Raw genomic sequence first — 57,162 nt, 5'->3', positions numbered from 1 at the left:
TATGCTTCGGTGCGGCGATCCCGGAACCTCATCATTGCTGTGGCGGCAGCCGTGATCCTCGGCGGCGGAGGCCTCATCGCGCTCGGTATGGGCGGCGACGGCGAGAGCGGTGGCGTGACCTCCGCGCTCACGGGCGGCAAGGGCAACAAGCCGGCCGGTCCGAGCCCCGAGGAGCTGGCCCGGATCGAGCGGGCGAAACGGGCCAAACAGCTCGACGCGGCCCTCAAGGCGGTCGCGGCCGAGACCCCCGACTTCGCGGTCGCCGTGATCGACAGGAAGACCGGCCAGGCGTACCAGTATCAGGGCACGACGAAGTTCGACACCGCGAGCATCGTCAAGGCCCAGATCCTCGCCTGCGAGCTGCTGCAGGCGCAGGACAAGGACCGTGAGCCCACCGACGGCGAGATGGCCCTGGCCACCCCGATGATCCAGCTCAGCGACAACAACGCGACGACCGAGCTGTTCGAGCATCTGGGCGGCAAGGCCGCGATCACGAAGTGCAACAAGCGCCTGGGCCTGACCCAGACGACGGTCAACCGGGCCTGGGGCCTGACCAAGACCACCGCCACCGATCAGGTCAAGCTGCTCTCGCGCCTGGTCGACCCGCGCGGCCCGCTCGACGCGGACTCCCGCCAGACGGCGTTCTCGCTGATGAACACGGTCGCCGACGACCAGGACTGGGGTGTGCCCTCGGTGGCCAAGCCGGGCGAGACGACCACGGTCAAGAACGGCTGGGACACCCGCTCGGCCGACGGCGGTCTGTGGGCGGTCAACACGATCGGCCGGGTCACCGCGCCCGACGGCAAGGTCGACGTCTCGGTGGCGGTGCTGTCGCACAACAACCAGTCGATGGACAGCGGCATCGCGCTCGTCGAGAAGGTCGCACAGCTGACGCGGCAACACTTGAAGTACTGAAGACGGCACACCGAGTTTGATAGATAGGGGTGGATAGGTTTACCCCTAGGGCCGGAGTCTGGGTGCAACCACCTAGGAGGCTCCGATGACCCGTCGCATCCTCGTCGTCCTGCTGTTCGCCGTCGCCGCCCTGTTCCCGGCCGGCGCCGCCTACGCGGCCGACTCCAAGGAAACCGTCCTCTCACGCTGGACCCAGCCGACCGCGGCCAGCACCGCCGCCTGGAACGACGCCCGGGCCAACCGGGCGCCGTGGGCCTCGTACGGCTTCGACTGGTCGACCGACTACTGCTCGTCGAGCCCCGACAACCCGCTGGGCTTCAATTTCGACACGTCGTGCTGGCACCACGACTTCGGGTACCGCAACTACAAGGCGATCGGTCAGTTCCCGGCGAACAAGGCCCGGATCGACGACACCTTCTACGCCGACCTCAAGCGCGTCTGCGCCACCTACAGCACCGTCGTGCGCCCGGCCTGCAACAGCCTCGCCTGGACGTACTACCAGGCCGTGAAGCTGTTCGGCTCGCTGGCCGCGGTCAAGCAGTCGGACATCGACCGGGCGGCCACGCTCATCGAGAAGTAGCGCGCAATTCAGCGTGATGTCACCGGCCGTTGGCGGCGCGCCGACGGCCGGAACGGCATCCTGCAACGATGTTCGGATTCCTGGTGGGCGGGCTCGCGGCCACCCTCGCCGCCGCATGGGGCGTCCTGGTCGCCGTCCTCGACCAGCAGCCCGTGCCGAGCCGGCGCATGCAGCACATGTGCACGGGCCTGCTCGTCGCGCTGGGCGCCGTCGTGGCCGTGGGGGGCGTCACCGCCGCGGCCACCTGACCGCGGGGCGCCACCATCATGATCACGATTCCGATCTGAGCTGGCGCCGGTTGCACGTGGCAGGCAGCATGGCGGGGTGCCTCTCGCCTTCGACCACCTGCGTCAGCAAGCCCGAGCCCTCGTCGAGGCGGGCAACCCTTCCGCGGCGCGGGCGTTGCTCGAAGACGCGGTGGGCCAGGGCCGGGCCGGGCTGGCCGAAGGCGACCCGGAACTGCTGGAGACGATGCGGCAGCTGGCCGGCCTGCACAGCGCGGCCGGCGACCCGGCCGGGGCGCGCCGGGTGCTCGAAGAAGCGGCGGCGGCGGCCCGGGGCGGGGCCGGGGCCGATCCGCTGGTCGTGATGCTCGCCTTCGACCTGGCCGTGGTGGCCGAGGAACTGGCCAACCGGCACGTCGCCCGGCGCAACTTCGCCGAAGTGGCCGACCTCGGACCGGCGGCGCTGGGGGAGGACCACTGGGTGGTGGCCCGGGCCCGCGACTACCTCGACGCCGCGGCGCCCGCCGTTTCTGTCTCCGCGTCGCCCGCACCGGCCTCTGCCCAGCCCGCCTCCGGAGTGCCGACTTCCGGCGCACCGGGCGTTTCGCCGGCGTCCTTCTCCGCTCCCGCACCGGTGCCCCCGCTCAGCTCGGCTCCGCCGCTCGCCTCGGCTCCGCCTTCTTCCGCGCGCCGCAACTGGCTCCCCGCGGCCCTCGGCGGCGTCGCGGGCGGCATCATCGTGGCCGTCGTCGTCGCCGTGCTGCTTGTGCGCCCCGGCGACGACCAGCCGGAATCCACCGCCGCCACCCGGCCCGCGCCGTCGCAGCCGGCCGCGGCCCCCACCGCCTCGGCCGCCATCTCCGCGCTTCCGCAGGCCCCCGTGGTCCCCTCGGCCGCCGCTTCCGCCACCACGGCACCGCCGACGCCTCCTCCCAGCACCGCCACCGCACCGCCGGCGGCCACCAGGACCACCCCGCCCGCGGCCGCCGTCCGCACGAGGATCGTCGGCCCCGCCGCCAACAGCCGCGTCCCCTACCCGTTCGACGCCCGCTTCACGGTCTCCCCGGCCGACGTCAAGTCCACCAACACCGTGGTGGCTCTGCTCATCTGCGTCGCCGGCCGCTGCTACCTGGACGGCAAACTCGACATCATCGGCAACGGCGCCGCCCCGTACACGATCTATCTGGGCTCGACCCGCCCCGAGGGCGCCGGCGTCACGTGGCGGCTGCGCCTCGACCGCCTCCCGAAGGCCACCTACAACGACCTGATCGACCGACGCGACGCCGCCATCGCCGACGGCACCTGGGGCGACAAGGGCACCCCGATGAGCGCCCTGAACGCCACCCCCGTCAGCACGCTCGCCGTCGTCAAGGGATGAACGTCCACCCGTCGCGGCGCGGCAACATACGGGCGGGCGGGCTGTACGGGTGCGAGCCCAGCACCGCCGACGCCTAGCATGCGGGCAGGCACGGATTCCGTTCGGTACGTGACGTCCGGCGCGCGGAGCAGGCGGTCGAGGTCGACTTCGGCGCGGGCCCGCGGCACGTTCCGGCCCGCGTGAGTCGCTCGACCTGCGGCCATCAAGCGGCCTCGTTCCGCCGGAGGGACCGGTCGAGGTGAGCGACCTCCAACGCCTGCCTCACCTGGTGACGGTGCACTGGTCGGGCCCGGACCGTGGCCTGACCGCGGCCCTCGACGGCTGTCCCGGTGTGCCTGATCAAGCCTCGCCCGCCGGGGAACCGGGGCTGACCAGGCCGGTCTCGTAGGCGACGACTACCGCCTGCACGCGGTCGCGCAGTTGCAGCTTGCCCAGGATGCGGGCCACGTGGGTTTTCACTGTGGCCTCGGACAGGTGCAGTTCGGCCGCCAGTTCGGCGTTGCTGAGCCCGCCGGCCAGCAGCCGCAGCACCTCGGTCTCGCGGGGGGTGAGGGCGGCCAGGTCGCGGTGCATGGCGGCGGTCTGCGGGTCGCGGCGGGCGAACCGGTCGACCAGCCGCCGGGTGATCGACGGGGCCAGCAGGGCGTCGCCGTCGCGCACCATCAGCACGGCCGCCACCAGGTGCTCCGGGGTGACGTCCTTGAGCAGGAAGCCGCTCGCTCCGGCGGCCAGCGCGGCGTACACGTACTGGTCGAGGTCGAACGTGGTCAGGATGATGATGCGCGGCGCCGCGGCCGCCCCGGTGAGGATGCGGCGGGTCGCTTCCAGGCCGTCCAGTTCCGGCATCCGTACGTCCATCAGCACCACGTCGGGCCGGGTGCGCCGGACGGCGTCGACCGCTTCGGCGCCGTTGGCCGCTTCGGCGACGACGTCCACCCCGCCCGCCGTGAGGATCATGCGGAATCCCGTACGGACCAGGGCTTGATCGTCGGCGACCACCACCCGTACGGTCATGCTGTCTCCAGGGGGATCAGGGCCTCGACCAGGTAGCCCTCGCCGGGGCGGGCCTCGGCGCGCAGGCTTCCACCGTAGACGGTGAGCCGTTCCCGCAGCCCGATCAGCCCCCGCCCGCCGGTCGGCCCGCTCGCCGCGGGACCGGTGGGCTCGGTGTTCGCGACCTCGATCCGCAGGGCGTCCCCGGTGTATTCGACCAGCACCATCGCGGTGGCTCCGGGCGCGTGCCGCACCATGTTCGTCAGCGCCTCCTGCACGACCCGGTACGCGGTCAGCCCGATGCCGGGCGCGATCGGCCGTTCGTCGCCGACGACTGTCAGCAGCACCGGCACCCCGGCGTCGCGCATCCGCCCGACCAGCGCGGGCAGCCCCTCGATGCCCGGCTGCGGCGCCTCGGGTCCTCCTTCCAGCACGGGCGTGGACAGCAACCCCATGACGTTGCGCAGTTCGGTCAGCGCGGACCGCCCGGTCGCCTCGACGGCCAGCAGCGCCTCCCGGGCCTGCCCGGGTTCGGCCGCCAGCACCGCGCGGGCCGCCCCGGCCTGGATCACCATCACGCTCACGTGGTGTGTCACCACGTCGTGCAGTTCGCGCGCGATCCGGGCCCGTTCGCCGTCGACCGCGTCGCGCAACGCCTCGGCCTGGGCCCGTGTCTCGGCCGCGATCCGTTCCCGGTCCTCCCCGGCGCGCCGCTTCCACACGTAGTGCCCGCCGACCGCCGCGGTCAGCGGCGTCAGCATGAGGAACAGCAGGTAGTCCTTGGGCACTTCGACCACGACGAGGCCGAACACCGCGGCCACCGCGATGCCGGCCAGGGCGGGCCGCCGATACGGGCTGTGCGCGGCCGCGCTGTAGACGGCGATGAGCGAGGCGACCACCACGCACGGGTAGAGGTTGGGCTGCTGGTCGCCCTGGCTCGCCAGCACCAGGAACGAGGCGAGGATCGTCGCCCCGAGCACTCCGAGCGGGTAACGCCGGCGCAGCACCAGAGGCGCGCACAGAACGAACACGAGCAGCAGCGCGCCGAGGTCCGACTCGGGCGGTGGCTCTGGCCGCCAGGGGTCGGGGATCATGGGTGGGATCGGCTGGAGCCGCGCGGCGTCGTCGGTGGCGGCCTGGAAACTGGCCAGCCCCAGCACGAAGGCCAGGGCGCCGTCGAGCAGCAGCGCGCGCCAGCCCGGTCTCGGCAAGGGCCCGGTGGCCGTCATCCACGTCACCGGCTCATTCTGGCCCGCGTCCGCCCGTACGGGCATCGGCCGCGGTAGCTACATCGCAGGGATGACCCCGTACGCAAGCTTGCATCGCCGGACCGACGCGGGCCCCGGCCGTGCGCTTCTAGCGTCACAGCGACCACTGACGAAGGAGCGACGACATGAGTGATCCGGTGATCGACCTGCGCGGGGTGACCCGCCGCTACGACGAGGGCCCGCCCGCGCTGAACAACGTGTCGCTGACCGTGAAACCGGGCGAGTCCGTGGCCGTGCTGGGCCCGTCCGGCAGCGGAAAGTCCACGTTGCTCAATCTGATCGCGGGCCTGGACCGGCCGGACGAGGGCACGGTCACGGTGGCCGGCACCCGGGTCGAGACGCTCGGCGAGGCGGCGTCGGCCCGGTTCCGCCGTTCGCACATCGGGCTCGTCTTCCAGTTCTTCAACCTGCTGGACGACCTGACAGTGCTGGACAACGTGCTGCTGCCCGCACAACTGGCCGGCGGTTCGCGCCGGGCGGCCCGCGACCACGCGCTCGGGTTGCTGAAGTCGCTGGGGATCGCCGAACACGCCGACGCGTACCCGCCGCGGTTGTCCGGCGGCGAGAGGCAGCGCGTCGCCGTGGCCCGCGCGCTGGTCAACCGGCCCGCGTTGCTGCTGGCCGACGAGCCGACCGGCGCGCTCGACACCGCCTCCGGCGACGACGTCCGGCACCTGCTCAACGACCTGCGCGACAGCGGCCAGACGATCGTGCTGGTCACGCACGACCTGCGGCTGGCCGAGGCGTGCGCCACCCGTACGGTCGGCATGCGCGACGGCCACGCCGAGGAGTGCCGGTGAGCGGGCTGCGGCAGGTGATCCGGTCCGGCGTGCGGCGACGCCGGGTCCAGACGGTCGTGATCGGGCTGGTCGCCGCGGCCGCGGTGACCGCCTCCGTGCTCGGGGCCGGGCTGCTGGTGGCGTCGCGGGCGCCGTTCGACACCTCGTTCGCCGCCCAGCGCGGCGCCCACCTCACCGTCCAGCTGACCCCGGGCACCGCGCCGCCGGCGAGCGTGCCGGGGGTGATCGCGTCCGCCGGCCCGTACGGGATCCTGGACGTCGACCTGCAGGGACCGCCGCTCACCCTGGTCGTGCGGGCCGACCCGGGCGGGGACGTGGACCGCGTCGAAGTGACCGCGGGGCGGTGGGCCACGGGTCCCGGCGAGATCGTGGTCGGCGACGGCAGTTTCCGCATGCCGGTCGGCGAGCATCTGAGTACGGCGGACGGCGTGACGCTGACGGTCGTGGGCACGGCCCGGTCGGTCAGCCGGACGGCGACCGCGTGGGTGGCGCCGTCCGCAGCCGGCGAACTGGGCGGGGTCCAGGGCCGGCAGATGCTGTACCGGTTCGCCGCCGCGAGCACCGGCGCCGAAGTCGCCGCCGATCGCGCCGCGGTGGAGGCGGCCCTGCCCGCGGGTGCGGTGACCGGTGCCCGGTCCTGGCTCGACGTGCGGCGGCAGGCCGTCGAGGAGTCGGCCGTCTTCGTGCCCTTCCTCGTCGCGTTCGCGCTGCTCGGCATCGTGATGGCGGTGCTCGTGGTGGGCACGGTGATCGCCGGCACGGTCGCCGCCGCCACCCGCCGCATCGGCATCCTCAAGGCGCTCGGCTGCACCCCGGCCGGGATCGTCCGCGCGTTCGTGGCCCAGGCCCTGATCCCGGCGAGCATCGGCGGTGTCGCGGGTGCGCTGGCCGGCAACCTGATCGCGTTGCCCGTGCTGGCCGGGACCGAGCAGCTGTACGGGTCCGCCGGCGCCACGATCGCCTGGTGGGTGACGCTGGTGGCGGCGGGCGGCGTGCTCGCCGTGGTGGCTGCGACCGCGTGGGCGGCGGCGCTGCGGGCCGGGCGGCTGCGCACCGTGGACGCCATCGCGGTGGGTCGCGCGGCGGGACCCGTACGGGGCCGGCGCGCGGGACGGCTGGCCGCCCGGCTGCCCGTCCCCCGTCCGGTCGCGCTCGGTCTGGCCCGGCCGTTCACGCGCCCCGTACGCAGCATCGCGATCCTGCTGGCGGTGGCGACCGGGGCCACCGCGGTCACGTTCGCGACCGGTCTGGCGGCGTCGCTGATGCGCATCCAGGACGCGGTCGAGCAGAACAACGCCGACGTCGTCGTCATGGGCACGCGCGGCGACGCGACGGGGGCGCTCGCGCAGATCAAGGCGCAGGCCGGGACCCGGGCCGCGTACGGGACCGGTCAGGCCCCGGCAGTCGTCTCGGGGGTCAGCGACCCGTTCAGCGTCACCGCGATCACCGGCGACGCCTCGTGGGGCGGTTACCTCATGGTGTCCGGCCGCTGGTTCACCGCGACCGGGGAAGCGGTGGCCGGGGCGCCGTTCCTCGACGCGACCGGGACCGAGGTGGGTGACACCATTCAGATCGAAGTCCAGGACCAGTCCGTACGGCTGACGATCGTCGGCGAGGTCTTCGAGACCGGTGGCGGCGTGTTCACCGGCGCCGCCACGATCCCCGGCCTGCCCGTGGGGGAGTGGCACGTCGCGCTCACCGACGGCACCGACGACCAGGCGTACGCGGCCGCGCTCACCACCGGCGACCTGGTCGCCCAGCCCACCGGGCCCGAGATCGACCCTCTGCTGGCGGTCGTGCAGGGCCTGACCCTCACGCTGACCCTGCTGCTGCTGGCCGTGGCCGCCCTCGGCGTGCTCAACATGCTGGTGCTCGACCTGCGCGATCGCGTCCACGACCTCGGCGTGCACAAGGCCCTCGGCATGACCCCGCGCCAGACGATCGCCATGGTCATCGCCTCGGTGGCCGGCGTCGGCCTGCTCGGCGGCCTGCTGGGCGTCCCGGCCGGCATCGCGATGCAACGCCTGGTCGTCCCCGCGATGGCGGCGAGCGGCGGCCTGCACCTGCCGCACTCCCTGCTCGACGTCTACGGCCCCGCCCTGCTCACCGCCCTGGCCCTCGGCGGCCCACTGATCGCCCTGCTGGGCGCCCTCCTCCCCGCGAGCTGGGCGGCCCGCACCCGCACCGCCACGGCCCTCCGTACGGAATGACGCCCCTCAGTTCTGAAGCACGGGCCAGGCGGCTTCCGGGTGGCAGCGGGCCGGGCAGGCCAGGATGTAGAGCTCGTTGCCCAGGAAAAGCTGCATCTGGTCGCCCTGCTTGTCGCGCATCGGCCACATGTCGAAGCCGAAGTTCTCCGGCACCTGGCCCAGGAAGACCATGTCGGTGCCGCAGGCGCAGCGGTAATGCTCGGGGCTCTGCGCCCACGACGGGACGCCGCCCAATTTGAAACCGGGCCGGCCCCGGCCGTGCTCGTCCACCTTCTCCTTCGCGGGCTGCAGGGCGAGCCGGTGCGGTTCCACGTACGGGTCCGGGGCGCGCGCGGCCGTGCCGGAGGAGCGGAACAGCAGACGCCAGAACGGCCCCTCGTACGGGTCGACGGCCTCGTCCCAGTAGCGCGCGGGCAGCTGGGACGGGCCGAACGCCGCGTCGTCGTGCACCGGGCACTGGAAGACGAGCAGGTGGTCGCCGTCGAACTGCGGGACGTCCAGCTGGAAGAAGAACACCATGGGCTTGCCGCAGAAGCAGGCCGGCCACGGTTCGTCCGCCGCCAGCAAAGGCCAGCCGCCGATGGTGTTCCGGTCACCGGCGACCGCGGGCTCGTCCCCGGTCACGATGGTGTGGATCTCCGCCATGGTGCTCATCATGCCGGTTCCAGCCGGAAGACCCGCAGCGTACGGTCGGCGCGGGCGTCGTAGTCGCGAAAAGCCGGCCACACCCGCAGCAGCAGAGGCCACAGCCGGTCCCGCTCCGCCCCTTCCACCAGCACAGCCCGTACGGGCGTGGTCTCCCCGGCGATCGTCACCGTGGCCGCCGGGTCGGCCAGCAGGTTCACCGACCAGCTGGGGTGATGGTCCTGCCCCCAGTTCGACCCGATCACGACGAACGCGTCCCCGTCCCGGGCGTACAGCACCGGCCGCTCTCGCGGCAGCCCGCTCTTGCGCCCCGTCGTCGTCAGCAACAACGTGGGCGGCGCTGTCCCCCACCCGACCACCGAGAAACGGCCTTTGGTGAGCCGGATCAACCGCCGGTCGAGCGGCATCAACAACCGCCCACCAGCAGCGAACCACCGCCAATGACCGATCCGGACGATGAACTCGCTGAATCGCACGGCAGCATCAAAGCACAGCCGCGGTGCGGCTCCCGTGTGGGTCAGGGCAGGGTGACGACCTGAGCTGCGTAGGAGAGGCCGGCGCCGAAGCCGACGAGAAGGGCAGGCCCTGTCGTGTCGGGCAGAGCCGCCATGGCCTGGGGGATGGAGGCCGCGCCGGTGTTGCCGTTGGTGGTGATGTCGGTGGCCACCTGCACGTGCGAGCCGAGTCCCAGAGATTTGGCGGTGGCCGAGATGATGCGCAGGTTGGCCTGGTGGGGGACGAAGGCCGCAAGGTCCGCCGCGGAGATGCCCGCAGCCTGCAACGCACGGCCGGCCGCGTCCGGAACGATGGCGGTCGCCCACCGGAAGACCTCGGGGCCGGCCATGCGCAGGATGCCGGCCTCGTCGTAGCGCAGCAACTCGCTCCCGGAGCCGTCGGCGCCCCACACCACAGGTCCGATCTCGCACGTCTGCGCAGGCCCGACGACCACCGCGCCCGCGCCGTCGCCGAACAGGAACGCCGTACCGCGGTCGCGCTCGTCGATGATGTCGGTCATGCGCTCGGCGCCGACGAGGACCACGTGGCCGGCCGCGCCGCTGCGGACGAGCGCGTCGGCGGTCGCCAGGGCGTACGGGAACCCGGCGCAGGCCGCTCCCAGATCCATCGCGGCCGCCCCGGTGGCTCCCAGCGCCTCGGCCACCAGCGGGGCCGCGGTGGTCGCGCGGCCCCGGTGCGACATCGTCGCCACCAGCACGGCCGAGACGTCGGCCGGATCGACACCCGCGCCGGCCAGGGCCTTGGAGGCGGCCGCCGTGGCCATCATGACCAGGTCCTCGTCCGGTGCGGCGCGGCGGCGCGACTCGATGCCGCAGCGGCGGCGGATCCATTCGTCGCTCGAGTCGATCAGGGCGGCAACCGACTCGTTGCCCACCTCGGTCCGTGGTCGGTACGAGGCGACGCTCAGGATCCGCGATCCGGGGTGACCGGCGCGGCGTTGCAAAAGGTGGGCCATGGCCAGCAATCCAAGCATGCCCGGCTGAACGGCCCCCGGCGTTGACATTCCCCGCCGGTAACCAAGCGTCCAGAGCCCCCGCGGCGCTGCGGTTCCGGCCCGTCAGGCCACCGTTTCGGTGGCCGTCTGCACAGCCCTACTAGGTGCGTAAGCGTTCGTATACCGCTTGCAGGAAGTAGTCGGCCGGGAGTTCGGGGCGGGTTGTGGTCTGCAGCGGCTGGGGGCCGTTGCCGGAACGCAGGTCGTACAGGTGCACGGTTCGGTCGCGGCGGCCCACGGCCGCGTAAGCGCCGGAAGGGTCGAACGTGAGCCAGCACGGGGCTCGGAGGCTGTCCCGGAGGGTGCGCCGCACCCGGCCGGTTCGGAGGTCGCACAGGCGGGCCACGCCGTCGTGGGTGACGGTCGTCAGGGACTGGCCGGGGCCGTACAGGATCCGGCTCACCGCGTCGTCCTGGCGGTCCAGCAGCGTACGGCCCGTGCGGGCATCGAAGACGCGAACCCGGCCGGCTTCCGTGAGGGTGGCCAGCGTCCGGCCGTCCCGCCCGGCCAGAACCTCCGCCGCAACGGCGTCGTCGCGCAGATCGATCAGCTTGTCACCGGTTTCGAGCGTCCGCAGCCGTACGCCGCCGGAAGCCAACGTCGTCGCGACCCATCCGCCGCCCGTGTGGAAGGCGACCTGCCGGGGCGAGTGGGCCCCGGTCAGGACGGACAGTTGCCGGCCGGTCCGGACGTCCCACACGCGCAGGGTCCGGTCCTGGCCGGTCGTGAGCACCCGCCCTCCGTCCGGGCTGAACCCGCCGCGCAGGATCTCACCGTCGTGGCCACGCAGCGTACGGGTCCTTCGGGAGGCCCGGACGTCCCAGATCTCGGCGACCGGCTCCCGGCCGATGCTGAGCAGGAGCGGTTCGGACTGGTGCAGTGCCAGCCACCGCCCGATCGTGTCGAGCCGCGCGGCCGGTCGGCCGCTGTGCACGGCCCACACGCGTACGGTCCGCGATCGTTCGGTAGTGGCCAGCGTCTTACCGCCCACACCGATCACGTAGTGCCCCACGCCCTCGGAGATGGTGTGGCGCAACCGGCGTGTCGCGACGTCCCAGACCTCGATGCGGCCGTTGCGTCCGGCGACGACCAGCGTGGCGCCGTCCGGGCAGAAGATCGGCCGGGGCAGCGGCACGTACTTCGTCGCCGCTTTCGGGGTGGCGGGACCACGAGCGGGCGCAGCGGCCACGGCGGGTCTGGCATCGGCCGTTCGGGCCGCGAGCGAGGTGGTCACGCGGACCGGCTTGTTCGCGGCCGGGGTGGTCACGCGGACCGGCTTGTTCCCGGCCGGGGCGGTCACGCCGGCCGGCTTGTTCGCGGCCGGGGTGGTCACGCGGGCCGGCTTGTTCGCGGCCGGGGTGGTCACGCGGGCCGGCTTGTTCGCGGCCGGGGCGATGACGGCAGGCACGGCGGCGGGTTTCGGTGCCGTGCGGCGTGGCCCGGACGGACCCGCCTTCGGTTGCGGGCCGGGTTGCGGCTCTCGTACGACGGCAGCACCCGGCTGGCCGGTGGCTGATCCTCGCGCCGGGCCCGTCCACCGGTTGCGGGACAGCACGATGCCGACGCCCGTACCGGTGATCCGGTTGGCCGGGGCGGGGAAGCCGCCCGCCTGCATCGTCGACCGCAGGCGTTCGAAGAGGAACTGCGCCGAAAGCAGCTCCGGGCCCTGGCGAACCCCGTCGCGCAGCAGCTTGATCAGTTCACCGCTGAACGCGGTGTGCGTCCGGCCGGCCGGGGCCGCCGCCATGCGGTTCGACGGGGTGGCGGTGAGCAGGTAGCTGTCGCCGTCCACGCTGCCGTTGACCGCGAGCCCGCTGTAGCAACAGTCCAGGATGACAACCGTGTTCTGCGCGCGGTTGCGGTACACCGCCTCGTGGAACTGGTCGAAGGCGAGCCCGCTCAACAGCAGATCCGATGTCATTGTGCCGCGCATCGCCAGGTAGAGGCGGTCGTCGTCGGTGCGCAGTCCGTGCCCGGCGAAGTACACCACGAGTGTGTCGCGGGCGGCCTCGGCATGCTCGCGCAGCACCTGGAAAACGGCGCGTGGCTCGGTGGCCTCGGGAACGACCTCGTAGCGGTTGTCCGCGACGATCCCGTACGAGCGGTCGGTCAGCAGAAGGCCGAGATCCCGGACATTGTTCCGGACACCGGGGAGCTCACACAGCTCGTCGTCGTCGTAGCGGCTCGAGCCGACGATGACCAGATTGGACCGATCCCGCTGCGGGACGCGCACGTGCTCACCTTTCGTCGATAGCGATCCGGGCCAGCTTCTCGGCGAGCGCGGCCGGGTTGTCGCCGCCGGTGACGGTGATCCGGCATTCGCTGCCGACCTCGATCGTCACCTTGCTTTTGCGCTGCCTCACGAACGTGACCAGCGACTCGGCCAGCGGGGTCAGCGCGCCGGACACGACGGCGGTGGCGAGCGGCACCACGATGTCGGTCATCGTGCCCATCGCCTCCGGGTCCATCGGCCCGGGCTGCTGCCGTACGCATCCGCGCAGCTCGCGCTCGTCACGCAGCCAGCGGCTCAGCGCCATCGCGTCCCGGTCGTCGCCCTGCACCTCAAGTCTCAGATCCATGCGGGGCAGACTAGCCACGGGCGGGGCCCGGGCCCGGGTCGTTCACCCTCCCGGGTCACGTTGTCCACCGGACGCGGTCGGCGGAGGGCCGGTCTCATCCCCGCTGCTCCTTGCGCCGCCGGGTGCGTTCCATCAGCGCCGAATGCCACTTGCGGCCCGGGGTTCCGCAGTTCGCGCCGATCGCGTCCCGCAGCCGGGCGGTCTCCCTGTTCAGACGCTGTACGTCCTGTTCGTAGCGCTCGCGGTGAACCCGCAGCACGTCACGGTCGACGCGTAACGCTTCGAGCGCGTGCCGCGTCCCGGCGTTGCCACCGCCCCGGGGTGTGGCAGCCTCGATCGCGCGGATGTTCTCCCTGACCTTGTTCTCCGCGCTGCGGGCGTCGCCGAGCATGGTGTACGCCAGGTCGGCGGTCTGCCGGGATTTCTCGTGCAGTCCCCGCAGTTCGGCGAAGTCGAGTTCGCGCTGCTGCTGCCGCAGCCGCGCGGCGACCTTGCGTTCCTGGTCCTTGACCTGGGCGTGGACGCGCTTCTGCTCGGCCTCCCACACCGCGCCGAGCGCCTTCTCGAGGATCGCGCGGACCTGCGCCTCGGTGTAGAGCGTCTGGCCACCGCCGGGGGCGGGGGCGGGCTTCTTCTTCCTTCTCCGGGCCGGCCGGGCCGGCTGTGCGTAATGGACCACCTGCCGGCCGCTTCGTGGGCGCTTCGTGGTGCCGGACCGGGTGACCAGCACCACGATCACGCCGACGCAGACCACGAGCAGAAGGCAGAGGACTGTCATGCCTTTCCACCACTCGGCAAGGCCCGCAGGCTCAGCGCCTCAAGCACCGCGGCCGCGCCGTCCTGCCCGGTCGCGACCGAGGTCATCGCGCGGGACAGCACGGGTACGGTGAGCGCCGCCATCTCGGCCAGCCCCGACCGTCCGGTCATCAGCCGGGTGGCTTCGGTCATCGCGTTGCCCAGGTCGCGCCGGTCCGCCTCCCGCCGGCGCAGGTGCTCGCGGGCCGCGGCGAACGACTGCCGGTTCTGCCTCTGCTGGGCGGCCTGGCGAGCCAGCTCCGCCTGGAAGGCCCCGTCGATCCGCGCCATCTCGGCCGCGAACCGCCGATCGGCCTCGGCCCGCCGATGGGCGCCCTCCAGTTTGATCGCCCGGAGAGCGGCATCGAACCGCTGCTCGAGCCCGCCCAGGCCGGCCGCCGGGGGAGCCGGCCGGCGCCCCGGCCGTCGTCTCGCCGCGCGGACCGGATCCGCTCGGGCCCCGGCCACCTGGAGGCGCTGCACCTCGACCCGGGACGCCACCACCTTCGCCACCAGCCCCGACAGCGCGAGCAGGGGCCGGAGAGCGACGGCGAACTCGAACACCGTCCCGGTGAAGGAAAGCTCCTGGCCGTCATGACGGACGAGCTCCGCAGACATCGATCAACTCCGGACAGTACGCGGACGTTTCCCGGTCCCGATAGACCGATGTCAAGGATGTCCAGCGGGACCCGCGCACCACATACTCCGCAGCGTCAGAACAAACGGCCCGAGCGGGCTAACCCACCTGATACCGCGCACTTCCCCCTTTCGAGGCCTGGACGCGCCGGCGGCCACCGGTGCGTGTCGCACCGATGGCCGCCGGTCATGCTGGTGTTCCGTCGGGGTCAGGGATAGGCCACCACGTTGCGCGGGGTGGTGTTGCCGGCCGGGTTGGGGACTGAGCCGCCGGTGTCGTTGACGACGTTGGCGATCGTGCCGACGTCACCCAGCGAGACGGTCAGGACGCTGCGGAGCTGGACGCCGGAGCGGTTGGGCACCTCGAAGGCCCGGTCCACTCGGACGCTCGGGTTGACGTTGAAGTAGGCGTAGGAGCCGCCACCCCAGAGCTGGTGGTCGGTGACGTTGTCGGCGACCTTGTAGGCGGCGTAGCCGTTGCCCCGGGGCCCGATCCAGGCGGCCTGGTTGGGCACGTCGTACGGCTTCTCGTTCTGGAAGAAGATCGTCTTGCCGCGGTTGCCGTTCCAGATCACCTCGTACTTCTGGTAGTGCTCGACGAACAGGCCGGTGGCGAGCACGTCGTCGCCGTTCACGATGAGGCCGGTGTCGCCGGTGTTGACGGTCCAGCCGGTGGGTGCGCCGCCGTGGTCGGCCCGCCAGGCCCAGATGTGGTCGATGATCGTGTCGTCGCTGTGCACGGCCAGGGTGGTCGTGGCCTTGCCCTGGACGCTGCTGCCGATGCGGAAGAAGACGTCCTGCAGGCTGATCGGGTTGGCCGCGTGGTCGGTGTGGACACCGGCCCGGCCGACCGTCATCAGGGTCGGGCTGTTGACCGTGCCCGCGTCGAACGTGATGCCGCTGACTTTGACGCCGTCGACGTCGGCGATGTTCAGCGCCTCGTTGCCGTTGGTCGGGATCAGCGTCGGGTAGCCGATGCCGGTCACGACGGTGTTGGCCCGGGTGACCCGGATGGTGTCGTTGAGCTGGTACGTGCCCGGCGTGAAGAACAGGTTGAGGCCCTGGGCCAGTGCCTGGTTGATCCGGGCCGCGCTGTCACCGGGCTTGGCCACGTAGAACTCGCGCATCGGGATCGACGAGCCGGCCGTGTTGGGCCAGCTGGCGCCGGCCGAGTTGCGGCGCAGGGCGGGCACGAACACGCGGTAGAGGCCCGCGCTGTCCACGTATAGGTAAGGCTTCTCGCGGGTGACCGGGGTGGTCGCCAGCGTGGTGTGCGGCGGGTTCGGGAACGCGTTGCCCGGAGCGCCCTGCACGCCGGAGAAGACCATGTTCCAGACGCCGCCGTCCCAGCGCGCGATCCGGCTGTCCCGGGTGTACCACTGCTGCTGCGAGCCCGACGACACGACGCCGTCGACCACGGAGTCGGCCAGGTAGCCGCCGCTGGAGTAGCCCTGCCCGTTGTCCTGGTTGGACGGGGCCAGGGTCAGGTTGCCCTTGATGTGCACGCGGCGCATCGGGGCGGCCTGGGAGACGGCCCACCGGTTGGTGCCGCCCTCGGGCACGATCGACAGGTTCTCCATGCTGCGCCAGAAGTTCTGGGTGGCGTTGCTCTCGTCGCCGTAGTTCCAGCCGGAGTCGACGTTGACCGCACCGTTGATCGTCACGTCGTCGGGGTTGAGGCCGAGGCCGGCGACAGTGGTGTAGAAGCCGACGTTGGCCCAGACCCGCCCGTACGTGCCGGGCTTGAACAGGAACACGTGGCGCTGGGTGCCGAACTGCGCGGTCGAGCTGCGCAGCTGGGCGTTGAAGGCCTGGTCCACCGCCGACTGGATGGTCGACGCGGGCGTGGACGGGTCGAAGATCCGTACGTTCGCGCCGAGGTCAGGCGTGTCGGAGGTGGGCAGGTTGGGGCCGCTCGGGGTCGGCGTGGGTGTCGTCGGGGTGCTGCTGGTGCCGAAGACCTGGAACTCCCAGAGCGAGTAGCCGTACGGGGTGGCGCGGGTGGTGCCGTTCATCCGCACGTAGCGGCCGCTGCCGGAGACGGTCAGGGTCTGCTCGCCGGCCCGGCCGGTGGTCGTCGGGGAGACGTTCGTCCAGGTGGTGCCGTTGGCCGAGGTCTGGATGGTGAAGGCGGAGGCGTACGCCGCCTCCCAGTTCAGCACGACGCGGCTGATCGTCTGGGTGCTGCCCAGGTCGACCTGCAACCACTGCGGGTCGGCGAACGTGCTGGACCACCGGGTGCCGGCGTTGCCGTCGACCGCGGCGGAGGCGGGGAAGGCCGCGCTCTCGGTGGTCGAGGCGGTGGCCGGCTTGCCCTGCGACAGCGGAACCTCGGCGGCGTCAGCCTGCGTGGCAAAGGTGATCACGGTGGCGCCGAGAGCTCCGGCGAGGACCGCGCTCAGGGTGACCAGGCCGCGGCGTCTGCGGGCCGGTGGTGGAGATATGAGTGTCATGAGCCTGCCTTCTCGGGGGGCCGTTCGCCAGTGGGGACGGGCGTGCGGCGAAGGGGAGATGACCGTGCGGCGCCGACAGAAAGCGCTTTCTGGGATCTTTACCGTCGTGTTTCGAACCGTCAATATCCCGGCAACAAAGGGCTGTGGGGGCTGCCCTAAAGTCGGGGAAGCGCTTCCCGAAAAAATCGTTATGGGGTGATGCGGGTCGCAAGACTTGCCCCTGACGTCAACGTGAGGTTCTAGCGTGGCGGCATGCAGATCAACGGCACAAAAGCCCTCGTAACCGGCGCCAACCGCGGTCTCGGCAAGGCCTTCGCCGAGGCCCTCCTGGCCCGCGGCGCCACCACCGTCTACGCCACCGCCCGCCGCCCGGAGAGCATCGACATCCCGGGCGTCGTGCCCCTGCGGCTCGACGTCACCGACCCTGCGACCATCGCGGCCGCGGCGGCCGAGGTGGGCGAGCTCGGCATCCTGGTCAACAACGCCGGCATCTCGACCGACGCGCCCCTGCTGGGCCCGTCCACCGACAACATCCGCCGGGAGTTCGAGACCAACTTCTGGGGCACCCTCGACGTCACCCGGGCCTTCGCGCCCCAGCTGGCCGGCGGCGCCATCCTCAACGTCATCTCCGCGCTGAGCTGGTATGCCTTCGCCCCGTCGAGCAACGGCTACGCCGCCTCCAAGGCCGCGATGTGGTCGCTGACCAACGGCGTACGGCTCGAGCTGGCCGAGCAGAAGACCCAGGTCACCGCGCTCGCCCTGGCCATCGCGGACACCGACATGATGGCCGGCTACGACATTCCGAAGCTGCCGCCGCACGAGGTGGTCGCCCAGGCCCTGGACGGCCTGGAGGCGGGCGCGCTCGAAGTGATCGCCGACAAGCCCACCGCCAACGTCAAAGCGTCCCTGTCGCGCGACCCGGCCCTGTTCTACGCCGACATCCCGGCCGCCCTGTTCGGCTGACCGCGCACCAGCACGTACGCGAGAAGCAGGGTCAGCACGGCCACGCCGGCCCACATGGCCTGCTGCCAGCCGTCCACGAAGGATTCCTGTGCGGCCCGCAGCACGCCGGGGCCGGCGTTGGCGATGTTCTCGCGGACGGGTTCGGGCGCGCCGGGCAGGCGGGAGTCGATCGCGGCGCGGTAACCGGCCGACAGGATCGCGCCCAGCAGGGCCACCCCCAGCGCGGTGCCGAACTCGCGGGTCACGTCGTTGAGCGCGGACGCCACGCCCTGCCGGTCGCGCGGCAGCGAGGACGTGATGGCCTCGGTCGACGGGGTCATCGACAGACCCATGCCCAGGCCCATCGCCAGCATGCCGGGCAGCACCGACAGGTAGCCGCCGTCGACCGAGACCAGCGCCGCCATGAGGGCCAGGCCCGCCGCGGCCAGCGCGATGCCGGTGGCCGTCGTGGCGCGGCCGCCTGCCCGGGCCGCCAGGCGGGGGGCGAGACCGGAGGCGGCCATCATGAGCAGCGCCATCGGCAGCATCGCGACCGTCGAGCGCAGGCCCGACCAGCCCAGCACGGCCTGGAAGTAGGGGAACAGCACCACGAAGATGCCGGCCTGCACGCCGAAGACGGTCAGCAGGGACACCGAGCCGCTCGCGAGCCCGCGCGACCGGAACAGGCGGACGTCGAGCAGCGGGGCGGGGTGGCGCAGCTCCCACCCGATGAACCCGGCGGTGGCGGCCAGCCCGACGGCCAGCGCGGTGACGGCCGGAGCGTCGGCCCAACCCCGTACGGGGCCCTCGTGCAGGACGAAGATGAGCGCGGCCACGGCGGTCGACGACGTCAACGAGCCGACGACGTCGAAGCCCTTTCCTTCGCGCGAGTCCGGCACCGAGCGCAGGGTCAGGACGGCGGCCACCAGTACCAGGGTCACCGGCAGCACGAACAGCCAGCGCCAGGTCGCGACGTCGACCAGGATCGCCGACAGGTACATGCCGAGCAGGCCGCCACCGCCCGCGACGCCGGTCCAGACACCGATCGCGCGGGAGCGCTCCTCGTCCGGGAACGTCGAGGTGATCACGGCCAGGGTCACCGGCATGATCATCGCCGCGCCGATGCCGCTGAACAGCCGCGCGGCGATCATGATTTCGGTGCTGGGGGCGAGTCCGGCGGCCACGTTGGCCAGCCCGAACACGAGCAGACCGGCCAGCAGCACGGGCTTGCGGCCCCAGCGGTCGCCGGCCGCGCCCAGCGGCAGCAGCAGCGCGGCCAGCGTGAGCGCGTAGACGTTGATGATCCACAGGACGGTGCTCTGCGACGCGCCGAAGGCCACGGCGATCTGCTGCTGGGCCACGTTGAGGCCGGAGACCGAAGCGATGACGGCCATCAGCGCGACGCAGACGGCGATCAGGATCGCGCGGCGCCGGCGGGGGTCGTCGATCGTGAGAACAGGGACATTGAGCATGCCGGCAAAGGTAGAGCCGATTTGCCCGTACGGCATCAGGCCTTGCAGGAATGGCAAGAGTCAGGCTGACGCGTGGGCGCGCTCACCCTCCTGGTCGAAGATCGTGAGGATCTCCACCGGCCCGTCCACCGCGCCGATGAAGTGCGGGATCATCGTCGAGAACTCGGCCGCGTTCCCCGTCGCGACCGGGATCTGCCGCTCGGCGAGGTGCAGCAGCGCCGTCCCGCTGATCACCGTGAACCACTCACGGCCGGGATGGACGGCCAGCCGCTCCGGGCTGGGACGGCGCTCCGGCGTGATCCGCATCTTGGCCACGAGGCTGCCGCCGGGCCGGGCCGGCTCGCGCGACAGCACCCACGTCGTCAGGCCCGGCTCCTGATGCTGCAACGGCCGGATGATCACGTCGGCGTCGTCGACCGGCTCGACCAGGTGGTCGATCGTGGTGTCGAGCGCCCGGGCCAGGGCCACCAGCTGATCGAGGTCGATGCGCCGGTGGCCGGTCTCGATGCGGCTCAGCGTGGACGGGCTGAGGTGGCAGCGGGCGGCCAGCGCGTCGAGACTCCAGCCCCGCGCCTGCCGCAGCCCGCGGATGCGCTGCCGGACGACGTCCGAGATCTCTTGCATTCAGTGCACGCTACCGTGCCGATGGCGCAACGGCGCGCCGCGCACCTCCACCTCGGCGGGCTCGCGCAACACCTCCGGCAGCGGCACGGGTGCTCGCTCCTCACGCAGCGCGCCCACCGACCGGCGTACCTCCGGACCCGTCGTGGAAGTCGCGCGCCACCCGGTTGCGCCCCTCTGACGACATCGACGAGCAACGTCAGGAACGACGCGACGGCCGGCGCGGCCATGGCCCGTCTCACGCCACCACCGTCACGGCAATTCCGCACCGGACCGAACCCTTGCCAAGCCCGGTCCCGGCGGTACCCTGTGGCGCGAACCGCCCCGCGATCTTCTCAGCCCGCGGCGGTGCCGAGCCGATGGGATCGCTGTGGAGAGGACCAGAGCCGCCGGCGGGGTGCGGGTGCCCGCGTTCCGGATGACGCGCGCCCTGGCCCTCTCCGCGTGCACCCTCGCCCTGGCCTGCCTGTGGTTCGGTTTCGGCCTGGTGCACGAGACCCCCACGTCACTGGGCTGGTTCGCCGTGCTGATCTCGGTGCCGGTGGCCGCCGTCGTGTCGTGGCGGGCCTCGGCCGGCGGCCGCACCTACTGGCGGTACGCGTCGGTCGGCATCATCCTGATCGGCCTGGGCGCCATCTCCAACGGCTGGGACTACTTCAGCGGCGCCCAGCACGGGCAGCACATCAGCGGGCTCACCGCCGCCGTCTACGTGCTGGGCCTGGTCGCGTTCGTGGCCGGCCTGCTGCGCATCCCCGGCGCCCGGCGCAGCGGCATCGAATGGGCCCGCTTCGGTCTCGACATCGCCACGGTCATCGTCACCGTGCTCACGTTCACCTGGCACTTCGCGTACCGGCGGTGGGAGAGCTGGCTGGGCGGCACCATCGCCGACTCGTTCTCCGTGTTCATCGTGCTCGTGGCCGGCTTCATCTGCGTCTTCGCCTTCGTCAAGGTAGCCTTCACCGGCACCGGCCCCATCGACCGGCGCGCCCTGCACCTGCTCGCCCTGACCGGCGCGGTCGGCGCCGGCGGCGGTTCACTGGCCCCGCTGCTGGCCGACAAGCCGTACCTGAACACCGCGCACATCCTGCTGCCGGCCACCTCGCTGTGCCTGAGCCTGGCCGCCGACCGGCAGATCCGGGCCAGCCACCTCGGCCGTCCCCTGCCCCGCCCCGCGATGAAACGGCTCAGCCTGATGCCGTACGCGGCCGTGCTGGCCACCGCCGTGCTGCTGCTGACCAGCGCCGTCGCCCACACCCCGGACCTGCTCGCCGTCGCGATCGGCTCGGTCACCGTCACCCTGCTGGTGGCCACCCGCCAGCTGGTCGCCCTGCGCGACAACGCCCGGCTGCTCGAGGACCTCGACGCCCGCCAGCGCGAACTGGCCTACCAGGCCGGCCACGACGGGCTGACCGGCCTGGCCAACCGCACCGTGCTGGCCCGCGAGATCACCGAGGCGCTGGCCGACGACCCGTCCGACGTGAGCGTCGCCCTGATCGACCTCGACGACTTCAAAGCCATCAACGACGACCTCGGCCACGCCGTCGGCGACGCCCTGCTGGTGGCCGTGGCCGAAACCATCACCGCCCAACTGCCGCCCGGCAGCCTCGTGGCCCGCCAGGGCGGCGACGAATACGCCCTCCTGCTGCGCGGCGACGCCGCGAGGACCCTGGCCGCCATCACGTCCCAGCTCCGCCTGTCGGTCCACGCCGGCGGCCACGAACTGGTGGTGGAGAGCAGCATCGGCCTGGCCCCCGCCCGCGACGGCGACACCGCCGACGAACTGCTCCGGCGGGCCGACGTCGCCATGTACGAAGCCAAAGGGAAAGGCAAAGGCCGCCAGGTCACGTACGCCGCCGAGATGGACCAGCGCACCGCCGAACAGTCCCGCCTGGCCGCCGACCTGCGCGTGGCCTTGGACGCCGACCAGCTGACCCTGCTCTACCAGCCGATCGTCCACATGCCGGGCGGTGAGCTCTACGGGGTCGAGGCCCTGATCCGGTGGAACCACCCCGCACGCGGCCCGATCGGTCCCGACGTCTTCATTCCGGCCGCCGAACGCACCGGGCTGATCGTGCCGTTGGGCGCCTGGATCCTCGAAGAGGCGTGCCGCCAGGCCATGGCTTGGCGAACGTCACTGGGGGACGCGGCGCCGCGCACGGTCACCGTCAACGTCTCGGCACGGCAGCTCCGCGAGGCCGGCTTCGCTTCCGACGTCGCCGCCGTGCTGCAACGCACCGGACTTCCGCCGTCGACACTGACGATCGAGGTCACCGAGACGGCCGTCTTCGACGGCGGCAGCGCCCTGGCCGAGGTGCGGGCCATCTCCGCCCTGGGCGTGAAGATCGCCCTGGACGACTTCGGGACCGGCCACTCCTCGCTGGGCCTGCTCCGCACCTGCCCGGCCGACGTGCTGAAGGTCGACAAGTCCTTCGTCGACGACGTCACGTCCGGCGGGCAGCAGGCCGTGGTGGTGGCCGCGCTGATCGGCATCTGCGAGGGCATGGGCCTGCGAGCCGTGGCCGAGGGCGTCGAAACCGCCGAACAGGCCGCCGAACTGCAGCGCCTGGGCTACCGCTACGCGCAGGGCTTCCACTACGGCCACCCGATGCCCGCCTCGGCGGTCGCCACCTACCGCCCGGCCCCGGCCGGGAACCGCATCGCCGCTTAGCGAAGCACGCGCCGAGGTCATTCGGTCAGGAACGACTCGGGCGTGTTGGGGTTCTTCCAGGCGGAGACGGGGGCGAAACCCATCATCTGCTCGTTCTCGAACCAGCCGACGCCGAGGACGTGCAGCTTGGCGGGGGCAAGGCTGAAGGAGTCGTCGGCCTTCGTCGCGACCGGGGGGAACTGGTAGCCCATCGAGCCTCCCTGAACGCGTTTTGACGTGAACGTCGCGCCCGGGGCGAGTGTCTGAGCTGACCAGCTGATCTTATGATCGGTTCCGTCATAAGGGAAAGTCCAGTCGTAGGCGGAACCCAAGCCGTACAGCTCGTTGCCCTCGCTCATGCCGGGTAGCTCGTACACCGGGACGTCGCTGCCGATCGGCTTGGGCTTGGTGTCAGTGACGAGCACCAAGTTGTCGTAGGCCAGCGACAGGTCGAGCGATGCCGGCGTGTCGTTGGTTATGGACGGCCTCAGGTACACCAGGGAGAACGCGTCGGCCTTGTTCTCGTCCCAGACGTACCACGAGTAGTAGCGATTGATCTGGATCCCCACCGGGCCGGCCGCCCACTCGGTCAGCGCCTCGTCGCGGGTCAGCAGCTCCGGGGCCGGTGGCGCGGCAGGCGTGGCTGTCGTGGTGGCCACGTCCGGCTGCGGTTCCGCCCGGTGTTCAGCATGGCTGGTTCCGCGCACGATCAGTGGCACAGCCAACGCTGACGCTGCGACCACACCGATCGCGACGGCCGCGAAAGTCTTCTTCCGGCCCTCCCGGACGCGAGGTGGGGCCGTTTTGGGCGGCGGGGGCACCGGGCGATCGCTGTCCGCGTTCCGCAGCGCGCCGGCCCACTCGTCGGCGGTCGGACGTGGACGGATCAGGCCCAGCCCGGCGCCCAGCAGAGCCTCCAGCCGTGGCAGTTCCGGGGCGTCGTCGGGCAGGAGAACCTTGCCGTCCTGCTGGTCGACCGAGACGGTGACGCCGTAGAAGACGCGGTAGAAGAAGACCGCGAGCGCGAACCGGTCGCTGTCGACGTCGGGCAGGTCGTCCGGGCCGAGCAGAGGGTCACGCCATCCGTCGTTGCGGGCCATGGCCGATTGGCGGTGCGCACTGTGGACGCGGCGGGCGTTGTCACAGTCGATGAAGTACGTCCGCGGCTCGCCCCGCAGGGTCCACAGGACGTTCTTCTCGCTGATGTCGCCGTAAACCATGTCGTGCCTGTCGAACAGCGCGAGGAGCTCGGCGAGGTCTTGAGCCAGAAGCAGCCGTTGCGGCCGGTCGGGAACGGTGATCCCGAGCTGCTTGGCTCGCGCGGCGTGAATCAGGTGCTGCAGCTCCATGGTGTGCCGCTCGCCGAGCATGTCGGCCCAGAACTCGTCCGGCGCCGGCGCCATGAGGAAACCGGTGGTGAGGCCCTCGTCCGCCACCCGGCGCAGCGGCCAAGCACAGTGCGCATCGAGAAAGGCGCGGTCTTCGGGTGGCAGCGAGCGGCGCCAGCCGATCAGCTCGTCGAGATGGCCGGGGTCGTCGATCGGCTCGAGATACTCCTTGTAGTAAGTCGACTCATCAACGACGTGGACGGCGCCTTTCGCTCCCGGATGGCCGACGGACTCCCCGGTGAGCGAAAGCAGTGCACGGTCCAGAGGCTCGGCGGGCCCGGTCCAGTCAGTCATCAGGCACCTGCCTCGGGGAGGAACCAGACGCAGACCGCCGTACGGTCGTCTGATTCGCCCCGTCGTTCGAAGGAGATGTCGTCCAAAAACTCCACGATGGTCGGCACCTCGTGCCAGCGGCGGGTGAGGTGGGTCGCGACGTCAGGCGAACGCATCGGCACCGACAACCCGTCGGTCACCACCACCAAGGCGGTCCGCGGTTGCAGCCGGCCCTCGAACGTCTCGACCGTCGTCCACGAGCCGGGCAGGGCCGCGGTCTCGGTGAAGGAGCCGCCGGCGGGTGGACCTGCCGACACCAGGCCGCCCTGGCCGATCTCGAACATCTCGCCGTCGCCGACCCGGAAGCCCGCGTACTCGCCACCGGTCGAGATCCACACGACGGTCAAAGTCGTGGCGAGCGAGCGGGCGTCGTACTCGTCGGGCACGAATCGGCCGGCCTGCTGCGTCATGGACGTACTGATCACCCGGCATACCTCGTCCGCGTCGATCGTTTGGGGGCGATCGAGGCAGTTCGCTATCAACCGGCAGGCTTCGACGGCGGCCAGCTGTGCGCCGACCGCCGAGAAGCGTGCGGAAGGGTCACCCACGCCGTCGGCGACGGCCACGACCACACCATCGGTGGCCGGGCTGATGGCGTACGCATCCTCGCGGCTTCCGCCCTGCCGCGCGTGGCGACGTCCGCTCACTGAGGCGGCCCGGACGGTCAAGGTTCCGAGTGTTCCGCCGTCGGCACTCATCCTCGGCTGGGTGACCCACGACGTGACAGTCAGAGCATCGTCCTCGGGTGACTGCACGATCGGCTCGCCCACGGTCATCGGCCGGCCGACAGTCCGGGCTGTGGGCTCGCCACGGCCGCCCACCGGTGGCAGCAGATAGCCCAGAACGCGCCGGATCGCCCCAGGTCCGGAGGGCGGTGACGCCGTCATCGCTGGATCTTGATGGCTCGCCATCCCGCAGGCGCGGACGGCGGGACCACGAACACGTCGTCGCGGTCGCGGCTGCCCCCGGCCATCGAGTTGGTCAGCGAGCTGAGCAGGAAGGTCATGAAGGTGTCGAGCTTCGCCGACGGTGTGCCGTCGTCCGGCATGTAGGACGCCTTGAGGCCGACCTCCCGGATGGTTTCGGGATCCGCCTCACCGAACCCGAACGCGACGATGGCCGGTGCGCCGTAGAACTCCGAACGGTCGGTCAGCCGGCCGAGGGTCTCCCGCCAGTCGTCCGGCCGGTTGTGCTGGCCGTCGCTGAGGAAGAACACGACCGGACGGTACGGCCGGCGGCCGCTGCGGTACAACTCGTAAAGATCCCTCGCGATGGTAGACCGCAGCAACGAGAACACATGGGCGTAATTGGTGCCGGTACCGTCGGCGGTCAACCCGGGCAGCTCCATCTGGGCGACGTCGGTGAGCGGGGCGTGCACTACCGCCGTCTCCTCGAACGCGACCACGGACAGCTGACAGACCTCGGCCAGCTCCGGCTCCCGGAGCATCTTGGCGCGCAGCCGCGGCAACTCCTGATTGACCCGGATGATGGGGTCGCCCGCCATCGACGCCGAGGTGTCCACGGCCAGGTAGCAGGGCAGCACCCGGTAGGCCGAAGGGACGACAGGGGTGTCCGGTTCCTCCCCGCGCCGTCCGAATCTGCCCAGGAATCCGGATCGCGAATTGTTGCGTACCTCGATCAAAATCCGATCGTCGGAACGGACCCCCATATTCGCTAAAGGGCGACCCTGGTCGAGGGGGGAGCCATCGTCCTTTCGGATGGTCAAGTCGCGACCATCCGGCAGGTTCAATGCCCGGGCGATCGTCTCCCGTTGCGCAGAAAACGAAATATCATCGCTCAGCGCCACCGAGGCAAAGGCGCCTTCCGGGCCGAGCAGTAGAACATGAACCTGCGACATACTACCTTCTCATGTTTGTCTTCGGACTCGGAAACTATGGCGCTCGGCGTGGCAAAAAGAAAGTCTGCAGCAACCTGAATCGAAATGCTAGCGTCCGACTTCAGGGACAACCGCATACGCCACCGAAAGGCTCTTCATGTCTGACTACTCAGTTTCCCCCGAAGCGATCCGGGGCGTCGCCGCCCAGGTTTCGGCGGGCGCCTCGGAAATCGACGCGCAGCGGGCCACCCTGCTCGCGCAGATCCAGGGCCTCGGTGACAGCTGGCAGGGCTCGGCGTCCGCGGCGTTGCAGGCGCTCTACACCAAATGGGACGCCGACGTGCGGGCGCTGCACGACACGCTGACCCAGATCGGCCAGACCATGCAGACCGCCGCCACCAACTACGAGAGCACCGAGTCCGCGGTCCGCGGCAGCTTCTCGTGACCGATTTCTCCGTCGACCCGGCGGCCGTGCAAAGACTGTCCAGTGTGGTTTCCGCGGCCGGTTCCGACGTGGCCAATTTCCGGACCATGCTGTCGAACGGCGCACGGTCGCCGGAGTCGGAATACGTCAGCGGCAGTGACCAGTCCGCGGCGGACTACAGCGAGGCGCTGGACTCGGCCGTGCACGCTTTGGGGCAGCTCGGGGCCGCACTCGAAGGAATGGCGACGCGCCTGTTCATGGCGGGCCGTCTCTACGCCGACACGGAGACCGCGAACACGGTCGAGCAAGAACCGTAGGACACATGACTGACGTACCGGTCAATCCCGCCGACGCCGAGCCCCCGCAAACTTTCGATTATCCGGGATTCCCGCATTTCGACGCGGGCCAGCTGCGCGCGGCCGCGGCTGTCTGGACGAATGTCGCCAACGGACTGCGCTCCATGGTGGAAGCCACCCAGGCGCAGATCCTCGGCGTCGGCGACGCGTGGACGGGCAGCGCTCAGGCGGCGTTCGTCGCCGAGTGGACCACCATGGCCGGCGGGGTGCACGAGCTCTGCGCCGAACTGGACAGCGCCGCCGCCGACGTCCGCCAACTCGCCGACGACCTCGAGGAGCAGCGCGAGAAGGTCAAGAGCCTGCTGGAGCAAATCGGCGCGACACTGGTCATCGGCGTAGCCGTCGGATTCGTCACGGCCGGCCTCGGAACCTTCGTCACCGCGGCCCGCGCCGCCCAGGTCGTCAACTCCATCCGTCTCATCCTGATCGCAGTCCGCGCACTGGCGGTTCGGCTTGTCCTGCGCACAGTGGGCACAAGCCTCAAGGGAATCGCCGCCAGGTTCGTCGTGAACGCCGGCTTCGAGGTCGCCCCGCAGGTGGGTGGCAACCTCGTCGAGGACTGGCGCAGCAACCCGTTCCGCGACATCAGCCCCAAGGACGTCACCATCACGTCCGCGGTCAGCCTGTTGATGCCCTTCCACGGCAAGGGAAAGCTCTTCTTCCGCGGCGCCGCGAACAACGTGACGGCAGAGGCGGTGATCGAGCTCTACCGAGACCGCAAGCTGGACCCGGGGCACCTGGTCTTCGCCGGAGCCCTCGGCGGTATCAGCCCGGTCGTCGGTTCTCAGATCTCCAAAGTCTTGAAGGGCAACACCCACGCCAACATTACCGGCGCCGGTAAAACGCCGAAGAATGAGCCGGACACCCGGCTGCCCGAGGCAAAGCTGAGCGCTTCTGGGCAGGGTCGCGCGCTTTCGCCGGCGGAACGTGATGCCGTCAATAAGCGTCTCCGCGAGATCGAGCAGCGCTACCCTGACGAGTTCGACCGATTGTCTCGCGACCCGGACGGCGGCGGCCGGATTTCCTCCAGCTCGCAGGATGAGGCCCGTATCGGGCTCGACCTGCGGGAACAGAAGCGCCTACCGGAAGACTTGCAGCGGCCGACTGAGCGTGGAAAGGGAGACTTTTTCTCCCCGAGCACCGGTGAATACTATGACGTCAAGGGCCTGCATTCGGATTGGCCGCCGGGATCCACTCCGAAAGATCCTGATCAGCTGTTCCCGCAAGCAGTCGATCCGGTTCGGAACCCGCGTGTCGCGGAAGATTTCGTGAAGAACCTGGAGAGCGAGATCACCGGTAGGGGTCGAAAGGTGATCATCGACACCCGAAACGCCAACATAGAGGCGATCGACTTCATCAAAGGTGTTGCGGATCAGAAAGGTTGGGGCGGCAATGTCATCTGGTACCCATAGGCCGTGGCGTCCAGTCCGCGCGCCCCTCAGCGCGGAAGCGGCGGAATATCTTCAGGAATGGACCCGGTCCTCCGGTGACGTGTTCAATGCGGCAAGTATGGATCTGAGGGGAGCCGACCTGACCAATGCTGACTTCACTGAAGCATGGATGTCCAACGCGGTGCTGACCTCTGTCGTACTCCGTGAAGCCGAATTGCATCGGGCGCATCTGGAGTCCGCTGAGATGACGGATGCCGACCTTACCGGGGCGAACCTGACTAAGGCATCGTTGGACCGGGCGACTTTGCATCGCGCTAAGTTCGACGATGCCGACCTGACAAGTGCCTCGCTGATCGCTGTGGATGCCAGATCCGCCAGCTTCCGGCGGGCGCAACTTCTGGGCGGATCAGTGTCGGACGCCGATTTCCGCGGCGCGGATCTTTCCGATGCAGTCTTCAGTGGGACCTTCTTCGTGGCTCGCGTAGACGAATCCTCTGTGGTGCGAGGCCTGACCGGCTCGCTCTACGGTCCGGTCACGGTTGTAGAAGATGACGGGGAACGAGAGCTTGTCGGACCGGCACTAGCGGATTGGTTCGCCGCGCGTGGAGCACACGTCGAGGTGCTGATACCGGGCTCCCAGCCGTAGCTTCTTGACCCGAGCCGGCATACGGTCGCGAGATATCAATTACTCCATTGAGGGAAATGCCGTTGAGCACCAGGATTTGGGCCCCGTCATGAGTGAGTTGGAGCCGGTTCATCGGCGGGGGCGGTGGCTGGGGGCGCGGCCCGCGGTGACTGAATTCGACGTGCCGGCGGTGCCGACTGTGGAGAAGCCTCAGCCGCCGCAGGCGGCTATGGTTTTTCTGCCGGTGCTGACTACCGGCACGATTTTGATTTTCGGGATCACGTCGGGGTCCGTTCAGATGATCGTGCTGGGGGGACTGGTCACGTTTGCGGCCATGGCTACCCCTCTGATCATGTATCGGGGTAATCGGAAGGCCGCCGACAAACGGAACATCAAACGGGCCGAGCGTTACACCGTCATGGTCGACGCGGTCGAGACGGGTGTGACCGCAGCGAAGAAGCAGATCCGGGCGGCGCTCGAGCTCAGCCACCCGGCGCCCACTCAGCTCTCCGATTGGATTGCCGGTGGGCGGCTGTGGGAGCGACGGCTGACCGACGAGGACTTCCTCGATGTAGCTGTCGGGGTGGCCGATGTGCCGTCGGGACTCACGGTCGAGATCGGCAAGACGGCCGCGCTCGAAGCCGATCCGATGATCGACCTGCAGGACCGCGCCGAGGCGGTCAAAGCGGCGGCGGCGACCGTACGGGATGCACCTTTCACCGTTTCTCTCCAGGAGCACGCGGTCATCGGTGTCGAAGGGCCGCGCGCGGCCGCCGCCGGACTCGCCCGGTCGATGCTGCTTGAGGCCGTGGTCTGTTGCGGTCCGGACGAACTCTCGCTGCTCGTCGCCGCCCCGCCCGATCTCGCTCATGAGTGGGCGTGGGCCACCGGCATCCCGCACATGGCGCGCGGGGCTGAGGCTGCACCGGCCATAGCCACCGACGCCAAGGCTCTGGCGACCGCCCTCGCGAGGGTGGTCGAGCCGCGGGCGCAACTGCTCGACGAGACCGACTGGTCGACCGCGAAGGCCGGCCTGGCCCATCTGATCATTGTGCTCGACGCGTATCACCCGCTGTCCGAGCTGCAGGAAATTCCACTTCTGCAGGACGCGCTGGCCCGGGCCCGGCAGCTCGGTATCACCGTCCTCACCGTCTCGGAGACCCCGCGGGACAGCCCGGCCGAGGCGTCCACCGTGCTTGTGGTCGACGGCCGCGGTCACGGTGTTTTGCAGCCCGTACGTAGTTCCGACCTTCCGGTGCGGTTCGCCGCGATCGGGTCCGCGGTGGCCGAGGCGCAACGGGTGGCTTCCGTGATCGGGCGGCGGCAGCTGGTCAGTGACCTGTCGTTCGTCGGTGACTCGTCGGGGGATCTGCTGCTCGACCTGCTGGATCAGCGACCGCTCCGGCCGCGCTGGGACCACCGTGATCCGTCCGGTTTCCTCACCGCCACGTTCGGGGTGCAGGCCGACGGGCGGCCGTTCACGCTCGACCTCAAGGAGGGCGCGGCCAACGGGCACGGGCCGCACGGCCTGCTCGTGGGTGCGACCGGCTCCGGCAAGAGCGAACTGCTGCGCTCGATGATCACGTCGCTGGCCCTGACGCACAGCCCGGACGAACTGCAGATGTCGTTCGTCGACTTCAAAGGCGGCGCCGCGTTCGAGCTGCTGGCCGAGTTGCCCCACTGCACCGGCCTGATCACCAATATCCTCGACGACCTCACGCTCATCGATCGGATGCGCAGCTCGCTCACCGGCGAGCTGCTCGCCCGGCAACGGCTGCTGGCCGGTGCCGGTCAGGACCTGCAGGGCATCCGCGACTACTGGGCGCTGCGCGAGCAGAATCCGGACCTGCCCCGCCTGCCCTACCTGCTGCTGGTCATCGACGAGTTCGCCGAGCTGCTCGAGGCGGAGCCGAAGTTCCTCGACCTGCTGCTCTCGATCGGACGTCAGGGCCGCAGCCTGGGCGTGCACCTGTTGCTGGCCAGCCAGCGACTCGAAGCGGGCCGGATCCGCGGCCTTGAAAGCTACCTGAGCTACCGGATCGCGCTGCGCACCTTCACCGCGGAGGAGAGCAGCGCGGCGATCGGATCCAAGGCCGCGGCGGAGTTGCCGCCACTGCCCGGGCATGGTTTCTTCCGGGCCGCGGCCACTCTCCAACGTTTCAAGGGCTCGCAGATCTCGGTCACCGCGGAGGGGCCACAGACCGACCTGGCCCTGGTGGTCGAGCGGCTCCGGACCGTGCCGCAGGCGCCCCCGCTGTGGCTGGCGCCGCTGCCGAACTCGGCGCGGATGGAGTTCCTTGCGCTCGAGGATCCACGTCTGGAGCCAGGAGCAGTTCCGGTGGAGGAGGGTTTGCCGTTTCCGGTCGGACTGCTCGACGACCCGTTGCGTCGCCGGCAGAACCCGGTGCTGGTGGACGTGGCCCGGCTCGGTGGTCACCTCGCGATCGTCGGGGCGCCCCAGTCGGGTAAGAGCTCGGCCATGGCCACCGAGTTGCTGCAGGCGGCTCGGCGCTATCCGGCGTACCTGCTGCGGTTCCACGTTCTCGACTTCGGCGGCGGGCTGCTGGCCGCGACGGCGAACCTGCCCAATGTCGGAAGCTATGCCACCCCGCAGGAGCCGCATCGAGTGGCCCGCATCCTGGCCGAGATGGTCACCCTGCTCGACGAGCGGGCCGTTCAGTTCCGCCGCGACCGGGTGAGCAGCATGACGGAGCAGCGGCGGCTGGCCGAGCGGGTCGGCGACGAGGAAACCCAGGCCCACACCGTCCTCGTGATCGACAACTACGCGGCGTTCAAGGAGAGGTATGCCGAGTTCGAGCCGGTCATCGAGCGGCTGTTGATCGAGGGCGCGAACTTCGGGCTCCACCTGCATCTGAGCACGGCCCGGTGGACCGACGTCAACGCCCGCAAGCTCGAGCAGATCGCTGCCCGGTTCGAGCTGCGTCTCAACGAGGCCAGTGACTCTCAGTTCGGCCGGGCCAAGGGGGGCCTGCTCAGCGGCGCAGGGCCTGGCCGGGCGCTCGGCCCCGGCGGCATGCAGATGCAGATCGCTGCGCCTTACGCCGGTTCGACTTCGTCGGTGCCGGGCGCGCTCGGCGACGTGGTGGCCGGTGTCGCCGCCGGCTCCGGTGCTCCCAAGGCGCGGCGTCTGCTGCTCCTCGACGACCTGTCGGCGGACGAGTTCCGGCAGGCCGAGCGGGCGGTGACCGGCGACGGCGACATCCTGCTCGGGCTCAACGAGTCCGGGTTCCGGCCGGTGCCGTTCGCGCCCGGCCGCGACGGCCACCTGATGATCTTCGGCGACGTCGAGTCGGGCCGGACGTCGACCCTGTCCCGGATGATCGCTGGTGCCGCCCGGACCGGCGTCGACACGTATGTCGTCGATTTCCGGGGCGGCCTGCTCAGGAACCTGGACGTCGAGGTCCGGGGGTCGGCGACCTCCCTGGGTGAGCTCGAGGCGATGGTCGGCGAGGTCAAAGAGCTTTTCGATGGACGGATGACCGCCGGACCGGCCGCCGGTGACCGGCCTGTGCTCGTGGTCGTGGACGACTTCGAGCTCGTGCAGGCCCTGAGCCCGATGGGCCGGCCCGGCACTTTGCTCGACCTCTCGGCGTACGCCTTGGTCTCGGAACGAGTGGCAGCGAGTTTCGTGCTCAACCAGATCGCCACCAATGCCGCCATTCGAGCCGGTGATCTGCTGGTCAAACGAACGCTCGAATCGGCCCCCTGGCGAATGCACTTCTCGATCGCCGCTCGCACCGAGATGTTGCCCGGCAACCTGCGCGGGCGGCCGTTGGCGCCCGGCGTGGCGCAGTTGATCCGGTCCGGTCGGCCGGAGGCCCTGATCCGGACCTTGAGCCCCGCCGCGCCGCGGCAACCGGAGTGATGATGTCGGACGACTCTCTACGCACGTGCGCGACCGGCTGGTCGGCCGCTCAGGCCCGCCTCGCCGGCGCTCAGGCCGCGGCGGCGCTGGCGGCGGCCCACGAGGCGGGCGTGACGCACCTCGCTCTGACTCCCGACACCATCGTGGTCGTTCGCGACAGCGACCCGCCGGTGGTGCGACTGACCGGCTTCGGGACGTCGGGTGAGGAGCGCACCGCCTATTCGGCACCCGAGGTCGGAGGCGAGACGCCGGCGACCTCGGCCGCCGATGTCTACAGCCTCGGCACCGTCCTTGCTGAGCTTTTTCCGCATCTCGAAACCGAGTTGTGGGACTGCTGGGCGGTGGACCCGGCCGCGCGCCCGACGGCCACGGAGATTGCGTCCCGGCTGAGCGTGCCGCCATGGGAGAAGGCAGCCGCGGGGCCGCCGCGGGAGAAGCCGGCCGTGGGGCTGCCGCGGGAGAAGCCGGCCGTGGGGCTGCCGCGGGAGAAGCCGATTGCGGAGCAGCCGCTGGTTGTCGAGCGGGCCGCCGTGCCCTCGACTGTTGAACGTGACGCGGAACTGAGCGCACCACCGCCTTCGGAGACGCGCCGTTCTGCTGTCGTGAAGCCGGTCATCGCGATGGCGATCCTGCTGAGCGTTCTGGTCGTCGGTGGGTTGACAGCAGCCCGCGGCAAGGACCGCAGCAGAGCCGAGGCCGGGTCCGGCGCTCAACGCGCGACGTCGCTGTCATCCGCTCCGGGCCCGAGCGTCATCCCCAGCCCGGGGCCCACCGCCACCACCGCGCGTGCTCTGCGAGCCACGATGGCCGCTCACCTTCCGGGCGGCGCCGGCACGCTCTACCTGGCGATGCGCGACGGCAAGGCGATGGCGTACTTCTGCGACGGCAAGAAGGTCGAAGCCTGGTACCACGGCACCGCATCGAACGGTCGCCTGAATCTTGCCGGGCGCAACGGCAACGTGATGACCGGTGATTTCAGCGCGACCTCGGCGACCGGCAAGGTTACTTTCAAGAGCCGGTCCACCAGCTTCAAGATCCCGGTGGTGCGGAAACCTTCGGGGCTCTTCCGCGCCTCCGGCCGGGTCCGTAACGCCAAGGTTGACGGCACGTGGATCGTGCTGCCGGACGGGACCCGAACCGGGGTGCTCGTCACCGGGGGAGTTCCCGGACCGGCTCCGGACCTGGACGTAGCCGCGGCTACGGCCATGATCGGCGGCAGCCCCACGTCCGCGGTCGAGGTTGATGTCGAGACCGGTGCCGGCATGGACTGAACCGGCATCCGGAAGCCGGCCCCGGCGGAGCCCTGACCCCAGGGGCATCGACGTAATACGATGCGTCGATGTCAGGGCTACGAAAGCGATGGCTGGCCACAGCCGTGGTCGCGGGGGTCGGGGCCGGCTTGGCCGTCGCCGCGATGCCGGCCGCGGCGAGCGGGACTCCAGCGCATGTCCGGGGCGGGGAGACTGTGCCCGTCTACTCCTACGAGGATGCTGTCCGGGAGAGTGTGTGGGTGCAGACCACTCTCGACAACGATCGGGACGGTGTGCCTGACAAGGTGGCCGTCGACATCACGCGGCCGCGGGCTGCGGTCAAGGTGCCGGTCATTCTGGAGGCCTCGCCGTACTACTCGTGTTGTGGGCGCGGCAACGAGAGTGAGCTCAAGCAGTACGACGCCAACGGCGTGATCACCAAGCAGCCGCTGTTCTACGACAACTTCTTCGTGCCGCGCGGGTACGCGTTCGTGGCGGCCGACATCGCCGGCACCAACCGGTCGACCGGGTGCATGGATGTGGGTGGCCGGGAGGAAGTGCTCAGCGCCAAAGCCGTGGTGGATTGGCTCAACGGCAGGGCCAAGGCCACGTACGCCGATGGCTCGCCGGCGGTGGCGACGCGGTGGACCAACGGCAGGACGGGCATGATCGGCAAGTCGTGGGACGGCTCGGTGGCCAACGGGGTGGCCGCGACGGGCGTCGAGGGGCTGGAGACGATCGTGCCGATCTCGGCCATCTCCAGCTGGTACGACTACCAGCGCTACAACGGTGTGCTGCGGGTGGAGGACTACCCGGAGTATCTGCACCGGGTGGTGAACGGGCGGCCCGCGGGGGTCTGCGACACCGTGGTCAAGGAGCTCGACGAGGGCAGCGACGACGCGACGGGCAACTACAACGCGTACTGGGCCGAGCGGGATTTCCGGCCCGACGCCCGCAGGGTGCACGCGAGCGTGCTCATCGCGCACGGCCTCAACGACACCAACGTGACCACCACCCAGTTCGCGCGGTGGTGGGAGCGGCTGAACGGGCCCAAGAAGATGTGGCTGGCCCAGCAGGGGCACGTCGACCCGTTCGACATCCGCCGCGCGGAATGGGTGGACACGTTGCACCGGTGGTTCGACCGCTGGTTGCAGGGGCTGCGCAACGGCATCGACCGCGAGCCGGCGGTGACGATCGAGACCGCGCCGGGCACCTGGGTGAACGAGCGGAGCTGGCCCGCCCCCGCCGCCAAGCCGGCGAAGGTGGCCCTGGGCAACGGCGACGGCGTCACCGGCACGCTCGGCGGCAAGGTCAACGGCGGTTCCCGTACGTGGACCGACAACCCGGAGCTGAGCGAGGCGGCCGCCGTGGCGAGCCCGAACGCCGCCGTGCCGGGCCGGGTGGCGTTCCTCTCGGCGCCGCTGACCCAGCCCGTACGGATCTCGGGCACGCCCACGGTGACCCTCAAGGTGCAGGTGGACAAGCCGACGACCGAGCTGACGGCCCGGCTCGTCGACTACGGCACCGCGACCCGGGTCAACTACGAGGGCCGCGGTGAGGGCATCACGACGCTGGCCACGGAGTCGTGCTGGGGTGCGTCGGCGCCCTTCGACGACGCCTGTTACCGCGACACCGCCGAGGACGTGGTGACCAGCGACCACGCCGTGATCACGCGGGGCTGGCAAGACGCCGCGCACCGCGTGTCGCTGCGGTTCGTGACGCCGTTGCAGCCCGGCCGCTGGTATTCCGTGACCGTGCCGTTGCAGCCGACCGATCAGCGGATCGCCGCCGGGCACGTGCTCGGCCTGATCCTGCAGGCCGGCGACAACGAGTATTCGACCCCGCAGTCGACGGGCGCGACCGTGCGCCTCGACCTGCGCGGCAGTTCGCTGTCGTTGCCGCTGGTGGGCAAGCTGCCCGTGCCGGGTGCGACGGCGCCGGCGGTGCCCGCGGGTGATGCGAGCCCGAAGCGGGTGGCGCCGCCGCGGTTCCAGCCGCTGCTGCCGGGCGAGGTCAGGCCTGCACCGACGGCCTGATCTGGAGGTTGTTGACGACGACGTGCGGCGGCCGGCTGACGATGTGCAGCACGGCCGCCGCCACGTCGGCGGGGTCGAGGTTGCGCTGGCCGGCCAGCACGCCCTCGATGCCGGCCTGCAGACCGGCGTCGCCGATGCTGCCGAACAGCTCGGTCTCGGTGTAGCCGGGCTCGACCACGCTGACCCGCACGCCGTCGCCGGTCAGTTCCTTGCGCAGCGATTCCGAGAAGCCGTACAGGCCGAATTTGCTCGCGTGGTAGGCGGCCGCGCCCGGGTAGGTCTCGCGGCCGCCGATCGACGAGACGGTGACGATGTCGGCCGCACCCGCCTCGACCAGGTGGGGGAGGGCGGCGTGGGTCACCAGCATCATCCCCAGCAGGTTGGTGTCGAGGCACTGCCGCCAGGTGGTGACGTCGGCGCCCAGCACCGGGCCCAGCGGCATGATGCCGGCCGCGTTGACGAGCAGGTCGAGCCGGCCGAACTCGGCGACGGCGGCGGCCACGGCGGCCCGGATCGAGGACTCGTCGGTGACGTCGAGCGTCAGATTCAGGTCGCCGCCGAGCCGGTCGGTGCGGCGGGCCCCGGCCGCGACCACGGCTCCCGCTTCGTGCAGGGCCAGCACGGTGGCGGCGCCGATTCCGGAGGAGGCGCCCGTGACCAGGGCGTGTCGGTTCTTCAGTTCCATGCCCTTCAGGCTGGGCCCGCCGGGCGCCTTTCCCCAGGCCCGGGCAATCCTGGGGGTCACCGGGCCAGTTTTTCGTACGGGTTCCGGCCTACGGTGGGGGGATGGCTGGTGACCTGGGGGAGTTCCTGCGGGCGCGGCGGGCGCTGATCGGCCCGGCCGCGGCCGGGCTGGTGGCGGGCGGCCGGCGGCACGTGCGCGGGCTGCGGCGGGAGGAGCTGGCCCTGCTCGCGGGCATCAGCGTCGACTACTACGTGCGCCTCGAGCAGGGCCGCGACCGCAACCCGTCACCCGAGGTGGTGGCCGCGCTGGCGCGGGCGCTGCAGCTGGACGGTGACGCCACCGCGCATCTGCAGCGGCTGGCCGCCGTGGCCGTCCCGGCCGCCACGGGAGTGCCCGAGATCCGGCCCTCGGTGGCGCGGCTGGTCGACCGGTCGCCGTGGCCGGTCGTGCTGCTCGACCGCACGCTGACCGTGCTGCGCGCCAACGAGCTCGCGGTGCTGCTCGACCCGGATCTGCGGGCGGGGCGCAACCTCGTCCGTGACGTCTTCCGCAAACCGGCCCCGGCCGCGGTGCGGGCCGAGAGCGTCGCCGCCTTGCGCTCGGCGGCCGGGGTCTATCCCGACGACGCCGAGCTGCAACAACTGGTGGGCGAGCTGTCCGTGCACAGTCAGGAGTTCCGTGAGCTCTGGGCCCGGGCCGAGGTGTCCTACTGCCGTACGGGGAGCAAGGTCCTGCACCACCCGGACGTGGGCCGGCTGACGCTCGACTACGAGGTGCTCGAGGTGGGCGACGCGAGCGGGCAGCGGCTGCTGATCCACTCGGCCGAACCGGGCACCCCCGACGGTGACAAGCTGGCCCTGATCAGGCCAGACCTCCCATCGCCGGGTCGCTGATGCTTTCCTGGCCGTTCTCCAGGTGCCCCGCGTAGCGGCGCTCGAGGCCCGTGCAGCTGACGGTCAGGTCGTACCAGCCGTGCACCGTCGGGGTCCGGTGCTGGTGGGTCGCGCCCGGTCGCACCGACACGGTCGTCTCCTTACGCGTGTAACGGTTGGTCACCTTGACCAGCGCCCGCGCCCCGCCGTGGTTGACGATGTCGAGGCCGGTGCCCGCGCCACGCACCTCCACCGAGGGCCGCCCGGCCTTGCCCGCGAAGTGGCGGTAGAAGCCGTTGGGGCCGCGCACCTCCAGGTCGTACGAGGCCGTGGTGGGCCACATGCCGGTGAGATGCTTGCCCGGTTCGACCGTGTACGTGCGGGGTTCGTGCGCCGCGTCCGCCGAGTGCACCTGGAAGACCGCGGCGGCGCGCCCGGTGTTGCGGAAGTCGACGGTGAACCCGGTGGCTGACGCCTTGCCGTCGGCGTGCAGGTCGTACGGGAGGGCCCGGGCCGGCCGTACGCCCCGTTCCTGTTCCGGCAGCGCCGGGCCGGCCGGGGGCACCGGCACCTCGTCGGGCTGCCGGGTCAGCGCAGCCGGTTTGAAGGCGGCGGTAGTGGGCAGTCCGACGCGGCGCCGGTTCGGCGTCCTGAAATCGAACGCGCTGGTCAGGTCGCCTGCGACGGCCCGGCGCCACGGCGTGATGTTCGTTTCTTCAGGACCGAACCGGCGTTCCAGGAAGCGGATCAGTGACGTGTGGTCGAACAGTTGCGAGTTGACCCAGCCGCCCCGCGTCCACGGCGACACCACGATCATCGGCACGCGCACCCCGAAGCCGTACGGGCCGCTGGGGTGGTTGCTGCTGCCGGGGAAGATCTCGTTGGTGGTCGGCACCGTCGAACGGGCCGGGTCGGGGGTGGGCGGCACGAGGTGGTCGAAGAAGCCGCCCTCCTCGTCGTACGTGAGGAACAGCGCCATCTTGCCCCACACCCGCGGGTTGCCGGCCAGGATGTCGATGACGCGCGAGACGTACCACTCGCCGTAGTGCGGGCCCCAGTTCGGGTGCTCGGTGTAGGCCTCGGGTGCCACGATCCAGCTGACCGCGGGCAGCCGGTCGTTCTCGACGTCGGCCCGGAAGTCGGTGAGCAGCTGCTCCGGGTCGCGGCCGAGCTTGTTGATCTCGGTGCCGGTCTTGGCCCTGTCCGCGAGCGGGGTCCCGGGCTGCGCATTTTGGTACTGGTGGAAGTAGAGCAGCGAGTTGTCGCCGTAGTTGCCGATGAACGGGTCGTTGGTCCAGCCCCACGACCCGGCCGCGGTCAGCCCCACACCGATGTCCTGGTAGATGCGCCACGAGACGCCGGCCTGCTCGAGCTTCTCGGGGTAGGTCGACCAGTCGTAGCCGGCCTCGGCGTTGTCGACCACCGGGCCGCCGCCCCGGCCGTCGTTGCCGGCCCAGCCCGTCCACATGTGGTAGCGGTTGGGGTCGGTCGAGCCGAGCAGTGAGCAGAAGTAGTTGTCGCAGATCGTGAACGCGTCGGCCAGGGCGTACGCGTACGGCAGGTCGGCCCGGACGTGGTGGGTCATGGTCTGCACGCCCTTGTTGGGCACCCACCGGTCGTAACGGCCACCGTTGAAGGCGTCGTGCGTGTCGTTCCAGCCGTGCGGCGGGTCGGGCAGGAACATGTCGCCGACGTCCGGCACCTCTGGGCGGAACGGCAGCAGTTCCCCTGTGCCGTGCGGCTGGTGCCAGACGCTGCGCCCGGACGGGAGCCGTACGGGATGGGGGTCGGCGAAGCCACGGACACCCCGCAGGGCGCCGAAGTAGTGGTCGAACGAACGGTTCTCCTGCATCAGGATGATCACGTGTTCGACGTCCTCGATGCTCCCGGTGCGGTGGGCCGCCGGGATGGCGAGGGCCTTGTCGAGGCTCGCGGGCGTCGCCGAGGCGACCGCCGGGACACCGAGCATCTGCAGGAACGTGCGGCGATCGAACTCAGCCATGGGGCCCGAAGGTAGCCCCGCCGGGTGGCCGTGTCATTAACGTGGATCGATCTTTTCCTTTCCGCTCGCGAATAAAAAGATTTGAATGTATTGACTAAAGTGACGGTTCTTCGAGGATGGAGGGATGCGTTCCCTCGTACGCGGTCTGCTCGCGCTCGGTGTCCTGCTGGCTCTCGTGTTCGGGCTTCCCGCGGCGCCCGCCTCGGCCCACGGCACGCTGGCGATGTCCAACCCGGTGAACGGGGCGACGGTCACCGCGCCGCTGGGCAGCGTCGAGCTCTACTTCACCGAGAAGGTGCGCGATGATGCGTCCTTCGCCGTCACCGCGCCCGATGGCGGCCGGGTCGACGACGGGTGGGAGCACGCCTCGCCACGGCCGCTGGACAAGCCGGTGACCGAGTACTTCATGGAGAACGGTCAGTTCGAGCCGCGCGAGTACAAGACCGGCTTCCCGGCCCGGGTGCGCATCTCGCACTTGCCGGCCACGGGGGAGTACAAGGTGGACTACCGGTCCACGGCGTCGGACGGCGACCTCGTGCACGGGACGGTCACGTTCAAGTACACCGGACCGACGACATCCGCGCCGCCCGGCAGCGCGGCCGCACCGGTGCCGGGCGGCGACGGCGACGGCGGTGTCAACTGGTTCGCGTGGCTGGGCGGGGCGGCCGGGCTGGCCCTCGTCGCGGGCGCAGTGATCGTGTGGCGCCGGCGCGGATCGCCGCTGCCCCGCCTGACCCGCGTTCCCGTCGCGCCGCTGGCCGTGGGTGGCGTGGTCGTCGCGCTGATCGGGGGTTACGCGCTCGGCCGGACGTCCTCGTCGTCCGAGCCGGCCGCCGCCCCCGCGCCCGTGGCCATGACCGGCTCCGGGCACCAGCACGACGGCAGCGCGGCCAGCGTGGCGGCGCTGGGCACCGCGGTCAGCGACCAGGGTTACACGATCCAGCCCGTACGGCGGTCGCAGGTCAAGGGCAGCACGGTGGACTACGCCTTCCGGATCGTCGGCGCCGACCAGCAGCCGGCCACCCGCTACGCGGTCGTGCACGACAAGCCGCTGCACCTGGTCGTCGTGGGCCGCGGCCTACGGGACTTCCAGCACCTGCACCCCACGATGGCGCCCGACGGCCTGTGGTCGGTGCCGCTGACCCTGCCCGAGGCGGGCGCCTACCGCATCTTCGCCGACTTCACGGTGGCCACCACGGGCGGCGCGACCGTGCCCGTCGTACTCGGCGTCGACCACCATGTGCCCGGCGAGACCCGCGCGGTCGAGCTGCCCGAGCCGCAGACGATCGTCGAGGCCAAGCCGTTCCTGGTGTCGATGGAGGGCACGGCCAAGCCGGGCGCCACGACCCCGGTCCTGTTCCGGGTCGCGCGCTCGTCCCCCGGCCCGGTCACGCTGGAGCGCTACCTCGGGTCGTACGGGCACCTGGTCGTCCTGCGCGAGGGCGACCTGGGCTACGTCCACGTCCACCCCGACCCCGAACTGACCGGCGGCGCGATCCGTTTCAACGTCTCCCTGCCCGGCCCCGGCCGCTACCGCGCGTTCCTCGAGTTCCAGGTCGACGGCACGGTGCACCGGGCCGAGTTCACCCTCGACCCGAGCTGAGCCCGTCGGCGCAGGTAGCCCACCAGCCGCCGCGCGTCTGAGTCAGGTGGCCCGGTTCACCGCCGCGCCGGCCTGGTCCTGCAGGGCTTCGCGGACGAACGACGGCAGCGGGGCCGCGGCCAGGGCCGTCAGCGCGGCCTCGGCCCGGACCCGGATCATCTGCTCGATCTGCTCCAGCGCTCCGGTCTCCACGATGATCGTGCGCAGGTCCTCGGCCCCCTCGGCGTCCAGGTCGGGGTTGCCGAAGAGCACGGCCAGGCGGGCCGCCTGGGGGCGGGTGGCGGCGTCGCGGGCCAGGGCCATCATCACCGTCGGCTTGCCCTCGCGCAGGTCGTCCAGCGTGGACTTGCCGGTCACGGTCGGGTCGCCGAAGACGCCCAGCACGTCGTCGCGCAGCTGGAAGGCGTCGCCCAGCGGGTCGCCGAAGTCGACGAACGCCGAGTAGAGGGCCCGTGGCGCCCCGGCCAGCCACGCCCCGATCTGCAGGGGACGGGTGACCGTGTAGCGGGCCGCCTTCATCCGGATCACGGTCAGCGCGCTGGCCACCGACCCGTCGCCCACGCCCGACACGAGGTCGAGGTACTGGCCGGCGATCACCTCGGTGCGCATCAGCGCGAACGCCGCGTACCCCTGGTGGATCTGTTTCGGCGGCAGCCCGCACTCGTGGAACATCTGCTCGGCCCACGCGGCGCACAGGTCGCCGCAGAGCAGGGCCGTGTTGCGGCCGAAGGCCAGCGAGTCGCCGCGCCACGAGTGCCGGTCGTGCACGGTGGCGAAGAAGCGGTGCATCGACGGCTGGCCGCGGCGGCGGTCGCTGCCGTCGATGATGTCGTCGTGGATCAGCGCGAACGCGTGGAACAGTTCCAGCGCGGCGGCCGCGTTGACCACCTCGTCGCAGTCGTCGCCCCCGCCGCCGCGCCACCCCCAGTAGCAGAACGTGGGCCGGATCCGTTTGCCCCCGGCCAGGATGAAGCGCCGCAACGAGTCCAGGGCGCCGCGCGGGGCGCCGTCCGGCCACGACGGGTCCTGCCGGTCGATGAAGGCCGCGAGCGCCGTGTCGAAGCGTTGCCGCAGTTCGGCGCCGGCCGGCGCGCGTGTCGCCTCGAGCGTCATGACAGCCCCGCCAGGCCCAGCAGCAGCCCTTTCACGTCGGTCGCGGACACCTTTTCCCGTACGGCGGAGGGGTCCGAACACAGCAGCACCGGCGCGTCGTCGGGCGACGCAGGCAACCGGCCGTGCGACCCGCGGACCGCCCGCGCGCCCGCGTCGAGCCCGACCGGGTTCATCACGTACCGCAGGCCCAGCTTCTTGCGCGCGACGGCCGTGATCGCCCGCCGTTTCGCCGCCCCGGGGTTCGCCGGGTCGAAGAACAGTTCGGCCGGGTCGTAGCCGGGTTTGCGGTGGATCTCGACGGACCGCGCGAAGTCGGGCGCCCGCGCGTCGTCCAGCCAGTAGTAGTACGTGAACCAGGCATCGGGGTCCGCCACGAGCACCAGGTCACCGGCGCGTTCATGTGCCAGCCCGAATCGCGATTTGTCCGAATCGTCCAGGACCTCCGCGACGCCGTCCAAGGATGCGCAGATTTTCGCGACCGCAGCGACGTCTGCCGCATCGCGCACATAAACGTGCGCCACCTGATGATCGGCCACGGCGAAGGCCCGCGACACCCAGGGATCGAGATACTCCATCCCGTCCTGCGTGTAGACCTCGAGCAACCCCTCGGCGCGCAGCATCCGGTTGATGTCGACGGGCCGGCTCACGTCGGTGATCCCGTACTCGGAAAGCGCCACCACGGTCGTGTCCGGCAACGCCAGCAGCGGCGCCAGCACGTCGTCCAGCGCGGCCGCGGCCTTCGCCGCCTGCGGTGACGACGGCCCGAACCGTTGCAGGTCGTAGTCGAGGTGCGGGATGTAGACGAGCGTCAGGTCGGGGTCGCGGGTCTTGCGCAGATGCAGCGCCGCGTTGACGATCCACTGCGTGGACGGCATGCCCGCCCCCGGCCCCCAATACGTGAACAGCGGGAACGGCGGCAGCTCGTCGTGCAGTTCGGGCGGATAGGTGTAGCAGTCCGGTTCCTTGCGTCCGTCGGCCCGATAGATGGGCCGCGGCGTGATGGTCCAGTCGACCCGGGCGCCCATCGCGTACCACCAGCAGACGTTGGCCACCGTGAACTCGGGGCGTTGCTTGCGGGCCGCGTCCCAGATCTTCTCGCCGCCGACGAGCGCGTTGTGCTGCCGCCACAGGAAGACTTCGCCCAGTTCCCGGAAGTACCAGCCGTTGCCGACCACGCCGTGCCCCGACGGCATCTCGCCGGTGAGGAACGTGGACTGCACGGAACAGGTCACCGCGGGCAGCACGGTGCCCAGCGGTGCCTGGAACCCGCGGTCGGCCACGGCCCGCAGCTTCGGCATGTGGGCCAGCAGCCGCGGCGTCAGCCCGACCACGTCGAGCACGACCAGCTTGGTCATCGGGTCACCTCTTCCATCGTCAGGAGATCGGAGGCAAAGGCCAGTTCCGCCGCGATGCCGTCGGCCAGTCCGGCCGCGTCACGGGGGCGCTGACCGGGAGGCAGCACCCCCCAGGTGTACGTCTCCACGTCGTAGTGCGCGCAGTCGGACGACGCCAGCAGTTCCCGTACGGCCGCCCGCAGCACCGGAACGGTCGACGTCAGCGGCGCCACGGGCTCCGCGTGCAACGGCACGTGGTAGTGGATCCGCCACGGCCCCGGCAGGTCCTGGTCGAGGGCCGCGTCCAGGTCGTCCGTCGCCTCGCCGCTGCGGGCGCGCGTCTGATGCAGGAACCGCGGTTCGACGTACGCCCGCAGCACGTCCGCCGACTCCCGCGGAGTGTCCGCCTGCAGCGCCGCCGACACCTGCACCTTCACGACCGGCACCCCGGCCGCGCGCAATCGTTGCAGGGCCTCGGCCGGCTCCTCCCACGCGCACGCGAGGTGGGCCAGGTCGAGGCACACGCCCAGGCGCTGCGTGTCGACTCCGGCCAGCAGTGCGGCCGCCTGCGTCGTGTTCTCGATCAGGCACCCCGGTTCGGGCTCGAAACCCACCTTCACCGTACGGCCGGTCTCCGCCTCGATCCGGGCCAGCCCGCGGGCCAGCTCGTCCAGGTGGGCGAAGGCGGCGGCCGCGCGTGAGCCGTCCCAGGGTGTGCGCCAGGCGATCGGCAAGGACGAGACCGACCCGTACGGGGTCTCGTCCGGCATCAGGTCGACCAGGATGCGGGCCAGCTGGAGCGTGTAGTCGAGCCGCTCGCGGGAGGTCCAGTCGGGGTAGTAGACGCCGAGCTTGACGACCGGCGCCTGGAACGCCTCGTACGGGAAGCCGTTGAGGGTGACCACCTCGAGGCCGCGCGCGTCGAGCTCACGTCGCAGCCGTCGCCGCTCCTCGGGACTGGCCGCGAGCCCGGCCGCCGCGGGGGCCGCCAGCCACAGGCCCAGGCCCAGCTTGTCGGTGCCGAGGCGTTGCCGGATCGGCCGGGCGTACGTGTCGAGTTGCTCGATGATGCCGGCCAGGTCCTCCGCCGGGTGCACGTTGGTGCAGTAGCTCAGGTGCATCAGCTGCCTCCGCGCAGGATCGAGTTGCCCGCGAAGGTGGCTTCTTGCGATGTCTCGGACAGATCGAGCCGGCCTGACTGGGAGTAGAACTCGACGGGGTTCTGCCACAGCACCCGGTCGACCTCCTCGTCGGAGAAGCCCGCCTTGAGCATGGCCTCGCCGGTGCGAAGCGTCAGCAGCGGATCCGACTTGCCCCAGTCGGCGGCCGAGTTGACGAGCACCCGCTCGGGTCCGTACTCCTGCAGGATGGCCACCATCCGGTCCGGTGACATCTTCGTGTCCGGATAGATCGAGAACCCGGCCCACACCCCGGCGTCCTTGGCCGCCGCGACCGTCACCTCGTTGAGGTGGTCGAGCACGACCCGGCCGGGATCGATGCCGGACTCCTTGATCACGTCGATGCTGCGCCGGGTGCCGCGGGCCTTGTCCCGGTGCGGCGTGTGCACGAGCGCGGGCAGGTCGTGGTCGAGGGCCAGGGCCAGCTGGGCCGCGAACGCCTCGTCCTCGGCCGGCGTCATCGAGTCATAGCCGATCTCACCCACCGCCACGACGCCGTCCTTGGCCAGGTAGCGCGGCAGCAGGTCGAGCACCGGCCGGCAGCGCGGATCGTTGGCCTCCTTGGGGTTGAGCGCGATCGTGGCGTGGTGCCGGATCCCGAACTGGCTCGCCCGGAACGGCTCCCACCCGATGATCGAGTCGAAGTAGTCCGTGAACGAGCCCGGTCCGGTGCGCGGCTGGCCGAGCCAGAACGCGGGCTCGACCACGGCCAGCACCCCCGCCTCGGCCATGCGCGCGTAGTCGTCGGTGGTGCGCGACGTCATGTGGATGTGCGGGTCGAAGATGCGCATCAGGCCTCCTTGATCTGGTCGAGCAGGGCAAGCGCGTCGGGCGGCATGTCCCGGCCGGCGGCCGCGCGCTCATCGGCGAAGGCGCGCAGCATCGCCCCGAGCTCGGCGTCGGCGCGCTCGTGCAGCCGGTGCACCTCCTTGAGCGGTACGCCCATGAACACACACTTGAGGACGGCCTGGCGCCACGCCGTCTGAGCGAGACGATCCGCGTACGGGCCGAGGGCCGCCGTCACGAGCCGGGTGTCGTTGGTGCGCAACGCGTCCTCGAGCAGCGGGACGGCGCTGTCACCGATCGGCAGCAGCGGCAACGCCTTGAGCACGGCCAGTTTCTCCGCCGTGTCGCCGTAGCGGTACGTCTCCAGCACCTGATCGGCCGGGGCGACGGACAGCAGCAGGGCCCGCGCCGCCTCGTCGGTCGTCCAGCCGCCGGTCAGCGGTTCCCGCCCGTAACGCCGCCCCGCGGCGGGAAACAGCCCCGCCACGGCTTCGGGCCGGTCGGCCACCTGGCGCAGGTCCTCGGTCAGCCGTTCGTGGCCGGCCAGTTCGTTCCGCAGTTCGTCCAGTGTGGTCACCCGTGGTCTCCTGCCTCTTTGAGCGCGTTGCGCAGGAAGTCCAGTGATTGCGCGGCGACGGTCGGCGCCGCATGCGAATGTCGCGGCAACTCGACCGAGACCAGCCCGTCGTACGCGGCCTCGAGCGCCGCCAGCACCGGCGGGAACTCGATCTCACCGGTGCCGAACTCGAGGTGTTCGTGCGTGCCGCGCCGCATGTCGTCGATCTGCACGTTGACGAGATGCTCGGCCACGGCGGTCACACATTCGGCCACCGGCCACGGTTCCAGGCACCGGCAGTGCCCGATGTCGAGCGTGATGCCGAAGTTGGCGGGCCGCCCCAGCTCCTCGTGCAGCCGCCGCCAGTCCGCGATGTCGTTGACGAGCATCCCCGGCTCCGGCTCGAACCCCAGGGTCACCCCGTGCCCGGCCGCGAACTCCACGATCTGACCCGTGCCGTCAACCAGCCGATTCCAGCGGTCGGCGCTCCCGATCCCGGCCCAGAACGACACGGCTTGCGCGCCCAGGCCGGCCCCCACCCGTACCGCCTGGCGCAGGTATTCGAGACGCAACGCCGGGTCGTCGTCCATCAGCGTGGGGGAATGCTTGCGCCAGGGGTCGAGCAGATAGCGCGCCCCGGTCTCGATGACCACCGACAGCCCGAGCCGCTGCAACTCGGCGCCGACGGCCTTGGTCCGCCCGGCCAGATCCGCCGCGAACGGGTCGAGATGATAGGTGTCGAGCGTGAGCGCCACCCCGTCGTACCCGAGCTCGGCGATGACCCGCAGCGCCTCCGGCAGCCGATGATTGCCGAACCCGTTGGTCCCGTAACCGAACTTCATCCGAGCACCGCCTCCTGTCCCGGGCCCGGCCCGGTCGGCTTCGTCTGTGCCACGCCAACGCTGGAGTGCCAGGTGTCCGGCCGATCCGGTCCGGACCTCATGTCGGCGACACCTTCCTGGCCAGGCGCCGCGCCAGCGGCGCCATCAAGGCAAGCCCGATCCCGTACGCGGGGGAGCCGGCTTTGGCGGTCAGCGCGCCCTGCAGCGTGGGCAGATCCGTGATCCCGGCTCCGACCGCCGCCCGAATCCGCCCCGCGGTGGGCTCAGCCGCCGCCCTGACCTGCGCGCTCCCGTATCCGGCGGCGTACCAGGCGGCCAGCAGCCCGGCCGCAGCCTGCCGCAGCCGTGCGGGTCCCGGTGGCCGCGCTCGCCACCCGGCCGCCGCGGCCGCCACCACTGCGGTTCCGGCGAGAGTGCTCAGCGGCAAGGCGGCCGTCGCGCCCTCCACCTCGCGGCGGGAAAGTTCGGTGACGGTGTAGGTGTGCGCGGCCACGGTCAACGCGGCCGGCACGGCGTCCCGCATCCGGCCGCCGCTCGCACCCAGCAGCACGTCGAGCCCGCGACAGGCCGCCATGAACGCCGGCCCGGCCGCGGTGTTCTTGGCCCACACGTCGTAGGCCCACACCGCCCCGGCCAGCGGCACCGCGACCGCCGCCGCCCGCCGCCCTCCGGTCAGCGCGGCCAGCCCGACGCCCGCCGCGGTCAGCCCGGCCGCGACGAGCGCCGCGTGTCCCGGCTGTACCCGCCCCGACGGGATCGGCCGCTGTGGCCGTTCGAGAGCGTCGACCTCGCGGTCGGCCCAGTCGTTGGCCGCCATCCCACCCCAGTAGAGGCAGACGGACGCCGCAGCCAGGGCGGGCGTGGCCGGCCGCACCCCGCCGGCCGCCGCCGCCCCGGCGATGACATCCCCGGGTACGGAAAGCGCAGCCGGCGCCCGGACGAGCTCAGCCAGATCCCGCCACCTCGGCCCCCGGCTGCGCGCGGCGCGGGCCGCGACTGCGGGACGAACGACAGTCTCAGACATCCGACAGGCCCCGCACGAAGGCGGCCAGCCGCGCCCACTGGTCGGCCAAGCCGTGGGGGACGTCGCCCAGCGGGTCCTTGAAGAAGAACGCCAGCTCGGTCAGCGGCCCGGTGCGGCCGGCGGCGTGGGCCGCCGCGGTGAGACGGGCCAGGTCGAGGATGAGCGGGGCGGCCAGGGCCGAGTCGCAGCCGTGCCAGGTGAATTCCATGCGCATCTGGGTGCCGAGGAAGCCGCTGAACGTGATCAGATCCCAGGCCGTCTTGAAGTCGCCGATGTCGTCGACGTATTCGATGTGGCTGCTGCCCTGCGGCTGGTAGCCCAGCGTCTCCTTGAGCACCCGCTGTTTGCTGCCCGATTTGGCGGCGCGGGCGGCCGGGTCGGCCAGGTTGGCCCCGTCGCCGCCGCCCAGCAGGTTGGTGCCGGCCCAGGTGCGTACGCGCAGGTGGCGCAGCGCGAACATGGGGGCCAGCACCGACTTCACGAGCGTCTCGCCGGTCTTGCCGTCGTGTCCCGCGTAGGGCAGTCCGGCCTCGGCCGCCAAGGCGATCAGCGCGGGCAGCCGGGCCCCGGTCGACGGGGTGAAGTCCACGAACGGGCAGCCCGCGCTGAACGCGGCGTACGCGTACAGGGAACTCGGGGGCAGGACCGCGGACGAGGCCATGGCGGAGCGCAAATGATCAAGCGAGGAGAAAGCCGGATGGGGAACAGGAGCCGGCTCGGTCGACGAGACGTTGACGACCACGACCCGTTCCAGGCCGCGGCGGCGCCGGAAGTCGTCGATGTCCTGCGCGATCAGCCGCGCCGTCTCCAGCTGGGTGGCCGCCGTCGGCACGGGCCGCAGCTCGCGTTGCAGCTCGTCCAGCTTGTCGGCCACGGCCGCCGCCGGGCGTGCGGGCAGCACGCCGGCGGCGACCAGGTTCTCGACCTTCTTCTCCAGGGTGATGTCGCTGATGTCGTGGCCGCCGAAGACCAGCTCACCCAGCCCGGGCAGGGCGGGTGAGGCCAGTTCCGGCAGCTCGGTGACGCACCCCAGGGGCTCGGCGAGCCCGGCGCGTAGTGCGGTGGCCCCGACCATGCTGGTCACCGCCACAGATCCTCGTGCTCCGATCAACCACACGCCGGTCGTCATACTGACCCCTTTCCGAACTGCTTAGTTGCCGTAGACCTCGAAGTTGTAAAGCGAGTAACCCCAGGCCGTGCCGCGTTGCGTTCCGTTGATGCGGACGTATCGCGCCTGCGCGTTCAGGCCCGTGTGGTCGTCCTCGCCGCCGTTGGCGCCCGTGACCGACCGCGCGGTCGTCCAGGTGGTGCCGTCGAGCGAGGTCTGGATCTGGTAGGCCGACCCGTACGCGGCCTCCCACTGCAGCCGCACCCGGTTGACCGTGCGCACCGAGCCCAGGTCGACCCGGATCCACTGCGGGTCGCTGAAGGCGCTCGACCAGCGGGTCGTGGTGGAGGCGTCGACCGCGTTGGCGGCCGGGTACGAAGCGTTCTCCACGCTGGACGCGGTGGCCGGCTTGTTCAGTGACAGGTTCGTCGCGGGCGGCTGCCCGGTCAGTTCCTTGACCCGGATGTTGCGGAACGCGGCCTGGTCGCCGGCGCCGTGGTTCTGGATGCCGATGTAGCCGTCCAGGTTGCGGGCCGGGTCGGTGTTGGTGAAGTCGTTGATCAGCCGGCCGTTGAGGTAGACGCGGATGCGCTGGCCCTCGACGAGCAGCTCGTACGTGTTCCATTCGCCGGCCGGGTTGAGCGCGGCGTCGCGGGCGGCCAGGTCGGCCGACTTGAAGGTGTAGATGGCGCCGGTGGTGCGGTCGGTCGCGTCGGTCGCGTCGATCTGCACCTCGTAGCCCTGGTTGACGGCCACCCACGGGTCGTTGCCGGGGTTGGGGAAGCCGACGAAGATGCCCGAGTTGCTGTCCCCGGTCAGCCGCCAGTCGGCCTTGAGCGAGTACGACGTGAACTGCTTGGCCGAATACCAGTACAGGCCCATGCCGCCGACCGAGCTCAGCGTGGCGTCGCTGTTGGTGAAGCTGCCCGGCCCGGCCTGCGACCAGCCGGTGGTGCTGCCGTTGTAGAGCGCGGTGTAACCGGTCTCGGGGCGGCAGTCGGCTTTGGCCCGGTTCGACGCGTAGCGCAGGCCGCCCAGCAGGTGGGTGCGGAAGTTCGCTTCGGCGTACGAGGCCTGGGTGTGCCCGAAGCCGGTGTACCAGGAGCGGCCGCTGTCCACGGTCTTGCACCAGGCGATCGGGTGGTCGGCGCCCATGTTGCCGCCCGAGTACGTCGACTCGTCCAGCGTGGCCAGCACGTGGGCGCTGCTGCGGGGGTTGCTCTGGTAGTTGTAGAGCTCGTCCGTGCGGGTCCAGGCCTGCGGCAGGTGGGCGCTGCTCGGGTGTCCCCGGTCCTCGACCCGAGCGGTCACCGACTGGATCGCCGGGTGCGAGTGGAAGTACGCGCCGACCAGCTGACCGTAGAAGGGCCAGCTGTATTCGGTGTCGGCCGCCGCGTGCACGCCGACGTAGCCGCCGCCACCCCGGACGTACGACTCGAAAGCGGTCTGCTGGGTGTCGTTGAGGACGTCGCCGGTCGTGTTCAGGAAGACGACCGCCTCGTACTGGGCCAGGTTGCCCGTCGTGAAGGCGGCCGCGTCCTCGGTCGCGGTGACCGTGAAGTTGTTGGCCGCGCCCAGGTCACGGATGGTCTGGATGCCGACCGGGATGGCGTCGTGCCGGAACCCGGCGGTCTTGGAGAAGACCAGGACGTCGTACGGGGCGTCGGCCGCCAGGGCGGGGGACGACGCCGTGAACGTGCACGCGGCCAGGGCGACCAGTGTCGCCGTACCGGCTATGAGCTTACGCAATGAAACCTCCGGGAGCGGGGGAGGTGGGCGCCCGCTTGGGGGGACGGGCGCCCACACTCGACGGGGAAGGATCAGCTGCCGTACACCTCGAAGTTGAAGAGGCTGTAGCCCCAGGCCGTGGCCCGGGTGGTGCCGTTGATCCGCACGTATCTCGCCTGTGCGCTCAGCCCGATGTTGTCGTCCTCGCCGCCGTTGCCCCCGGTCACCGAGCGCGCGGTGGCCCAGGTGCTGCCGTCGGTCGAGGTCTGGATCTGGTACGCCGACCCGTAGGCGGCCTCCCACTGAAGCCGTACGCGGGAAACGGTTCTCACGGAGCCGAGGTCGACCTGGATCCACTGCGGATCGCTGAACGCGCTCGACCACCGGGTCGTGGCCGAGGCGTCCACCGCGGCCGAGGCCGGGTAGGTGGCGGACTCGGCGCTGGACGCGGTGGCCGGCTTGTTCAGCGACAACAGGCTCGCCGCGGTGCCGGTGGCGAACGTGAAGCTGTCCACGTCGAACAGCGCGCCCGTGGTGCCGCCCGCGAACGTCAGGTAGAGCGACGTCGGGCCGGCCGGGGCCCCGCTGATCGCGCCGGTGACGTTGACGAACGTGTCCCACGAGCCGGTCGGCGCCACCGTGGCCGAGCCGATGATCGTGCCGGTCGGGGAGCCCGTACGGACCTGCAGGGTGCCGCCGATGCCGGCCGAGGAGACCCGGGCCGTGAACGACGTGGCGTTGTTCAGCTTGTACGGGTCGAACTGGATCCAGTCGCCGTTGGTGATGTCACCGACGGTCTGCCCGCCCTCGGCCGTGGTCTTGGACATCTTGGCCACGCCCTGCGACGTCTTGTAGTGCTCGGCCTGCCGCTTGCGGGGCGCCAGGATGTTCTGCGCGTGGGTGGTCAGGCCGCCCTTGTCCGTGTACGACGCGTCGAAGATCGGGAAGATGTTCGCCGCGTCGTCGTGCTCGCCGTCGGTCGGGATCGTGATGGTGCCCGAGCAGCCGGTCTGCGACGTGATCTGGTGGGCGTGCTGGTCGTGCCCGAGCACGTAGGCCATCGTCACCTTCGTGCAGTCGATCGTGCCGTCCTCGGGGTCGGTGACGGTGACGCTCCACGGGATGCTGTCGCCGAACGACACCAGCTGACCCGCGGCCGGGCTGTTGATGGTCACGGTGGGCGCGGTGTTGCCGACGCTGATGCTCACGCTCGACGTGCCGGTCGCCCCCTGCGGGTCCCGTACGGTCAGGGTGGCCGTGTAGGTGCCGTTGGTGGCGTACGTCTTGGTCGGGTTGGCCGCCGTCGACGTGGTGCCGTCGCCGAACGCCCACGAGTAGGTGAGCGCCCCGCCCTCGGGATCGCTGCTGCCCGCCGAGGAGAACGTGACCGTCAGCGGCGCCGCCCCGGAGGTCGGAGTGCCACTGGCCACGGCGGTCGGCGCGCGGTTGCCGCCGGCCACGTAGTCGTAGCGGTAGAGGGCCGAGTTGGCGTCGCCGTTGAAGTAGCCGGTGCCGTAGTCGAGGACGTAGAGCGCGCCGTCGGGGCCGAACGCCATGTCCATGACCTGCTTGCCGTTCCACGGGAACGTGTCGATCGCGCCGTACGTGCCGTTGGCGTTGACCACTGTCGGCTTGATCCAGCCCCGGCCGAATTCGCCGGCGAAGAACTGCCCGTCGAACGTCTGCGGGAACTTCGTGGTGGAGGTGTTGCTCGCGCTGTAGCGGTAGACCGGGCCGCCCATCGGCGACTCCGAGCCCCCGCCGAACTCCGGCGGCGAGCCCGCGTCACCGGCGTACCGGATCCAGGCCGGCTTGGCCGCGGGCAGCGTGCCGAGGCCGGTGTTGCGGAACGAGTTGTTGGCCGGGCCGCCGGCGCAGTTGTACTTGGCGCCGCCGGTGCCGGCCGCGAAGTCCCATTCGTTGTACGTCTCGGCGCTGGTGTTGGTGCCGGTGCAGTAGGGCCAGCCGTAGTTGCCGGGCGCGGTGACCCGATTGAACTCGACCTGTCCGGACGGCCCGCGGGTGGCCGACGAGGTGCCCGCGTCGGGGCCGTAGTCGCCCACGTAGACCGCGCCGGTGGCCTTGTCGACGCTGATCCGGAACGGGTTGCGGAAGCCCATCGCGTAGATCTCGGGCTTGGTGTTCGCGGTGCCGGGCGCGAACAGGTTGCCCGCGGGGATCGAGTACGTCCCGTTGGCGTTGGGCTTGATCCGCAGGATCTTGCCGCGCAGGTCGTTGGTGTTGCCCGCGCTGCGCTGGGCGTCGTAGACCGGGTTGCGGTTGGTGCGCTCGTCGATCGGGGAGTAGCCGGCCGAGTCGAACGGGTTGGAGTCGTCGCCGGTCGAGATGTAGAGGTTGCCCGCCGCGTCCCAGTCCATGTCGCCGCCGACGTGGCAGCACATGCCCCGGTCGGTCGGCACGTCGAGCACGTTGACCTGGCTGGCCGTGTTCACCGTGAAGTCGGCGTTGAGCGTGAACCGGGACAACCGGTTGACGCCGGCCCAGGTGGCCCAGGTGGCGGCGGTGCCGGTGGCCGGGGCGTCGCCCGCGGGCGTGTTGAGCGGCGGGGCGTAGAAGAGGTAGATGTGCCGGTTGGTGGCGAAGCCGGGGTCGACCGCCACACCCTGCAGGCCCTCCTCGTCGTGGGTGTAGACGGGAATGGTGGCGATCACGGCCGTGGTGCCGTTGGCGTCGGTCCGCCGCAGTGTGCCGTTACGCGCCGTGTGCAGCACCGACCGGTCGGGGAGCACCGCCAGGCTCATCGGCTCGCCCGTTTCGGCGACGCCCTTGGCCAGGGTGACCTGCTGGAAATCGGCCGGGTTGATGACCGCGGAAGCCGGTGCGGCGGCGACGGTGAGCACTGTGGAGAGGAGCAGGGAGGCCGTACCGATTGTCACTAATCGATGTCTTCGAGTCCGGATGTTCACGTGGTCCCTTCCTGACTGGGGATGGCCAGGCGGGTGTCACCGGCATCAGCGGGGATCTGATACGCGCCGGAAACATTCCCGTAGTGGGGCTCACGTTATGAACTTCGCGACGGTCCTGTCCAGACTTTCGGATCGATCTACATAACTTTTGCAGTATCAGTCGAAAGCAGCGCGCAGGGCTTCACCGCTTGAATCAAGCCGGTTCGGTGAGCGGCAGCCGCACCGTGAACGTGGTGCCCACGTGCTGCCGGCTCTCCACCTGGATCCGTCCGCCGTGGTCGGTGACGATGCGGTGGGCGATCGTCAGGCCCAGGCCGGTGCCCCCGGTCGCGCGCTGCCGGGCGGGATCGGCCCGCCAGAACCGGTCGAACACGTGCGGCAGGTCGCCCGCCGCGATGCCGACGCCGGTGTCCTGCACCGTGAGCACGCCCTCGCCGTGCTCGGCCCGGACCCGTACGAGCACCTGGCCGGTCCTGTCGGTGTAGCGGATCGCATTGGTGAGCAGGTTGCCCAGCACCTGACGGATCCGGTCCTGGTCGGCCGAGACCCACACCGGGGCCGAGGCATCCACCGTCAGCGCCACCTGCGCCTCCGCGGCCACCGCCCGGTGCGCGGTCACGCTGCCCGAAGCCAGGTCGGCCAGGTCGATCGGCTGCCGCGTGTAGCCCAGGTCGCCCGCCTCGGCCAGCGCCAGCACCTGCAGATCGTCGAGGATGCGGCCCTGCAGCATGGTCTCCTCGTGCAGCGAGACGAAAAGCTCCCGGCTCGGCTCGATCACCCCGTCCGACAGGCCCTCGAGATACCCCCGCAAGTTCGACAACGGTGTACGCATCTCGTGCGCGACGTCCGCGATGAGCCGGCGCTGCTGCTCCTCGCTCTGCTGCACGGCCTGGGCCATCGTGTTGAACGAGGTGCCCAGCCGGGCCAGCTCACCCCGCCCCTTGATCCGTACCCGGGCGTCGAGCTGCCCGGCCGCGAGCATCTGGGAGGCGCCGGTGAGCCGCCGGACCGGGCTGCTGACCTGGCGGGCGATGAGGAACGTGCCGATCAGTGCGACCACGATCAGCCCGGCCGCACCCGCGATGCCGGGCCGGCCGAACTCGGCCAGGTCGACCCCGTCGCGGCCGCCCAGATAGAGCTCGAGCGGGACGGCCGCGCTGGTCACCACGGTGTCGGCGTAGGCCTGGCTGACGCAGGTGGCGATCTGCTTGGCGCCGGGGCGGGTCTCGGCGCCCGGACGCACCCGCTCCGGCAGGAACTCGGGGTCGCCCTTCTGCACGCCGGCGCACTGCAGGTAGTAGTCCCAGTAGCTGTAGAACCAGGCCTCGTCGCTCAGCACCTTGGTCAGCGCGCGGCGCGTGCACTCGGGCGAACGTTTCAGCTGCTCCGGGGTGACGTACGGCGCGGTCGGCAGGCCCAGTGCGGGCTCGTCGCCGAGCGTCTCGTTGAGGCAGCGCACGAGCACCAGACCGGTGCGGAACTGGGCGGCCTGCCGCAGCACCAGCGCCGCCGTGGTGCCGAAGAGCGGGTCGGTGGGTGTCGCGCCGAAGACGTTGCTCGGCACCAGGCTCATCTTCCGGTACGTCGCGGGGCTGATCTGCCGCCGCGCCTCCGCCTCCGTCAGGAGCAGCGGGACCGTGATCGGCGGGAGCGCGTCGATATGGTAAGCGATGGCCTGCACCGGGCCGGACGCCCGCTTGGCCTGGATGTCCGAGTCGACCAGCACGATGCCCTCGTCGGCGGTCTGCACCCGGATGTGCAGGCCGGTGCGGTCGGACAGGTCGGTGACCAGGCGGTCCAGGCCCGGCCAGCGGCCGTGCGCGAGCCCGTACCTCTGGATCTCCTCGACGATCTCGGCCCGGTAGCGGTTCTGCGACTCGACCGCCCGGGACACCTGGCGCTGGGTCAGCTGCAGGGTGAGGAACGCGGTGGCGCCGATCGCGGTCACCGCCACCAGCATCACCAGGGCGAAGATGCGGATGCGGAAGCTCAAGACTCGCCCATCCGGTACCCGCGGCCGTACACGGTCTGCACGTACCGGGGCTCGGCCGGGTTCTCCTCGATCTTGCGGCGCAGGTTCACGATGTGCGCGTCGACCGTCCGGTTGGAGACGTCGTGCTCGAAGCCGAACGTCTTGTCGATGATCTGGCCCCGCGTGAACACCCGCCCCGGCTCGCGGGCCAGCAGCTCCAGGATGCCGAACTCCTTGGCGGTCAGCGTGACGGCCACCCCGCGTACGCGGACCTCGAACCGGCCCGCGTCCACCTCCAGCTCACCCACCCGCAGCACCGGCGAGGCGCCTTCGGCGTTTCCCGTACGGCGCAGAAGCGCGCGGACCCGGGCGGTGAGCTCGCGCGGGCTCACCGGCTTGGGCATGTAGTCGTCGGCCCCGATGTCCAGGCCCAGCAGCATGTCGTTCTCCGACGAGCGGGCGGTGACCATCAGGATGGCCACGTTCGACTCGGCCCGCAGGATCCGGCACACGTCCAGCCCGTCGACCAGCGGCATCATCACATCGAGCACGATCAGGTCGGGCTTACGGGCCCGGGCCACGTCCAGCGCCGACCGGCCGTCACCCACAGTGATGACCTGATGTCCCTCGCGCTCCAGGTAGAGGCGGATGAGCTGGGCGTGCTTCGGGTCGTCGTCGGCCACCAGGATGCGTGCGGTCACGCTCGCGATTCTGACCTCTTCGCGCCGCCCCGGCCAAGAAATGTGCGATTCCTGTGAAGTTCCCTCGCGATTGCGATGGCCGCACAAGTTCTTCACAGCTCTGCCCGCACGCTTCCTCCCGTCACCGCCGTCAGGAGGAACGCCATGTGTGGATTGAACGTCTTCGTGAGCAGCCGACCGGCCGCCGGAGCGCCGGACCCGGCGTCCCAGGCCGCCTTCGCCGCCGCGCTCGAGACCATGCACCACCGCGGCCCCGACGACACCCGCGTCGAGTTCGCCGACGGCGCCGCGTTCGGCTTCAAACGGCTCGCGATCATCGACCGCTCCGAGGCCGCGCAGCCCGTGCACTACCGGGACCGCTGGACGGTCGTGTTCAACGGCGAGATCTACAACTACCGGGAGCTGCGGGCCGAGCTGATCCGCGACCACGGCGCCACGTTCGCTACCGAGGGTGACAGCGAGGTGCTGGCGGCGGCCTTCCACTTCTGGGGCCCGGCCGCCCTGCCCCGGCTGCGCGGCATGTTCGCCTTCGCCGCG

The 57,162-nt window shown here is 70.9% G+C and carries 47 protein-coding genes (1 of these 47 cut by a window edge); 18 read left to right on the top strand and 29 right to left on the bottom strand.

From position 1 onward, the window contains the following. The first annotated feature begins 9 nt into the window (after positions 1–9). From BKA14_RS20690 to BKA14_RS20675, 4 genes are all read left to right on the top strand, one after another. Positions 10–915 carry a serine hydrolase gene (locus tag BKA14_RS20690; RefSeq protein WP_239092970.1) on the top strand — a complete coding sequence of 302 codons (906 nt, stop codon included), beginning with the start codon at positions 10–12 and terminating at the stop codon, positions 913–915. An 85-nt stretch (positions 916–1,000) separates the two neighbouring features. Further along, a complete protein-coding gene (locus tag BKA14_RS20685; RefSeq protein ID WP_184952563.1) occupies positions 1,001–1,495 on the top strand; it encodes a phospholipase in 495 nt (164 codons plus the stop codon). Between the two features lie 68 nt (positions 1,496–1,563). Next, positions 1,564–1,743: a hypothetical protein gene (locus tag BKA14_RS20680; RefSeq protein ID WP_184952562.1), complete on the top strand. Its 180-nt coding sequence runs from the start codon at positions 1,564–1,566 to the stop codon at positions 1,741–1,743. 76 nt (positions 1,744–1,819) lie between these two features. Beyond that, on the top strand, positions 1,820–3,097 hold the full coding sequence (locus BKA14_RS20675; protein ID WP_184952561.1) for a tetratricopeptide repeat protein: 1,278 nt from the start codon (positions 1,820–1,822) through the stop codon (positions 3,095–3,097). A gap of 339 nt (positions 3,098–3,436) precedes the next feature. Here BKA14_RS20675 and BKA14_RS20670 read toward each other — a convergent pair whose 3' ends face one another. After that, positions 3,437–4,111 (bottom strand): response regulator, encoded by a 675-nt coding sequence (locus tag BKA14_RS20670; RefSeq protein WP_184952560.1) that lies wholly within the window; start codon positions 4,109–4,111, stop codon positions 3,437–3,439. Next, positions 4,108–5,319 (bottom strand): sensor histidine kinase, encoded by a 1,212-nt coding sequence (locus BKA14_RS20665; RefSeq protein WP_184956848.1) that lies wholly within the window; start codon positions 5,317–5,319, stop codon positions 4,108–4,110. Before BKA14_RS20665 ends, BKA14_RS20670 begins: the two co-directional genes overlap by 4 nt. Positions 5,320–5,483: 164 nt before the next feature. Here BKA14_RS20665 and BKA14_RS20660 point away from each other — a divergent pair, with 164 nt between their 5' ends. Both BKA14_RS20660 and BKA14_RS20655 read left to right on the top strand, forming a co-directional pair. Further along, entirely contained in the window at positions 5,484–6,158 is a 675-nt protein-coding gene (locus BKA14_RS20660) for an ABC transporter ATP-binding protein (RefSeq protein ID WP_184952559.1), read from the top strand. After that, positions 6,155–8,368 carry an FtsX-like permease family protein gene (locus BKA14_RS20655; RefSeq protein ID WP_184952558.1) on the top strand — a complete coding sequence of 738 codons (2,214 nt, stop codon included), beginning with the start codon at positions 6,155–6,157 and terminating at the stop codon, positions 8,366–8,368. Before BKA14_RS20660 ends, BKA14_RS20655 begins: the two co-directional genes overlap by 4 nt. A gap of 6 nt (positions 8,369–8,374) precedes the next feature. Here BKA14_RS20655 and BKA14_RS20650 read toward each other — a convergent pair whose 3' ends face one another. The 8 genes from BKA14_RS20650 to BKA14_RS20615 form a co-directional block, all read right to left on the bottom strand. Continuing rightward, positions 8,375–9,013 carry a YwqG family protein gene (locus tag BKA14_RS20650; protein WP_184952557.1) on the bottom strand — a complete coding sequence of 213 codons (639 nt, stop codon included), beginning with the start codon at positions 9,011–9,013 and terminating at the stop codon, positions 8,375–8,377. An 8-nt stretch (positions 9,014–9,021) separates the two neighbouring features. Beyond that, entirely contained in the window at positions 9,022–9,489 is a 468-nt protein-coding gene (locus BKA14_RS20645) for a nitroreductase family deazaflavin-dependent oxidoreductase (RefSeq protein WP_239092971.1), read from the bottom strand. A gap of 41 nt (positions 9,490–9,530) precedes the next feature. Continuing rightward, complete coding sequence (locus tag BKA14_RS20640; RefSeq protein WP_184952556.1) at positions 9,531–10,502, bottom strand: beta-ketoacyl-ACP synthase 3; 972 nt, start codon at positions 10,500–10,502, stop codon at positions 9,531–9,533. A gap of 121 nt (positions 10,503–10,623) precedes the next feature. Beyond that, complete coding sequence (locus BKA14_RS20635; protein WP_184952555.1) at positions 10,624–12,756, bottom strand: caspase, EACC1-associated type; 2,133 nt, start codon at positions 12,754–12,756, stop codon at positions 10,624–10,626. Positions 12,757–12,760: 4 nt separating this feature from the next. Further along, a complete protein-coding gene (locus tag BKA14_RS20630; RefSeq protein WP_184952554.1) occupies positions 12,761–13,102 on the bottom strand; it encodes an effector-associated constant component EACC1 in 342 nt (113 codons plus the stop codon). A gap of 94 nt (positions 13,103–13,196) precedes the next feature. Then, on the bottom strand, positions 13,197–13,880 hold the full coding sequence (locus BKA14_RS20625; RefSeq protein WP_184952553.1) for a hypothetical protein: 684 nt from the start codon (positions 13,878–13,880) through the stop codon (positions 13,197–13,199). After that, positions 13,877–14,515, bottom strand: coding sequence for a hypothetical protein (locus BKA14_RS20620; protein ID WP_184952552.1), 639 nt, complete (start codon positions 14,513–14,515; stop codon positions 13,877–13,879). Before BKA14_RS20620 ends, BKA14_RS20625 begins: the two co-directional genes overlap by 4 nt. Positions 14,516–14,742: 227 nt before the next feature. Beyond that, a complete protein-coding gene (locus BKA14_RS20615) occupies positions 14,743–16,986 on the bottom strand; it encodes a pectate lyase-like domain-containing protein (protein WP_184952551.1) in 2,244 nt (747 codons plus the stop codon). Between the two features lie 252 nt (positions 16,987–17,238). Here BKA14_RS20615 and BKA14_RS20610 point away from each other — a divergent pair, with 252 nt between their 5' ends. After that, the gene (locus tag BKA14_RS20610; RefSeq protein WP_184952550.1) at positions 17,239–17,949 is read left to right on the top strand and encodes an SDR family oxidoreductase; all 711 of its coding nucleotides are present in this window, start codon (positions 17,239–17,241) and stop codon (positions 17,947–17,949) included. On the opposite strand, the gene BKA14_RS20605 is transcribed toward BKA14_RS20610, so the two are convergent. Together BKA14_RS20605 and BKA14_RS20600 are read right to left on the bottom strand one after the other, a co-directional pair. After that, entirely contained in the window at positions 17,916–19,400 is a 1,485-nt protein-coding gene (locus tag BKA14_RS20605; protein WP_184952549.1) for an MFS transporter, read from the bottom strand. The genes BKA14_RS20610 and BKA14_RS20605 overlap by 34 nt on opposite strands. Before the next feature lie 60 nt (positions 19,401–19,460). Continuing rightward, positions 19,461–20,024, bottom strand: a complete 564-nt coding sequence (locus BKA14_RS20600) for a helix-turn-helix transcriptional regulator (protein WP_184952548.1) — start codon at positions 20,022–20,024, stop codon at positions 19,461–19,463. 367 nt (positions 20,025–20,391) lie between these two features. Between BKA14_RS20600 and BKA14_RS45180 the strand changes: the two genes are divergently transcribed. Further along, positions 20,392–22,689 (top strand): putative bifunctional diguanylate cyclase/phosphodiesterase, encoded by a 2,298-nt coding sequence (locus BKA14_RS45180; protein WP_184952547.1) that lies wholly within the window; start codon positions 20,392–20,394, stop codon positions 22,687–22,689. Between the two features lie 17 nt (positions 22,690–22,706). Here BKA14_RS45180 and BKA14_RS20590 read toward each other — a convergent pair whose 3' ends face one another. The 3 genes from BKA14_RS20590 to BKA14_RS20580 are packed head-to-tail and all read right to left on the bottom strand — an operon-like array spanning position 22,707 to position 26,247. Further along, positions 22,707–24,350, bottom strand: a complete 1,644-nt coding sequence (locus tag BKA14_RS20590) for a hypothetical protein (protein ID WP_184952546.1) — start codon at positions 24,348–24,350, stop codon at positions 22,707–22,709. After that, complete coding sequence (locus BKA14_RS20585; RefSeq protein ID WP_184952545.1) at positions 24,350–25,276, bottom strand: protein phosphatase 2C domain-containing protein; 927 nt, start codon at positions 25,274–25,276, stop codon at positions 24,350–24,352. The genes BKA14_RS20590 and BKA14_RS20585 overlap by 1 nt, the downstream gene beginning before the upstream one ends. Then, positions 25,273–26,247, bottom strand: coding sequence for a vWA domain-containing protein (locus BKA14_RS20580; protein WP_184952544.1), 975 nt, complete (start codon positions 26,245–26,247; stop codon positions 25,273–25,275). Before BKA14_RS20580 ends, BKA14_RS20585 begins: the two co-directional genes overlap by 4 nt. A gap of 136 nt (positions 26,248–26,383) precedes the next feature. Here BKA14_RS20580 and BKA14_RS20575 point away from each other — a divergent pair, with 136 nt between their 5' ends. From BKA14_RS20575 to BKA14_RS20545, 7 genes are all read left to right on the top strand, one after another. Next, entirely contained in the window at positions 26,384–26,671 is a 288-nt protein-coding gene (locus BKA14_RS20575) for a WXG100 family type VII secretion target (RefSeq protein ID WP_184952543.1), read from the top strand. After that, positions 26,668–26,967, top strand: a complete 300-nt coding sequence (locus BKA14_RS20570; RefSeq protein ID WP_184952542.1) for a type VII secretion target — start codon at positions 26,668–26,670, stop codon at positions 26,965–26,967. The genes BKA14_RS20575 and BKA14_RS20570 overlap by 4 nt, the downstream gene beginning before the upstream one ends. Before the next feature lie 5 nt (positions 26,968–26,972). Then, positions 26,973–28,418, top strand: coding sequence for a WXG100 family type VII secretion target (locus BKA14_RS20565; RefSeq protein ID WP_184952541.1), 1,446 nt, complete (start codon positions 26,973–26,975; stop codon positions 28,416–28,418). Positions 28,419–28,515: 97 nt separating this feature from the next. Further along, entirely contained in the window at positions 28,516–29,043 is a 528-nt protein-coding gene (locus tag BKA14_RS20560) for a pentapeptide repeat-containing protein (protein ID WP_184952540.1), read from the top strand. 88 nt (positions 29,044–29,131) lie between these two features. Next, a complete protein-coding gene (gene eccCa, locus BKA14_RS20555; RefSeq protein ID WP_260416556.1) occupies positions 29,132–32,908 on the top strand; it encodes a type VII secretion protein EccCa in 3,777 nt (1,258 codons plus the stop codon). Between the two features lie 2 nt (positions 32,909–32,910). Next, positions 32,911–34,179 (top strand): hypothetical protein, encoded by a 1,269-nt coding sequence (locus BKA14_RS20550; RefSeq protein WP_184952538.1) that lies wholly within the window; start codon positions 32,911–32,913, stop codon positions 34,177–34,179. A 68-nt stretch (positions 34,180–34,247) separates the two neighbouring features. Next, positions 34,248–36,194 carry a Xaa-Pro dipeptidyl-peptidase gene (locus BKA14_RS20545; protein ID WP_184952537.1) on the top strand — a complete coding sequence of 649 codons (1,947 nt, stop codon included), beginning with the start codon at positions 34,248–34,250 and terminating at the stop codon, positions 36,192–36,194. Here BKA14_RS20545 and BKA14_RS20540 read toward each other — a convergent pair. After that, a complete protein-coding gene (locus tag BKA14_RS20540) occupies positions 36,172–36,879 on the bottom strand; it encodes an SDR family oxidoreductase (protein WP_184952536.1) in 708 nt (235 codons plus the stop codon). The genes BKA14_RS20545 and BKA14_RS20540 overlap by 23 nt on opposite strands. 101 nt (positions 36,880–36,980) lie before the next feature. Between BKA14_RS20540 and BKA14_RS20535 the strand changes: the two genes are divergently transcribed. Continuing rightward, positions 36,981–37,772: a helix-turn-helix domain-containing protein gene (locus BKA14_RS20535; protein ID WP_184952535.1), complete on the top strand. Its 792-nt coding sequence runs from the start codon at positions 36,981–36,983 to the stop codon at positions 37,770–37,772. On the opposite strand, the gene BKA14_RS20530 is transcribed toward BKA14_RS20535, so the two are convergent. Further along, positions 37,741–39,753, bottom strand: coding sequence for a phosphocholine-specific phospholipase C (locus tag BKA14_RS20530; RefSeq protein ID WP_184952534.1), 2,013 nt, complete (start codon positions 39,751–39,753; stop codon positions 37,741–37,743). The genes BKA14_RS20535 and BKA14_RS20530 overlap by 32 nt on opposite strands. A gap of 124 nt (positions 39,754–39,877) precedes the next feature. Between BKA14_RS20530 and BKA14_RS20525 the strand changes: the two genes are divergently transcribed. Beyond that, a complete protein-coding gene (locus BKA14_RS20525) occupies positions 39,878–41,356 on the top strand; it encodes a copper resistance CopC family protein (RefSeq protein WP_184952533.1) in 1,479 nt (492 codons plus the stop codon). Positions 41,357–41,398: 42 nt separating this feature from the next. Here the strand turns inward: BKA14_RS20525 and BKA14_RS20520 are convergent, their stop codons facing one another. The 12 genes from BKA14_RS20520 to BKA14_RS20465 all read right to left on the bottom strand — a co-directional run bounded on the left by BKA14_RS20520 (position 41,399) and on the right by BKA14_RS20465 (position 56,634). Continuing rightward, positions 41,399–42,469, bottom strand: coding sequence for a polyprenyl synthetase family protein (locus tag BKA14_RS20520; RefSeq protein ID WP_184952532.1), 1,071 nt, complete (start codon positions 42,467–42,469; stop codon positions 41,399–41,401). Beyond that, positions 42,466–43,824 (bottom strand): alkaline phosphatase family protein, encoded by a 1,359-nt coding sequence (locus BKA14_RS20515; RefSeq protein ID WP_184952531.1) that lies wholly within the window; start codon positions 43,822–43,824, stop codon positions 42,466–42,468. The genes BKA14_RS20520 and BKA14_RS20515 overlap by 4 nt, the downstream gene beginning before the upstream one ends. Further along, positions 43,821–44,924, bottom strand: a complete 1,104-nt coding sequence (gene eboE / locus BKA14_RS20510) for a metabolite traffic protein EboE (RefSeq protein WP_184952530.1) — start codon at positions 44,922–44,924, stop codon at positions 43,821–43,823. The genes BKA14_RS20515 and eboE overlap by 4 nt, the downstream gene beginning before the upstream one ends. Next, positions 44,924–45,772 carry a TatD family hydrolase gene (locus tag BKA14_RS20505; protein WP_184952529.1) on the bottom strand — a complete coding sequence of 283 codons (849 nt, stop codon included), beginning with the start codon at positions 45,770–45,772 and terminating at the stop codon, positions 44,924–44,926. The genes eboE and BKA14_RS20505 overlap by 1 nt, the downstream gene beginning before the upstream one ends. Then, entirely contained in the window at positions 45,772–46,344 is a 573-nt protein-coding gene (locus BKA14_RS20500) for an EboA domain-containing protein (protein ID WP_184952528.1), read from the bottom strand. The genes BKA14_RS20505 and BKA14_RS20500 overlap by 1 nt, the downstream gene beginning before the upstream one ends. Further along, complete coding sequence (locus BKA14_RS20495; RefSeq protein WP_184952527.1) at positions 46,341–47,165, bottom strand: sugar phosphate isomerase/epimerase family protein; 825 nt, start codon at positions 47,163–47,165, stop codon at positions 46,341–46,343. The genes BKA14_RS20500 and BKA14_RS20495 overlap by 4 nt, the downstream gene beginning before the upstream one ends. 97 nt (positions 47,166–47,262) lie before the next feature. After that, positions 47,263–48,189, bottom strand: coding sequence for an SCO3242 family prenyltransferase (locus BKA14_RS20490; RefSeq protein WP_184952526.1), 927 nt, complete (start codon positions 48,187–48,189; stop codon positions 47,263–47,265). After that, positions 48,182–49,318, bottom strand: coding sequence for an inositol-3-phosphate synthase (locus BKA14_RS20485; protein ID WP_184952525.1), 1,137 nt, complete (start codon positions 49,316–49,318; stop codon positions 48,182–48,184). The genes BKA14_RS20490 and BKA14_RS20485 overlap by 8 nt, the downstream gene beginning before the upstream one ends. Positions 49,319–49,339: 21 nt before the next feature. Then, positions 49,340–51,046 carry a ThuA domain-containing protein gene (locus BKA14_RS20480; protein ID WP_184952524.1) on the bottom strand — a complete coding sequence of 569 codons (1,707 nt, stop codon included), beginning with the start codon at positions 51,044–51,046 and terminating at the stop codon, positions 49,340–49,342. A gap of 71 nt (positions 51,047–51,117) precedes the next feature. Beyond that, a complete protein-coding gene (locus BKA14_RS20475; protein ID WP_239092974.1) occupies positions 51,118–53,922 on the bottom strand; it encodes a PQQ-dependent sugar dehydrogenase in 2,805 nt (934 codons plus the stop codon). A gap of 223 nt (positions 53,923–54,145) precedes the next feature. Then, complete coding sequence (locus tag BKA14_RS20470; protein ID WP_184952523.1) at positions 54,146–55,945, bottom strand: sensor histidine kinase; 1,800 nt, start codon at positions 55,943–55,945, stop codon at positions 54,146–54,148. Continuing rightward, complete coding sequence (locus BKA14_RS20465) at positions 55,942–56,634, bottom strand: response regulator transcription factor (protein ID WP_203722401.1); 693 nt, start codon at positions 56,632–56,634, stop codon at positions 55,942–55,944. The genes BKA14_RS20470 and BKA14_RS20465 overlap by 4 nt, the downstream gene beginning before the upstream one ends. 135 nt (positions 56,635–56,769) lie before the next feature. Between BKA14_RS20465 and asnB the strand changes: the two genes are divergently transcribed. Beyond that, positions 56,770–57,162 carry the start of an asparagine synthase (glutamine-hydrolyzing) gene (asnB, locus tag BKA14_RS20460; RefSeq protein ID WP_184952521.1) on the top strand. It continues 1,551 nt past the right edge of the window, so the window shows 393 of its 1,944 coding nt (coding positions 1–393); the start codon lies at positions 56,770–56,772; its stop codon lies off the right edge, out of view.

The organism is Paractinoplanes abujensis (genome assembly GCF_014204895.1).
GTDB lineage: Bacteria > Actinomycetota > Actinomycetes > Mycobacteriales > Micromonosporaceae > Actinoplanes > Actinoplanes abujensis.
Note: the sequence above shows the minus strand (reverse complement) of the source record. Positions and strands in the feature narration are given on the sequence as shown.

Bases quoted from the DNA above. Each gene is read 5' to 3' on its own strand.
- BKA14_RS20685 (WP_184952563.1), top strand. From the start codon at position 1,001: ATGACCCGTCGCATCCTCGTCGTCCTGCTGTTCGCCGTCGCCGCCCTG.
- BKA14_RS20680 (WP_184952562.1), top strand. From the start codon at position 1,564: ATGTTCGGATTCCTGGTGGGCGGGCTCGCGGCCACCCTCGCCGCCGCA.
- BKA14_RS20670 (WP_184952560.1), bottom strand. From the start codon at position 4,111: ATGACCGTACGGGTGGTGGTCGCCGACGATCAAGCCCTGGTCCGTACG.
- BKA14_RS20665 (WP_184956848.1), bottom strand. From the start codon at position 5,319: ATGACGGCCACCGGGCCCTTGCCGAGACCGGGCTGGCGCGCGCTGCTG.
- BKA14_RS20660 (WP_184952559.1), top strand. From the start codon at position 5,484: ATGAGTGATCCGGTGATCGACCTGCGCGGGGTGACCCGCCGCTACGAC.
- BKA14_RS20650 (WP_184952557.1), bottom strand. From the start codon at position 9,013: ATGGCGGAGATCCACACCATCGTGACCGGGGACGAGCCCGCGGTCGCC.
- BKA14_RS20640 (WP_184952556.1), bottom strand. From the start codon at position 10,502: ATGCTTGGATTGCTGGCCATGGCCCACCTTTTGCAACGCCGCGCCGGT.
- BKA14_RS20630 (WP_184952554.1), bottom strand. From the start codon at position 13,102: ATGGATCTGAGACTTGAGGTGCAGGGCGACGACCGGGACGCGATGGCG.
- BKA14_RS20625 (WP_184952553.1), bottom strand. From the start codon at position 13,880: ATGACAGTCCTCTGCCTTCTGCTCGTGGTCTGCGTCGGCGTGATCGTG.
- BKA14_RS20620 (WP_184952552.1), bottom strand. From the start codon at position 14,515: ATGTCTGCGGAGCTCGTCCGTCATGACGGCCAGGAGCTTTCCTTCACC.
- BKA14_RS20615 (WP_184952551.1), bottom strand. From the start codon at position 16,986: ATGACACTCATATCTCCACCACCGGCCCGCAGACGCCGCGGCCTGGTC.
- BKA14_RS20610 (WP_184952550.1), top strand. From the start codon at position 17,239: ATGCAGATCAACGGCACAAAAGCCCTCGTAACCGGCGCCAACCGCGGT.
- BKA14_RS20605 (WP_184952549.1), bottom strand. From the start codon at position 19,400: ATGCTCAATGTCCCTGTTCTCACGATCGACGACCCCCGCCGGCGCCGC.
- BKA14_RS20600 (WP_184952548.1), bottom strand. From the start codon at position 20,024: ATGCAAGAGATCTCGGACGTCGTCCGGCAGCGCATCCGCGGGCTGCGG.
- BKA14_RS20590 (WP_184952546.1), bottom strand. From the start codon at position 24,350: ATGACTGACTGGACCGGGCCCGCCGAGCCTCTGGACCGTGCACTGCTT.
- BKA14_RS20585 (WP_184952545.1), bottom strand. From the start codon at position 25,276: ATGACGGCGTCACCGCCCTCCGGACCTGGGGCGATCCGGCGCGTTCTG.
- BKA14_RS20580 (WP_184952544.1), bottom strand. From the start codon at position 26,247: ATGTCGCAGGTTCATGTTCTACTGCTCGGCCCGGAAGGCGCCTTTGCC.
- BKA14_RS20575 (WP_184952543.1), top strand. From the start codon at position 26,384: ATGTCTGACTACTCAGTTTCCCCCGAAGCGATCCGGGGCGTCGCCGCC.
- BKA14_RS20565 (WP_184952541.1), top strand. From the start codon at position 26,973: ATGACTGACGTACCGGTCAATCCCGCCGACGCCGAGCCCCCGCAAACT.
- BKA14_RS20560 (WP_184952540.1), top strand. From the start codon at position 28,516: ATGGATCTGAGGGGAGCCGACCTGACCAATGCTGACTTCACTGAAGCA.
- eccCa (WP_260416556.1), top strand. From the start codon at position 29,132: ATGAGTGAGTTGGAGCCGGTTCATCGGCGGGGGCGGTGGCTGGGGGCG.
- BKA14_RS20550 (WP_184952538.1), top strand. From the start codon at position 32,911: ATGTCGGACGACTCTCTACGCACGTGCGCGACCGGCTGGTCGGCCGCT.
- BKA14_RS20545 (WP_184952537.1), top strand. From the start codon at position 34,248: ATGTCAGGGCTACGAAAGCGATGGCTGGCCACAGCCGTGGTCGCGGGG.
- BKA14_RS20540 (WP_184952536.1), bottom strand. From the start codon at position 36,879: ATGGAACTGAAGAACCGACACGCCCTGGTCACGGGCGCCTCCTCCGGA.
- BKA14_RS20535 (WP_184952535.1), top strand. From the start codon at position 36,981: ATGGCTGGTGACCTGGGGGAGTTCCTGCGGGCGCGGCGGGCGCTGATC.
- BKA14_RS20530 (WP_184952534.1), bottom strand. From the start codon at position 39,753: ATGGCTGAGTTCGATCGCCGCACGTTCCTGCAGATGCTCGGTGTCCCG.
- BKA14_RS20525 (WP_184952533.1), top strand. From the start codon at position 39,878: ATGCGTTCCCTCGTACGCGGTCTGCTCGCGCTCGGTGTCCTGCTGGCT.
- BKA14_RS20520 (WP_184952532.1), bottom strand. From the start codon at position 42,469: ATGACGCTCGAGGCGACACGCGCGCCGGCCGGCGCCGAACTGCGGCAA.
- BKA14_RS20515 (WP_184952531.1), bottom strand. From the start codon at position 43,824: ATGACCAAGCTGGTCGTGCTCGACGTGGTCGGGCTGACGCCGCGGCTG.
- eboE (WP_184952530.1), bottom strand. From the start codon at position 44,924: ATGCACCTGAGCTACTGCACCAACGTGCACCCGGCGGAGGACCTGGCC.
- BKA14_RS20505 (WP_184952529.1), bottom strand. From the start codon at position 45,772: ATGCGCATCTTCGACCCGCACATCCACATGACGTCGCGCACCACCGAC.
- BKA14_RS20495 (WP_184952527.1), bottom strand. From the start codon at position 47,165: ATGAAGTTCGGTTACGGGACCAACGGGTTCGGCAATCATCGGCTGCCG.
- BKA14_RS20490 (WP_184952526.1), bottom strand. From the start codon at position 48,189: ATGTCTGAGACTGTCGTTCGTCCCGCAGTCGCGGCCCGCGCCGCGCGC.
- BKA14_RS20485 (WP_184952525.1), bottom strand. From the start codon at position 49,318: ATGACGACCGGCGTGTGGTTGATCGGAGCACGAGGATCTGTGGCGGTG.